56 protein-coding genes (2 of these 56 cut by a window edge) are annotated in these 57,671 nt (G+C 40.9%); 29 read left to right on the top strand and 27 right to left on the bottom strand.

From position 1 onward, the window contains the following. The 5 genes from QM738_RS07770 to QM738_RS07750 all read left to right on the top strand — a co-directional run. On the top strand, nt 1-1,272 hold the final stretch of the coding sequence (locus QM738_RS07770; RefSeq protein WP_462276117.1) for a SusC/RagA family TonB-linked outer membrane protein. 1,716 nt of this gene lie to the left of the window's left edge; 1,272 of the gene's 2,988 nt are visible here — the last part of the coding sequence; the start codon falls outside the window, past its left edge; its stop codon occupies nt 1,270-1,272. 24 nt (nt 1,273-1,296) lie between these two features. Then, nucleotides 1,297-2,898, top strand: a complete 1,602-nt coding sequence (locus QM738_RS07765; RefSeq protein WP_462276116.1) for a RagB/SusD family nutrient uptake outer membrane protein — start codon at nt 1,297-1,299, stop codon at nt 2,896-2,898. A gap of 24 nt (nt 2,899-2,922) precedes the next feature. Continuing rightward, nucleotides 2,923-3,780 (top strand): SusE domain-containing protein, encoded by an 858-nt coding sequence (locus QM738_RS07760; RefSeq protein ID WP_462276115.1) that lies wholly within the window; start codon nt 2,923-2,925, stop codon nt 3,778-3,780. 39 nt (nt 3,781-3,819) lie between these two features. Next, complete coding sequence (locus tag QM738_RS07755; RefSeq protein ID WP_462276114.1) at nt 3,820-5,607, top strand: SusE domain-containing protein; 1,788 nt, start codon at nt 3,820-3,822, stop codon at nt 5,605-5,607. A 110-nt stretch (nt 5,608-5,717) separates the two neighbouring features. Next, nucleotides 5,718-6,884 carry a glycoside hydrolase family 53 protein gene (locus tag QM738_RS07750; RefSeq protein WP_462276113.1) on the top strand — a complete coding sequence of 389 codons (1,167 nt, stop codon included), beginning with the start codon at nt 5,718-5,720 and terminating at the stop codon, nt 6,882-6,884. Nucleotides 6,885-6,897: 13 nt separating this feature from the next. On the opposite strand, the gene QM738_RS07745 is transcribed toward QM738_RS07750, so the two are convergent. Beyond that, nucleotides 6,898-7,545, bottom strand: coding sequence for a response regulator (locus QM738_RS07745; protein ID WP_462276112.1), 648 nt, complete (start codon nt 7,543-7,545; stop codon nt 6,898-6,900). A gap of 185 nt (nt 7,546-7,730) precedes the next feature. Between QM738_RS07745 and QM738_RS07740 the strand changes: the two genes are divergently transcribed. Continuing rightward, nucleotides 7,731-8,126, top strand: coding sequence for a hypothetical protein (locus tag QM738_RS07740; RefSeq protein ID WP_462276111.1), 396 nt, complete (start codon nt 7,731-7,733; stop codon nt 8,124-8,126). Between the two features lie 2 nt (nt 8,127-8,128). On the opposite strand, the gene QM738_RS07735 is transcribed toward QM738_RS07740, so the two are convergent. Continuing rightward, a complete protein-coding gene (locus QM738_RS07735) occupies nt 8,129-9,739 on the bottom strand; it encodes a hypothetical protein (RefSeq protein ID WP_462276110.1) in 1,611 nt (536 codons plus the stop codon). 12 nt (nt 9,740-9,751) lie between these two features. Here QM738_RS07735 and QM738_RS07730 point away from each other — a divergent pair, with 12 nt between their 5' ends. From QM738_RS07730 to QM738_RS07710, 5 genes are all read left to right on the top strand, one after another. Beyond that, nucleotides 9,752-10,765: a ligand-binding sensor domain-containing protein gene (locus QM738_RS07730; RefSeq protein WP_462276109.1), complete on the top strand. Its 1,014-nt coding sequence runs from the start codon at nt 9,752-9,754 to the stop codon at nt 10,763-10,765. Between the two features lie 235 nt (nt 10,766-11,000). Next, nucleotides 11,001-12,731 (top strand): sensor histidine kinase, encoded by a 1,731-nt coding sequence (locus QM738_RS07725; RefSeq protein ID WP_462276705.1) that lies wholly within the window; start codon nt 11,001-11,003, stop codon nt 12,729-12,731. 259 nt (nt 12,732-12,990) lie between these two features. Next, nucleotides 12,991-13,467 (top strand): hypothetical protein, encoded by a 477-nt coding sequence (locus QM738_RS07720; protein WP_462276108.1) that lies wholly within the window; start codon nt 12,991-12,993, stop codon nt 13,465-13,467. 14 nt (nt 13,468-13,481) lie between these two features. Further along, complete coding sequence (locus QM738_RS07715) at nt 13,482-14,702, top strand: hypothetical protein (RefSeq protein ID WP_462276107.1); 1,221 nt, start codon at nt 13,482-13,484, stop codon at nt 14,700-14,702. A 41-nt stretch (nt 14,703-14,743) separates the two neighbouring features. After that, the gene (locus tag QM738_RS07710) at nt 14,744-15,685 is read left to right on the top strand and encodes a peptidoglycan-binding protein (protein WP_462276106.1); all 942 of its coding nucleotides are present in this window, start codon (nt 14,744-14,746) and stop codon (nt 15,683-15,685) included. Between the two features lie 4 nt (nt 15,686-15,689). Here QM738_RS07710 and QM738_RS07705 read toward each other — a convergent pair whose 3' ends face one another. Next, the gene (locus QM738_RS07705; RefSeq protein ID WP_462276105.1) at nt 15,690-17,405 is read right to left on the bottom strand and encodes a lamin tail domain-containing protein; all 1,716 of its coding nucleotides are present in this window, start codon (nt 17,403-17,405) and stop codon (nt 15,690-15,692) included. A gap of 317 nt (nt 17,406-17,722) precedes the next feature. On the opposite strand from QM738_RS07705, the gene QM738_RS07700 reads away from it, so the two are divergent. Further along, entirely contained in the window at nt 17,723-18,715 is a 993-nt protein-coding gene (locus QM738_RS07700) for an aspartate-semialdehyde dehydrogenase (protein WP_462276104.1), read from the top strand. Between the two features lie 3 nt (nt 18,716-18,718). Further along, nucleotides 18,719-19,315 (top strand): hypothetical protein, encoded by a 597-nt coding sequence (locus QM738_RS07695; RefSeq protein ID WP_462276103.1) that lies wholly within the window; start codon nt 18,719-18,721, stop codon nt 19,313-19,315. 9 nt (nt 19,316-19,324) lie between these two features. Here the strand turns inward: QM738_RS07695 and QM738_RS07690 are convergent, their stop codons facing one another. Continuing rightward, a complete protein-coding gene (locus QM738_RS07690; protein WP_462276102.1) occupies nt 19,325-19,927 on the bottom strand; it encodes a hypothetical protein in 603 nt (200 codons plus the stop codon). Nucleotides 19,928-20,204: 277 nt separating this feature from the next. Here QM738_RS07690 and QM738_RS07685 point away from each other — a divergent pair, with 277 nt between their 5' ends. Further along, complete coding sequence (locus QM738_RS07685) at nt 20,205-21,047, top strand: hypothetical protein (protein ID WP_462276101.1); 843 nt, start codon at nt 20,205-20,207, stop codon at nt 21,045-21,047. Between the two features lie 146 nt (nt 21,048-21,193). Here QM738_RS07685 and QM738_RS07680 read toward each other — a convergent pair whose 3' ends face one another. The 3 genes from QM738_RS07680 to QM738_RS07670 all read right to left on the bottom strand — a co-directional run bounded on the left by QM738_RS07680 (nt 21,194) and on the right by QM738_RS07670 (nt 24,117). Continuing rightward, nucleotides 21,194-21,826, bottom strand: coding sequence for a hypothetical protein (locus QM738_RS07680; protein WP_462276100.1), 633 nt, complete (start codon nt 21,824-21,826; stop codon nt 21,194-21,196). 154 nt (nt 21,827-21,980) lie between these two features. After that, on the bottom strand, nt 21,981-22,820 hold the full coding sequence (locus QM738_RS07675) for a DUF6438 domain-containing protein (protein ID WP_462276099.1): 840 nt from the start codon (nt 22,818-22,820) through the stop codon (nt 21,981-21,983). Between the two features lie 262 nt (nt 22,821-23,082). After that, nucleotides 23,083-24,117 (bottom strand): 2-oxoacid:ferredoxin oxidoreductase subunit beta, encoded by a 1,035-nt coding sequence (locus QM738_RS07670; RefSeq protein ID WP_462276098.1) that lies wholly within the window; start codon nt 24,115-24,117, stop codon nt 23,083-23,085. Between the two features lie 124 nt (nt 24,118-24,241). Here QM738_RS07670 and QM738_RS07665 point away from each other — a divergent pair, with 124 nt between their 5' ends. After that, complete coding sequence (locus QM738_RS07665; protein ID WP_462276097.1) at nt 24,242-25,081, top strand: mechanosensitive ion channel family protein; 840 nt, start codon at nt 24,242-24,244, stop codon at nt 25,079-25,081. A gap of 43 nt (nt 25,082-25,124) precedes the next feature. On the opposite strand, the gene QM738_RS07660 is transcribed toward QM738_RS07665, so the two are convergent. Then, nucleotides 25,125-25,466 (bottom strand): carboxymuconolactone decarboxylase family protein, encoded by a 342-nt coding sequence (locus QM738_RS07660; protein ID WP_462276096.1) that lies wholly within the window; start codon nt 25,464-25,466, stop codon nt 25,125-25,127. A gap of 145 nt (nt 25,467-25,611) precedes the next feature. Between QM738_RS07660 and QM738_RS07655 the strand changes: the two genes are divergently transcribed. From QM738_RS07655 to QM738_RS07645, 3 genes are read left to right on the top strand one after another with little or no spacing between them, the layout of a single operon-like run. Then, on the top strand, nt 25,612-25,926 hold the full coding sequence (locus QM738_RS07655; RefSeq protein WP_462276095.1) for a hypothetical protein: 315 nt from the start codon (nt 25,612-25,614) through the stop codon (nt 25,924-25,926). Nucleotides 25,927-25,935: 9 nt separating this feature from the next. Then, on the top strand, nt 25,936-28,470 hold the full coding sequence (locus QM738_RS07650; RefSeq protein WP_462276094.1) for an Hsp70 family protein: 2,535 nt from the start codon (nt 25,936-25,938) through the stop codon (nt 28,468-28,470). After that, nucleotides 28,463-29,332: a hypothetical protein gene (locus tag QM738_RS07645; RefSeq protein ID WP_462276093.1), complete on the top strand. Its 870-nt coding sequence runs from the start codon at nt 28,463-28,465 to the stop codon at nt 29,330-29,332. Before QM738_RS07650 ends, QM738_RS07645 begins: the two co-directional genes overlap by 8 nt. Nucleotides 29,333-29,337: 5 nt before the next feature. Here QM738_RS07645 and QM738_RS07640 read toward each other — a convergent pair whose 3' ends face one another. After that, nucleotides 29,338-31,035, bottom strand: coding sequence for an N-acetylmuramoyl-L-alanine amidase (locus QM738_RS07640; protein WP_462276092.1), 1,698 nt, complete (start codon nt 31,033-31,035; stop codon nt 29,338-29,340). Nucleotides 31,036-31,216: 181 nt separating this feature from the next. Here QM738_RS07640 and QM738_RS07635 point away from each other — a divergent pair, with 181 nt between their 5' ends. Together QM738_RS07635 and QM738_RS07630 are read left to right on the top strand one after the other, a co-directional pair. Beyond that, nucleotides 31,217-32,593 carry a M48 family metalloprotease gene (locus tag QM738_RS07635; RefSeq protein ID WP_462276091.1) on the top strand — a complete coding sequence of 459 codons (1,377 nt, stop codon included), beginning with the start codon at nt 31,217-31,219 and terminating at the stop codon, nt 32,591-32,593. Between the two features lie 29 nt (nt 32,594-32,622). After that, a complete protein-coding gene (locus QM738_RS07630; RefSeq protein ID WP_462276090.1) occupies nt 32,623-34,197 on the top strand; it encodes a DUF6770 family protein in 1,575 nt (524 codons plus the stop codon). 70 nt (nt 34,198-34,267) lie between these two features. Here the strand turns inward: QM738_RS07630 and QM738_RS07625 are convergent, their stop codons facing one another. Together QM738_RS07625 and QM738_RS07620 are read right to left on the bottom strand one after the other, a co-directional pair. Further along, the gene (locus QM738_RS07625) at nt 34,268-36,061 is read right to left on the bottom strand and encodes an acyl-CoA dehydrogenase family protein (RefSeq protein ID WP_462276089.1); all 1,794 of its coding nucleotides are present in this window, start codon (nt 36,059-36,061) and stop codon (nt 34,268-34,270) included. Between the two features lie 137 nt (nt 36,062-36,198). Further along, nucleotides 36,199-36,639 (bottom strand): MarR family winged helix-turn-helix transcriptional regulator, encoded by a 441-nt coding sequence (locus QM738_RS07620; protein WP_462276088.1) that lies wholly within the window; start codon nt 36,637-36,639, stop codon nt 36,199-36,201. Nucleotides 36,640-36,800: 161 nt separating this feature from the next. On the opposite strand from QM738_RS07620, the gene QM738_RS07615 reads away from it, so the two are divergent. The 4 genes from QM738_RS07615 (at nt 36,801) to QM738_RS07600 (ending at nt 41,185) form a co-directional block, all read left to right on the top strand. Next, nucleotides 36,801-37,973, top strand: a complete 1,173-nt coding sequence (locus QM738_RS07615) for a glycosyltransferase (RefSeq protein ID WP_462276087.1) — start codon at nt 36,801-36,803, stop codon at nt 37,971-37,973. Between the two features lie 5 nt (nt 37,974-37,978). Next, complete coding sequence (locus tag QM738_RS07610; protein WP_462276086.1) at nt 37,979-39,466, top strand: malate:quinone oxidoreductase; 1,488 nt, start codon at nt 37,979-37,981, stop codon at nt 39,464-39,466. A gap of 70 nt (nt 39,467-39,536) precedes the next feature. After that, nucleotides 39,537-40,655: an ABC transporter permease gene (locus tag QM738_RS07605; RefSeq protein WP_462276085.1), complete on the top strand. Its 1,119-nt coding sequence runs from the start codon at nt 39,537-39,539 to the stop codon at nt 40,653-40,655. A 47-nt stretch (nt 40,656-40,702) separates the two neighbouring features. Further along, the gene (locus tag QM738_RS07600; RefSeq protein WP_462276084.1) at nt 40,703-41,185 is read left to right on the top strand and encodes a DinB family protein; all 483 of its coding nucleotides are present in this window, start codon (nt 40,703-40,705) and stop codon (nt 41,183-41,185) included. A 6-nt stretch (nt 41,186-41,191) separates the two neighbouring features. Here QM738_RS07600 and QM738_RS07595 read toward each other — a convergent pair whose 3' ends face one another. After that, nucleotides 41,192-41,665 (bottom strand): Lrp/AsnC ligand binding domain-containing protein, encoded by a 474-nt coding sequence (locus QM738_RS07595; protein ID WP_462276083.1) that lies wholly within the window; start codon nt 41,663-41,665, stop codon nt 41,192-41,194. A 569-nt stretch (nt 41,666-42,234) separates the two neighbouring features. Further along, a complete protein-coding gene (locus QM738_RS07590; RefSeq protein ID WP_462276082.1) occupies nt 42,235-42,828 on the bottom strand; it encodes an ORF6N domain-containing protein in 594 nt (197 codons plus the stop codon). Nucleotides 42,829-43,002: 174 nt separating this feature from the next. Here QM738_RS07590 and QM738_RS07585 point away from each other — a divergent pair, with 174 nt between their 5' ends. Beyond that, nucleotides 43,003-43,935 (top strand): DUF3078 domain-containing protein, encoded by a 933-nt coding sequence (locus QM738_RS07585; protein WP_462276081.1) that lies wholly within the window; start codon nt 43,003-43,005, stop codon nt 43,933-43,935. 7 nt (nt 43,936-43,942) lie between these two features. Here the strand turns inward: QM738_RS07585 and QM738_RS07580 are convergent, their stop codons facing one another. Next, nucleotides 43,943-44,506 carry an ORF6N domain-containing protein gene (locus QM738_RS07580; protein WP_462276080.1) on the bottom strand — a complete coding sequence of 188 codons (564 nt, stop codon included), beginning with the start codon at nt 44,504-44,506 and terminating at the stop codon, nt 43,943-43,945. Nucleotides 44,507-44,620: 114 nt separating this feature from the next. On the opposite strand from QM738_RS07580, the gene trmB reads away from it, so the two are divergent. The 4 genes from trmB (at nt 44,621) to QM738_RS07560 (ending at nt 46,608) form a co-directional block, all read left to right on the top strand. Beyond that, nucleotides 44,621-45,322, top strand: coding sequence for a tRNA (guanosine(46)-N7)-methyltransferase TrmB (trmB, locus tag QM738_RS07575; protein WP_462276079.1), 702 nt, complete (start codon nt 44,621-44,623; stop codon nt 45,320-45,322). Beyond that, complete coding sequence (locus tag QM738_RS07570; protein WP_462276078.1) at nt 45,306-45,503, top strand: DUF5522 domain-containing protein; 198 nt, start codon at nt 45,306-45,308, stop codon at nt 45,501-45,503. Before trmB ends, QM738_RS07570 begins: the two co-directional genes overlap by 17 nt. Further along, nucleotides 45,484-45,894 (top strand): MGMT family protein, encoded by a 411-nt coding sequence (locus tag QM738_RS07565; protein ID WP_462276077.1) that lies wholly within the window; start codon nt 45,484-45,486, stop codon nt 45,892-45,894. Before QM738_RS07570 ends, QM738_RS07565 begins: the two co-directional genes overlap by 20 nt. Before the next feature lie 66 nt (nt 45,895-45,960). After that, nucleotides 45,961-46,608, top strand: a complete 648-nt coding sequence (locus tag QM738_RS07560) for a hypothetical protein (RefSeq protein WP_462276076.1) — start codon at nt 45,961-45,963, stop codon at nt 46,606-46,608. Here the strand turns inward: QM738_RS07560 and QM738_RS07555 are convergent. From QM738_RS07555 to nrfD, 13 genes are all read right to left on the bottom strand, one after another. Then, nucleotides 46,603-47,067: a hypothetical protein gene (locus QM738_RS07555; RefSeq protein ID WP_462276075.1), complete on the bottom strand. Its 465-nt coding sequence runs from the start codon at nt 47,065-47,067 to the stop codon at nt 46,603-46,605. The two genes, QM738_RS07560 and QM738_RS07555, sit on opposite strands and share 6 nt — an antisense overlap. Nucleotides 47,068-47,074: 7 nt before the next feature. Beyond that, the gene (locus tag QM738_RS07550; protein ID WP_462276074.1) at nt 47,075-47,665 is read right to left on the bottom strand and encodes a DUF420 domain-containing protein; all 591 of its coding nucleotides are present in this window, start codon (nt 47,663-47,665) and stop codon (nt 47,075-47,077) included. Nucleotides 47,666-47,667: 2 nt separating this feature from the next. Next, a complete protein-coding gene (locus QM738_RS07545; RefSeq protein ID WP_462276073.1) occupies nt 47,668-48,456 on the bottom strand; it encodes an SCO family protein in 789 nt (262 codons plus the stop codon). A 127-nt stretch (nt 48,457-48,583) separates the two neighbouring features. Further along, nucleotides 48,584-49,018, bottom strand: a complete 435-nt coding sequence (locus QM738_RS07540) for a cytochrome C oxidase subunit IV family protein (protein WP_462276072.1) — start codon at nt 49,016-49,018, stop codon at nt 48,584-48,586. Nucleotides 49,019-49,107: 89 nt separating this feature from the next. After that, nucleotides 49,108-49,848, bottom strand: coding sequence for a cytochrome c oxidase subunit 3 (locus QM738_RS07535; protein WP_462276071.1), 741 nt, complete (start codon nt 49,846-49,848; stop codon nt 49,108-49,110). A 76-nt stretch (nt 49,849-49,924) separates the two neighbouring features. Beyond that, complete coding sequence (locus QM738_RS07530) at nt 49,925-50,491, bottom strand: cytochrome c oxidase subunit 3 (RefSeq protein ID WP_462276070.1); 567 nt, start codon at nt 50,489-50,491, stop codon at nt 49,925-49,927. 39 nt (nt 50,492-50,530) lie between these two features. After that, complete coding sequence (cyoE, locus tag QM738_RS07525) at nt 50,531-51,460, bottom strand: heme o synthase (protein WP_462276069.1); 930 nt, start codon at nt 51,458-51,460, stop codon at nt 50,531-50,533. 134 nt (nt 51,461-51,594) lie between these two features. Further along, nucleotides 51,595-53,397 (bottom strand): cytochrome c oxidase subunit I, encoded by a 1,803-nt coding sequence (locus tag QM738_RS07520; RefSeq protein WP_462276068.1) that lies wholly within the window; start codon nt 53,395-53,397, stop codon nt 51,595-51,597. A gap of 32 nt (nt 53,398-53,429) precedes the next feature. Continuing rightward, nucleotides 53,430-54,527 carry a cytochrome c oxidase subunit II gene (locus QM738_RS07515; protein WP_462276067.1) on the bottom strand — a complete coding sequence of 366 codons (1,098 nt, stop codon included), beginning with the start codon at nt 54,525-54,527 and terminating at the stop codon, nt 53,430-53,432. A 110-nt stretch (nt 54,528-54,637) separates the two neighbouring features. Beyond that, entirely contained in the window at nt 54,638-55,906 is a 1,269-nt protein-coding gene (locus tag QM738_RS07510; protein ID WP_462276066.1) for a quinol:cytochrome C oxidoreductase, read from the bottom strand. A 7-nt stretch (nt 55,907-55,913) separates the two neighbouring features. Further along, nucleotides 55,914-56,600 (bottom strand): c-type cytochrome, encoded by a 687-nt coding sequence (locus QM738_RS07505; protein ID WP_462276065.1) that lies wholly within the window; start codon nt 56,598-56,600, stop codon nt 55,914-55,916. An 80-nt stretch (nt 56,601-56,680) separates the two neighbouring features. Continuing rightward, a complete protein-coding gene (locus QM738_RS07500; RefSeq protein WP_462276064.1) occupies nt 56,681-57,271 on the bottom strand; it encodes a DUF3341 domain-containing protein in 591 nt (196 codons plus the stop codon). Between the two features lie 114 nt (nt 57,272-57,385). Then, nucleotides 57,386-57,671 carry the 3' end of an NrfD/PsrC family molybdoenzyme membrane anchor subunit gene (nrfD, locus tag QM738_RS07495; RefSeq protein WP_462276063.1) on the bottom strand. It continues 1,190 nt past the right edge of the window, so the window shows 286 of its 1,476 coding nt (coding positions 1,191-1,476); the start codon falls outside the window, past its right edge; the stop codon is at nt 57,386-57,388.

The following is a 57,671-nucleotide window of genomic DNA, read 5'->3' as shown; positions in this document are numbered from 1 at the left end:
TCTTTAAGCGACAAATACTATTTAACGGCCACTTTCAGGCGTGATGGTTCTTCCCGCTTTGGCCCGTCTTATAAATATGCCAACTTCCCTTCTGTTGCCTTATCATGGAAATTGAAGAACGAAGCTTTTTTAACCAACAGCAAAACGATCTCTGAAATGAGACTGCGTTTAGGCTATGGCGTTACCGGCCAGCAGGATGGTATTGACAATTACAGCTACCTGGCTTATTACAGCTTAAGTGGCTCTAATTCACTCACGCAGTTTGGTAACAGCTATTATTACACTTATGCACCGGCAGGGTTTTATCCTAACCGTAAATGGGAAGAAACCACCGGTTACAACGTTGGACTGGATTATGGTTTCCTGAATAACAAGATCACCGGTAGTGTTGATTTTTACCTGAAGAGGACCAAGGATCTGCTGAATAAAGTTTCGCAACCTGCTGGTACCAACTTCTCTGCGTATATACTCGCTAACGTTGGTAATATGGATAACAAAGGGGTGGAATTCAACATCAATGTTGCGGCTGTAAGAAACAAAACATTTACCTGGGATGCCAACTTTAACGCCACTTATAATAAAAACACCATTACTAATTTAACCATTGTGCCAAAAGATGCGAATTATGTAGGTGCTCCGGGCGGTGGTGCTGATGGTGTTAACGGTCCTATACAATATAGCCAGGTAGGTTATGCAAAAAACACTTTTGAATTATACCACCAGGTGTATGATATCAATGGCAAACCAATTGAAGGTTTGTTTGAAGATGTGAACCGTGATGGTATCATCAATGAAAAAGATAAATACCTGGGCAAGGCACCGGATGCTAACCTGTACTTTGGTTTCAGTTCTAATTTCTCTTATAAAAAATGGACTGCTTCATTTGTGTTAAGGTCCAGCTTCAACAATTATGTATACAACAATATTTACAGCAACCTGGGTAAATCCACCCAGATACTGGATGCTTATACCATCCACAACGGTTCTGTAAATTACCTGGAAACACAGTTTACCGGTAAAACCGACATACAGGGTTTCAGTGATTATTACCTGGAAAATGCTTCCTTTTTAAGGATGGACAACCTTGCATTTGGTTACAACTTTGGTATGCTGGCAAAAAGCAGGTATTCATTAAGGCTGAGCGCTACTGCGCAGAATGTTTTTGTGATCACTAAGTACAAAGGACTGGATCCGGAAGTGAACGGCGGTATTGATAAGAATCTTTACCCACGTCCAAGGATCATTTCTATTGGCGCCAACCTTGATTTTTAATTAATAAAACTGAAAAATAATTGTATGAAATATAATTCTTTTAAATCACTATTGATCGTTCCGGTACTGGCTTTTACAGTACTGGCCGGCTGTAAGGATAAACTAAATCTTTCGCCTACCAACGATCTTACGAACGATAAAGTTTTTGCAACCCCATTAGGTTACAAACAGGCTTTGGCCAAAGTATATGGCGTAATGCTTACTACGGGCAGCCAGGGCGCCGGCAGCGGCGATCTTCCTGCGGAGATCATCAGCGATGCCGGTAACTCCGATTTTTTCCGTAACCTCTGGTACCTGGAATGCCTGAGTACGGATGAAGCCGGCTGGACCTATCATGGTAATACCGACCCGATCGGTATTCACCAGATGAACTGGACCTCGGTGAACTTTTCTGTAAAATGTAGTTATTACAGGTCTTACTATGCTATCACGCTGGCAAATAATTTTATCACGGAGTCTGCTGATTCAAAAGTTGCAGAACGTGGTATCAGTGGTAAAGATGCGGCTGATATTAAAGTGTATAAAGATGAAGCCCGTTTTTTAAGAGCGTATCATTACTGGTTATTAATGGATCTGTTTGGTAATCCTCCATTGGTTACAGATTCTGTTCCTATTGGTTCTAAAACTTTTCCAAAACAGGTGGGCCGTCCGGCGCTGTTCAATTATATCGAAAGCGAACTGAAAGATCTTGCCAACACTTTGCCTGCACCTAAAGCCAATGAATATGGCAGGGTTGACCAGGCTGCTGCATGGTCGTTACTGGCCCGCCTTTACCTGAATGCCGAAGTATATACCGGCGCTGCAAGGTATACGGATGCGCTTACTTATTGTAACAAAGTTATCGGTGCCGGCTACACGCTGCACCCTGTGTATAAAGAACTGATGCTGGCAGATAATCATTTAAATACAGATGAATTTATCTGGACAGCTCCTTATGATGGTATTGCTACGCAAACTTATGGTGGCACTACGTTTTTGATCCATGGCCCTGCAGGCGTTACCGGCGACACTACCGGGTGCAGCGGTACCTGGGGTTGTATCAGGATCACACAGCAGTTTGTGGATATGTTCGATCCTGCAGATATCCGTGGCCAGTTCTGGACCAGCGGACAAAGCAAGATCATGACGCAGTTGCTGGATGTTGCTACTGATGGTTATTCTTCTACCAAGTTCAGGAATAAAACAAGGGCGGGTGTTATCGCTCCTAATATTGATAATGGTAAAACATTCTCCAGCATCGATATGCCTTTGTTCCGTTTGGCTGAAATTTATTTGATCTATGCTGAAGCCGTATTAAGAGGTGGAACCGGTGGTTCAAACGCAACTGCTTTAGGTTACTTAAAACAACTCGCAGTAAGGGCAAGGCCATCTGATGCCAATGCAGCGAATTATCCAACACTTACGCTGCCTTATATCATTGCTGAAAGAGGCCGTGAGTTGATGTGGGAAGGCCATCGCCGTACCGACCTGATCCGTTTTGGTCAGTTCACTACCGGCGCTTACCTGTGGGCATGGAAAGGTGGTGTGGCATCCGGTACTGCTGTGGACAGCAAGTATAACCTGTACCCGCTGCCTTCAGATGATCTTTCTGCAAACCCATCCCTGGTACAAACTACAGGCTATTAATCATACTATTTAAAATTGTTTGAAATGAAAAAAATGATAAAAAATATAAGCGTTGTTTTAGTAGCGGTGATCTTATTCTCTGCCTGCAAAAAGCAAATTGCCGAAGTGCAGTACTTAGGTGGTACAGCGCCGGTACTGACCGCTTCTTCTACCAGCGCCACGGTGCTTAATATTGCCGATAAATTAAAAACGGCCATTACATTTACCTGGACCAATCCTAATTACCAGTTCACTACCGGTATCAGCTCGCAGGATGTAGTGTACACGTTACAGGTAGACACCACCGGCGCCAATTTTAAAAGCGCCAATTTAAAAGAGATGGTGATCTCTAAAGACCTGTCTGTTACACTTACAGTAGGTGATTACAATAACCTGTTTGCCAGCTGGGCAGAAAATATGCCGCATAATTTTGAATTCAGGATCAGGTCTACACTGGGCAATGGTGCAGTTCCGCTTTATTCCAATGTAGTGAAGATCGTAGTTACGCCTTATCTTGATGTTGCCGTACCATTGCCTGTTACTGGTGTTGGTAACCTGTACCTGATCGGCAGCGCCACACCAGGTGGTGATGCACATGGATGGGACAATCCTGTACCGGCTCCGCCAAATTTGCCGGTTGGTACAGTATCACAGCAGTTCACTAAAACAAGTTCCACCACTTTTGAAATAACCATTCCTTTGATCGGTGGTAAAGAATATTTAGTGATCCCTGATAATGGTTCTTGGGCCAACAAATATGCGGTTAAAAAGGCTGATGTTACATCAGACGGCGGGCCTTTTGGTTACAACTATGGAGATAATTTCCCTGGCCCAAGCGCTTCGGGCAATTATAAGATTGTTCTGAATTTTAAAACAGGCAAATTCACTGTAACCAAAATATAAATACAGCACCAATACTTTTATCAAAACAAATAAGTCTATATGAAATATATTTTAAAACTTTTGCCGGTACTGATGGGAATGATCTTAGTGATCAGCGGCTGCGATAAATTAGACAAGATGGATCCTTTGCCTGTTTATCAACTGGGCGTTTCTCCTGTACTGAGCAGTTCTACCACCACGGTGGCTCCCCTGCTTGCAGACAGCAATAAAGCAGTGGTGAATTTTTCCTGGACCAATCCTCACTACTCCAACGATTCAGCTACCACCAAATACATACTGGAGATAGATACTACCGGGAGGAATTTTGCAAAAGAAGGTACCAGGATCGTGATAGGTAATTTAAGCACTTCTTTAACCGGTCGTGAGCTGAATGCCTATCTACTGACACTGGGCTTTAAACTGAATGTGGCGCAAACCATCGATGTACGTTTAATGTCTTCTTACAACAATAACAATGAAAGATACATTTCCAATGTACTGAAATTAACGGTAACGCCTTTTGCTGATCCTTCTGTACTGGTAACTGCCAATAGTGCTGTTACGGTTACGCTGGCCAATGCATCACAGCCATCCAATACTTTCAGCTGGACCGCTTCTTTTAAAGGTTTTGCAGATTCAGTTACTTACTCTTTGCAATACGATTCGGCCGGTAAGAATTTTGTGGCGCCATTGGAAATTGCGGTAGGCAAATCTATTTTAACCAAGGGCCTTACACAGGGCGAAATGAACACCACTGCATTAACTTCGGGTATCCCCGGGGGTAATACCGGTAAAGTGGAATACCGCGTTAAAGCAGTAACACCATTGGGTGCAATTGCTTACTCCAACGTGGTTACAGTTACCATTCAAAGCTATGTGCCTATTTTAAGAATGTACCTGCCGGGCAGCTACCAGGCCGCTACAGGCAATGGCAGCGACTGGGATCCGGGCAGCGCTCCGGAACTGATCCGTGACCTGCGTTCCAGCGTTTTCAACGATATGTATTATATCTACATTTATTTACCTGCCAATACCGAATTTAAAGTTACCACCGGCCGCACCTGGGATGTTAACTATGGTGGTACCGGGGGTAACCTGGTACAGAACAGCCCGAATAATTTAAAAGTTACCACTGCGGGTGTGTACAGGATATCTGTTAACCGCACTACTTTAAAATATGATATCCGTGCAGGAAGAATGGGCTTTGTAGGTGGCGCTACCGGTGCAGGCTGGAATCCGCCGGGCGTATTCCCTACTTATGCAATGGGCGCTCCTGCCACCAATCTTTTTGTAGGCATCAACAGTTTTGTTGCAAACGATGCCTGGAAACTGATCGATAACGATAGCTGGAATAACGGCAGCAATGCAGTGGATGAAACAAGAAGCTATGGATCAACCGGCGGCGATGGCAGCACGATGGAAGTGAACGGTGCCAACTTCCCGAATATCACGGATGCCACTTCCCGCAAAAGGGTGATCTGGGATGGCCGTGATGTGAACAATATCAAATACTTCATCAGCCCTGCTACTGAAATGAGGGTGGTAGGTGATGGTATCAACCAGGCTGGTGTGAACGATTGGGATCCTCCTACATCTCCTCAAATGACCTATACCGGTAATGGCATCTGGACCATCACCATTACTTTAAAAGCCGGTAAGGATATTAAATTCTTAGCAGGCAATGCATGGGGTGCTTTTGATTATGAAGATAACAGCGGTCAAAGCCAGGCTACCGGTGTAGATAAAAAGATCAAATGGGAAGGCGGCGACAATTTTAAAACGCCTGCCACAGCTGGTACTTATACCATTACATTGAATGAAAATAACCAAACCATGAAGATCAATTAATGGATGGTTATATAAATTATCATAAGGGCCGGCGCAATACCGGCCCTTTTTATTAAAAGAATTATTGCAAACAGTTGTAAATTCAACATCCGTAATTTAAATAACATTTTATGTTTAAAGGATTGCTTCTTTCCTGCCTGCTGATAGGTGGTTTTTGTTGTTCGTGCAGTAAAAAAAATAACCCTGCTGCTAACCCTGCGCCGCCTGCCAAAGTATTTTATAATTACAATACTTTCGTAATGGGCTCCGACCTTTCGTATGTGAATGAAGTGCAGGATTATGGTGGTGTTTACAAAGATTCCGGTGTGGTTAAAGATCCGTTCGTGATCTTTAAAAATCATGGCAATAACACGGTAAGGGTTCGCTTATGGCATAATCCTGATTGGATGAAAGCATTGAACGGCGGTAAAATGTACAGCGACCTGTATGATGTAGAAAAAACAATTCAACGGGCAAAAGCTGCAGGCATGGCAGTGAACCTGGATATACATTATTCTGATACCTGGGCCGACCCGGATCATCAATCTATACCGGCGGCATGGGCGGGTTTGAGTTTAAGTGTTTTAAAAGATTCTGTTTACAACTACACAATGGCCGTGTTGAATTATTTAAAAACAAAGAACCTGGTGCCTGAAATGATACAGGTGGGCAATGAAACCAATAGCGGTATGTTGTGGCCGGTTGGCAAAACTTCGGGCAGCGACTTCACTGCTTTTTGCACCTTATTAAAAAGTGGTATCAAGGCAGTACGTGATTTTTCAACTACCTCCACTATAAAGCCACAAATAATTTTACACGTGGCGCAATTACAAAATGCTGCTTTCTGGTGCAGCAAGGTTATTACCAATGGCGGTGTTACAGATTTTGATATCATTGGTCTTTCGCATTACAGCAAATGGGGCACCATTAATGCAATGGCGGATATTACCGCCAATATCAAAAGCCTTAAAACCACTTATGGAAAAAAAGTAATGCTGGTGGAAACGGGTTATGCTTTTACCACAGCAGGTGCAGACAGTTATAATAATTTGATCGATGCCAGTTCTATGGTGGCAGGTTATCCTATTACGCAGGAAGGTCAATTGGCTTATATGAAAGAGCTTACACAGGCAGTGATCAATGGTGGTGGCAGTGGTGTGATGTATTGGGAGCCTGCATGGATCACCTCTTCATTAAAAATATCTTTGGGGTACCGGCAGCAGTTGGGAAAATATGTGCTTATTCGATTTTGGTGGCAATACTTTACCGGCAATAGATTATATGACCTGGGCGTATAAATTTTAAACCCTTTTACAAAGTAACGATACCATTTTTAATAGCATACATTACTAAACCCACCCTTGTTTTTAATTGTAGTTTTTCAAACAGCGCATCCCTGTAGCCATCAATGGTGCGGGGGCTTACAAACATTTTATCGGCAATTTCTTTATAGGTCAGTTCGGTGCAGGCGTATTTTAAAAAGTCGGTTTCCCGTTCATTCAGGTTGCTGATGATATTGACGTCGCTTCCTTCATCATCAATTTTGTTAATGGCGTGGATGAGCTTACCGCTTACCAGGTCGCTGTAATAATAACCCTTTGCCATTAATGCATCAATAGCTGCTTTCAGCTCCGCCGGTTCACTGTCTTTTAAAATATAGCCTTTGGCGCCGCATTTCAGCATGCGTATAATAGAATTCTCATTGTCGTACATACTCAGTGCAAGCACTTTGATATCCGGGTGATTTGTTTTAAGCCATTGTGTAGCCTGGAACCCGTCCATTACCGGCATATTTATATCCATCAATACCACATCGGGTAAAGTCGCCCCATTTAATTTTTCAATGAATTCCTGGCCATCATCTGCTTCAAAAACTACCGTATAGCCAATGCTTTCCAGCAACTGGGCAAGCCCCATGCGGAGGAGGGAGTGATCATCTACGAGTACAATGGAAGGCATGGTTAAGGTTTAAGAATTCTGGATGAAAATAGTGAATTTACCGGAAAAAATAAGGTGAAAAGACGGGAGCGGTATTTTGCAGTGTCCATTAGTTTTGGTTTTGTGAGGAAAGGCTTGGATTTATGGAATACATGTTTTATAATTACTGAAGCAAATATTTTTTAACCTGATAAAATTTTAAATTTATGGGAAATCAAATTCCTGCAAATAACCTAGCGCTTATTACCAGCAATCCGAAAAGTTGTTCCGGAAAGTGTTCTGCAACTATTACACATAAAAGCGGTAATACTTATACCGTTGCATTTACTATTACTGATGTTGATTTTGACCTAGAATTGGATGCGTCTTTTTCCAAAGATGATAATAACACTTCAGGAAGTCCAATTAATCCACACAATGCTGACACAACAAAAATTTACGGCGCCTTTCCCAATACAGGAACAGCAAATTTAATCGACCCAAATACTCCTATAGATTTAAATTTCCAGGTAGTTACGCATGGAGCAATTGACGTAGTTTATCTCAATTTTCAAACAAGAGATATAAAAAGTTCAGGGATTAAAGTAAGAAGTGGTGTTTGATTTCATCTAACCACTTCATCCATTAGCAAAAGCCAGTTTTTGCAAGCATTGAAAAATCCTGCACTAGAAGATTGGTCAATTTCCTGTAGAATAATATCAGAAAAAATATCAGACTTGCGAAAAGCAGAAACAGGCCAATAAATACTAAGTGCTGTAGGTGTAACGTTGCAGTTATTATAAATTTGATTATTATTCCATCTATCACCCTTATGACTTCTAAGGGTGATAGCTTGAATATAATTTGATAAGTCTCTTTCAAATTCAGACATCTTTAATCTATCGAATAAAAGTCCGTCATGAAATTTTCCAATATTAGAAAGTACATGCAATAGATCATATTGCTGATATCCTGCTTCAACATCAAAGTTATAAGCCAAGCGTGTACAAAACTCAATCAGGTTCTTTCTTTTAAGAGCATCTTTTTCAGTAGTTGTAATTACTGTCAAAAGATAACCTGCAAACTCATTTATTTTTTCAACAAGCAGATCAATCAAAGTCGACCGTGATAATTTATCTTCACTACTTAATTTTACCGCAAAAATCGCCCATCTTCCAATAGCTTCTCTCGTAGCAGCTCTTTTGCCCGTCTCATCTTTTATGGTATCAATAATACTGTCCGTGAGTGATTCAGGTAATAAAACTTCCCCTTTTTTAGCACTATCATAGAAGCATTCCATTATTGATTTATAATTATATGCAGGGAATTCTATGCCGGTTTGAGGTGCGATTAAAATATCTACGGAATCCTTCAACCAACACATTGTATCAATATTCATCATCCAGCAATTCATCATTACGACTACATCAATTTTTTTTGTCTCGAATCCCATTTTAATCGATTCGGCTAATTCCTTGTTTGAGAGTAGTTCTACTTTATACTCAACGCCATTTTCTAATGACATTTGCATTAGAAGCTTTGTTATATTTATCCCACTTTTTTTGTCCTCAACAGGAAATTCATATAATTTATTTCCCTGCAACCTGAATTCCTTTTTACTATTCACCAGTTCTCTTATATCTGAAAATTCCATCGTCCCTTCTTTGGCATTATTCTTAATCACCGCTTGAACCGCCTTTGCAAATTCCTTAAGATAGAAACAGTAGCTTTCATTTACAACCGTACTCCATTCAATCATTTTTTCAATTTTTGTTTGGTTGTTCTTAAATATACCAAACACAGATCCATGATCAAAAGTATTTAGCAATATCTTATACTCTGTATTTTTTTCCCTTTCGTTAATTTCTTTAAATATTTTACCAAGATCTTCAACTTTACTAATTGTAATCTCTTTTTCAGTTTTTTTTACTGACTCAAATTCCTGGCACAGGATCACATTTTTATTATTTACTCCCTCCTTAATTTGAAAAAGGAAGGTGCTGCTAACTCCCTTACTGTTTTTTTTATAATTTAGTGTACTGAAAATTGCGTAAACGGAAATACGGTTTTCGAATAACTTGCTTTTAAGGATATCTTCGCACAGACTATCCAATGTTTGAAGAAGTTCGACATTAATTACAGATTTTGATTGTTGGGTTTCTTCATTAACAAAATCAGCGTATATTAGATAAACAATCACCCATTTTCCATTAATTTGTACAGGTACATTTTCCATATTTTTGTTGGTTTGGTTTTAACTACAAATGCTTATGGTCAAAAATCAGAGTTTAAATCATTTACCAAATACGCACAGCAGCAGGGCTTGAGTAGTTACAATATAAAAAAAATTTTCAAAGATCATAGAGGTTTTTTATGGGTGGCAACCCAAGATGGCATTAATAAATTTGATGGCAACAGTTTCATAAAATATACTCACAATTCAGAAGCAAAGCACCAAATAAACGGAGCTGATATAAGAGAGATCATCGAAGATTCAGTTCATGAAAAACTCTGGATAATCCCTACCCAAGGCAATATTAATAGCATAAGTTTACTCACCGGAAATGTTATTGACAACATTGTTATTCCGTACAATGACCCGGAAGGCTGGAGCCTTACAATGCTCTTGCAAAAGCAAAAAATATGGATAGGCACTTTTACCGGTGTTAAAATCTATGATATTTCTACTGGAAAGTTTGAAGAAGATATTAAGCCTCCCGTAAATAATACCAAAAATTCAACTTCCTTTGAAGTAGGTAAAATGTTTGAAGACAGTCACAATAATATTTGGGTTTTTTATTGTGGTTACGGAATCGTTGTATATAAAGCTGATTCTAAAAAAATAATTAAGGAAATTACCCTTACAGATTTAAATGACATTTTAAAAACCGGAAATTTCAGGTTCAACGACTTTCTATTTAACTCCCCTAATGAGATATTATTGGCAACAAGCCAAGGTTTGCGTAAAATAAAATTCGACGAAAATTATAATTGCACAGTCATTAACAACCCTTGCGATGGTTTTGACAAAATAAATACAGAGTCAGTAGAGGCAATAGGCAGAACAAAAAATAAAGTAGTCCTTGTGTCTGCGCAAAGTAACCTGTATGCTTTTGATAACAATTCTTTCAAAATACACTACTATAAAGGAAACTACAAGCGGTTCAGAGGGAAATTGGTTGAGTTCCGTTCATTATATATATACAGACTATACCGACAATATTGTATGGCTAGGTTCCGAGCAGGGAGTCAGTTTTTTTAAAGACGGGCCTTCGTTATTTACTTCTTATTATTTTGATGAATCAAGTTACAATAAGCTTGAGCATGTCAGAAGCATTTTGCCTGTCGAAAACGACAAGATTTTAATTGGCTTACTAAACGGTTTGGGAGAAGTCGAAGGGTCAAATAAAAAAACTACTATTAAAGATCAGGTTAATACTTATCATCATGTTTATAAAGATCCATTCAGCAGGATAAATGTATCAAGGTCTGATGGCATGTTTGTATATGATGGCGGGAAAATAAATTCCATTTCGAAGTTTTACCCTGAATTTATCTCTTTAGGTAGAAATCCGACCAATAGTCATATTTTCCTTGGAGATTCACTCGTAATTCTCGGTTCTGAGAATGAGGTTGGGATATTATTATGGAATTATAAAACGCATAAAGTCTCTTCAATCAATAAAGATACAAGCAGTATTAAACTTGCATCAAATATTGTAAATAATATTTACTTGGATGAGAGAAGGAACTTATGGATTCTGTCTGACAAAGTAATAACAATTATAAATAGCAATTTCACTAAAACGAAATTTATTACACTAAAAAATGATCTTGATAAAACAGCTTATACATTTTTCTTTGATATATGCGAAGCCAATGGGTATTATTGGATCGCTTCCTATAGCAATGGTATAATACAATTGGATTCATCACTAAATATTAAACAAGTTTTCAGTACAAAGAGTGGACTTAGTGATGATGGCGTTTATCAGGTATTTCATTTTAGTAACAATTTAATAATAACGACTAATAATGGCCTCTCTGTTTTTGATCTTACAACTCATAGTTTTAAAAATTATTACGAAACCGATGGGCTACATTCTAACGCTTTTGAAGAGGTAGCTGCAGTAATAAAAGACAGCCTGATATATGCAGGGGGGTTAAAGGGATTTACTATTATTAACCCTGGTTTATTTTCTATCAATAAACAGATGCCTATTTTATATCTCGATAAAATATCCTTAGAGACTTCCAGCGGCAAAATGGATACAGCCAATCTGAATTTTAAATCATTTGCTATTGCAAATTACATTCTACAAACTACCGTATCATTTTCAGCCCTTAATTATAACAACCCTAATCGTACAACATATTCATACCGGATACTTGAACGATCCTATGACTGGATTAACCTCTCCACTCAAAACTTCATTACTCTTATCGGCCTCTCCCCCGGCACTTACCACCTCCAGGTAAAAGCCGCCAACGAAGATGGCGTATGGAGCGAACCAAAAGAACTCATTTTGATCTTCCTTCCCAAATGGTACCAAACCTGGTGGTTTTACCTGTTAGTAGCATTGTCCATTGCTGCCATCCTGTACGCATTGTATCGTTACCGCATTGCGCAGATAAAAAAACAACACCAGATAAGAAAGAACATTGCTACGGATCTGCATGATGACCTCGGCAGCACGCTCAACAGTGTAAAGGTATTTACCAATCTTGCCATCAGTGGTGTAAAGCAGGAAGAAAGCCTGCAGCAGGTAAAAGATAATTTAACGGAAGCAACGATGAGCCTGCGGGATATGATATGGGTGCTGGACGATTCTTTGGATACAGTAGACGAGCTGGTTACAAGGTTGAAACAATTTGCAATACCTGTTGCAGCGGCCAGCAATATAGAAGCGATCATAAAAGCAGATAGTGAAGTTAGTAACCGGCAACTTACCAAGGAAGAAAAGCGTAACCTGTTTTTAATATGCAAAGAAGCCGTCAATAACAGTATCAAATATTCCGGCGCAACTGTAATAAGTGTAAATATAACTCCTGCTGCCAAAAAAATACAGGTAACTATAAAAGACGACGGAAAAGGTTTTGATATCGGATCTGTAAAAAAAGGTTACGGGTTGAAGAATATGCAATACAGGGCCAGCCAGATCAAATATACAGTGTCACTGGATTCTGCAACGGGTAAAGGAACCACAGTCAACATAATGCCTGCATAGGCTTACTACCGTATTTACCCCTGTTGTTTTTTCCGTTATTTTACTATTGTATTTCAGCATATTTTTTCTCAATTTTACCAAAGCACCAAATGATGCTTATGGCTGCTGTCAACAACTTGTTTTACATTCCACTCCGTTGAAAGATCTACACCCAATTATCTGCAACTGGCAAAACTCCCGCAATAATTATTGCAATTCATTATTTCAACAAACCCGGTCAGCCGAAAACGGAATCAAGAGTAGGCAATAAAAATATTTTATGGCAGTAAAAGACAACCAGCTGGTTATTAACCTGGGCAATTTTAATCTCACCGATGACCAACGCAAAACTTTACAGGATGCAATACATGCTACGATGGCCAAACAAATCAAAGCCATTGGAAAAAAGAAGAAGCAGGCTCCTGCGCCTGTAGCTGCGCCTCCACCCAAGGCCTTAACAGGGAATGCTGCAGTGGCTGCAGTAGCCCCCGTGGCTGCTACAAAGACCGCCAACTTAACCGTTTCATTTACTTCTGTTGCTATTGGTAAAAGCAAGCTTACTGCCAGTTTTGGCAATCAATCAAAAACGATCACGCAAAGTGATACGATCACTTTCACCGGTCTTAGTCGTGGAGATAGTATCAGCATTGACGGCACCAGCCTTGGCAGCACCACTATCACAATTGATATCAACGCCAATCCCGCTCAAATGAATTTTACACCGGGAAATTTTGATGATAATTTTTTGATCAGGTAATTAAAAACAGTACCATGAAATACAAACTACAAAAGATATGCTTTACCCTGTTATTAAGCATGGCTATGCTCAGTAGCATTGCGCAGACCAAAGCTCCGGCAGCTACGATATTTACTGCAGACTCTTTAGTAAGCGGTAACACCAAAGATGTGTTGACCAGTTTTTTCCAGCTGGCTTTTGATAACCTGATCGGTCAAAAGAAAGAACTGAATTTTAATTCCAACCCGTTTGCAGTAATGTTGAAGAGCAATCCCAATTTAAATCTTGATAAATACTATACTAAATACAGACCCTGGAGAAAACTCAATTTTGGTTTTGGTTTAAAGCTGGATACTTCTTATCGTTTCAATGGTTTTTCTTCCAGTATTAAATATTCCATCATTGACGAAAGGGATCCGACAACTTCCAACCTGCTTTTTACAAGATTACAGATTGCCGGCTTTGCCGATGAAAGGGAAATACTGAACAAGGCATTGATGGATTCTGCACAAAAGATATTCAAAGCCAGTGCGCAAACAGATGCAGACTTTGATCAACTATCTAATTTCAGGGATACCGTATCTATTTTCTTTAACCAGAAAATTGCCTTTAAAGACCTGGGCAAGAATTTTCAGCAAATGGTGTTAAGCCTTGCTGCAAAAAATAAACTGGTACAAATACAAAAACTACTCACAGAAAATCCGGCCACCAGCCTCAAGAGTAATGATCTTAAAATTTACGACAGTCTTAAAAATGCGATCAAAAAATGTTTGTTGTGGACGGTCAGTATCAACGATACCACTTATCAAAAGCAATTCTTCTTTTCCAATGTTGTCATCAACAGCGAGCTATCCAAAGGGATATTTGAGCCCAGACCCGGTGCCAATAATGTAGAACTGAATTTAAAAGCCGCCTGCAATTTTTTAACAGATACCCTCCGTTCTGCAAAAAATTTAAAAAGGGTACTCTTTAGTTTTGAACCGGGTGTTAACTGGGTCATCAGGGATAAAAACAGCGATCGCTCTTACTTTGAATTAAAGCTCAGTGGCAGTTACTATCATAATTTCAGCAGCCTTTACGCAAAAGAAAGAAGGGACAGCCTTACACTCAATACCGTCATGCGTATCCGGGTCATCAACGATATCTGGATACCACTCGAAGTAAAATACGATCCCAAAACGGGCAATGTATTTGGCTTTCTCAACATAAAAGCAAATTTTACAGCATTGGGTAATTTATTCAAGAAAGATTCATAGGCAAGCAGTCTTTAACTTTTAAACCTATACAATAAAAAGTTATGTCACGCCAGTCAATCATCGATACAGCCGCTTCGCAAAACGGCGTGGTGGAATCTCCGCCTAATTCCAATAAAACAAAATACGGCAAGTGGTATGGGCTGGATGGTGTAAAGTGGTGCGCCATTTTTGTAAGCTGGGTGTACGACCAGGCCGGTCATCACCTGGAACGTGTGGACACTGCCAATGGTTATCAATCCTGCCAGTCGGGGTATAATTTCTGGAAGCGCAATGGCTGCTTTGTAAAAGATCCGCAACCCGGCGATATTGTTTTGTACGACTGGGGCGGCGATGGTGTTTGTGACCATACCGGCATTTTTGTAAAATGGATGGATGCCGAAAAAACCATACTGCAGGCATGGGAAGGCAATACCGAGAAAGGCAACGACAGCGATGGTGGTAAGGTAATGATGCGGGAAAGAAAACGCTCGCTGGTAAAAGCTTTTGTAACACCAAAAGTGTTGGGTGGCGTTGCGGTACCTTTTACGGATGATCTATTACAAAAGGGCGATTCCGGCAGTGATGTGGCCAGCTTGCAGAAAATGTTATTTGATCTCAATTACAACATCCGGGTGAATGGTATTTTTGGTACTGATACTGAAGCTGCAGTAAAAGAATTTCAGCAAAAAAATAAATTACAGGTAACCGGCATCGTTAGTCCGGAAGTTGCAGGTGCCATAGCAGAGGAACACAGCCTGCCCAAAGTACCAGGTAAAAAATTCAGTACCGGCTCATACCTGCGTAAGGGCGACAGTGGCACAGCAGTTTTATTAGTGCAGCAGGCATTGAATGCAAAAGGCATTGTACCTAAAATAGATGAAGATGGTGTATTTGGCAGCAATACACTCAAATCGGTAAAAACATTTCAGCAGCAGCTGGCGCTGGAAGTGGATGGTATTGTTGGCCCGATCACCTTACAGGCGCTGGGTATAACGGATATCTGACCTGTTACCTTCTCGCCAGTACAATAGTATGCTTAAACTGCTTTTTCTTTCCCTGCAGGTTAAATATCTCTGTATAGATGATGTAAATACCAACCGGTAGTTTTTGATCCTTCTCTCCCAACCCATCCCAGCGGTACTGGCCACTGGTGCCACACAATGCATTGCGCTGCAGGTAGCGCACCACTCTTCCGGTTGCGTCAAAAATGGTGATGGATGCCACATATCCCGGCGAAGGGAAATTATAACTTATGGTGGCAAAATCATCCAGCCCATCATTATCGGGCGAAACAATTTCCGGTGTTACCGTGATCGTGCCCTGTACGCCATCATTTACCTTGTACTGCGAATTTTTATAAGTGGGTGTGCCATAACCCACGCTGCTGGCGGCACTGTGCCAGTTATCCTGTTGCTGTGTGGGGGCATTGTAATCTATCCTTTCCAGCGCAACACCTTCGTCATTATCGATCAGTTTAAAATGCCATTTCTCATCATACTGCAGCTCATCTGTAATACTGCCTTGCGCATTTAAAATGATCACATCGCCTTTATCATCATTATAAGATGGCATTGCGGGCACTGTAACAAAAGCATCCCGGTTGAGTGTAATAAAATCCCTCTTGATCATATCAGGGTCTTCTGTTATCACCATAAAATCTCCCGGAAAGAATAAATAATTATCCGCACTTAATTGTTTGATGTTACTGATAACATTTGTACTGTTGCGGTTGGCAATAAACAATTGCTTCAGGTCAATGATCTTTTTACTGCGGTTATAAATTTCCACATAGTCGGTACCGTTAGTTTTTGGATTGAACAGTATCTCATTTACAACAATGTCCACGCTGTCTGCCACTTCACTGATACCCAGCCTTGCCGTATTATTTGCCGCAATTATATTGCCGGCACAATCTGTAATGGCCGATGCTGTAACTGTATAAACCTTGTTCCTGCTGAGTGCAGTATTCAGTTTCAAACTCACTTTATCAAATACAGGCGCCGTAGTAATGGCTGATTGCGGCGTTCCGATACCATCGCTGATGCTGTAATTATTTACAAGCGCCGCTTTAGCACTATCCAGTGATTCGTCAAATACCAATACAATATTTACACTGTCAGTTGCATAGGCTCTTAATAATTGCGGTGCATTTACATCTGCATTTGCAGCATCTGCCGAATTCTTTTTACCCGGTGTGCCGCCGTTAAGGTCAATACTTGCTTTCCAGTTATTAAAACCTGTACAGGGATTTTTTGTATCGATCATTTCCAGGGTCCAGCCACCATCTTTCTTTAATTCATTGCCATACCAGGCATCGGTATAATTCACCGCATGAATGATCTTGTTTTGCGGACTGCGTAAATACAGCTGGTCGCCGGTATTATCCAGCGAAGGAAAACTGGTAACGGTGATCACGGGCCCATAAACACTCATGGCCGTTGCTGCACTGGCAGTGCAAATGATCACCACGCTGTCGGGTTTTAAATTATAGGCAGGCATGGTACCACTCTGGCCTGTGGCATCGCCAATGCGCCAGCCCAGTAAATTAAAAGTGATGGTGGAAGTGTTTCGCAACTCGATCCATTCATTATTAGGCAGGCCCACCTGCGGCGAAGGATCGGCCATTATCTCATCTATTACAATATCAAAACGGTTGGCAGTTTGTGCAGCAGCACAAAGAGAATTGATGATAAAAGCAACCAGCAAATAGTACTTACCAGGCATACATTCCTTTTTAAAATGAATAAAATGTTTTACAAAAGGAAGTAAGGTGGTACTGCAAGTGCCTGGCAGGCAGGGATTACGGCTCCGGCATCGTTTGCATAATGTAAATATAAATAATTTGGAGAAACTAATTGTTTGCATTTACTTTGTGTCACAAATGCAAACAATAAAACACATAAAACATTCTAAGAAATCTTTTCCCGCAGAGAAGGTGTGATTTGTTTTATGTTTAAAATAAGTACAGGCCTTCCTAAACGGGAAGGCTTTTTTTTAACCATTAAAAACCTCTTTAAAAAGAGAACGGGGGGAAACAAATTATGAAAGTTGCAGTAGTAGGCGCCACTGGTTTAGTAGGCAGCAAAATGTTACAGGTATTGGCAGAAAGAAATTTTCCGGTAGATGAACTGATACCGGTGGCTTCTGAAAGATCCATTGGTAAAGAAGTGGAATTCAAGGGAAAAAAGTATAAGGTGGTAAGTTATGCCGATGCCATTGCAGCCAAACCTGCTGTAGCTATATTTTCTGCAGGCGGCAGCACTTCGCTGGAACTGGCTCCTCAATTTGCCGAAGCCGGCATTACAGTTATTGATAACTCCAGTGCATGGCGTATGGACCCTACCAAAAAATTAGTGGTGCCCGAAGTAAATGCCAACGTATTGACTGCAGCTGATAAGATCATTGCCAACCCTAACTGTTCTACCATACAGATGGTGGTGGTATTAAAACCATTGCACGAAAAATATAAAATTAAAAGAGTAGTAGTAAGTACTTACCAGAGCGTGACAGGTACCGGCGTAAAAGCGGTGGACCAGCTGATGAACGAAAGAAACGGCATTACTGATGGTGCAATGGCGTATAAATATCCTATCGACCTGAATGCAATACCTCAAATAGATGTGTTTTTGGACAATGGTTATACCAAAGAAGAAATGAAAATGACTAATGAGACCAAGAAGATCATTGGTGATGACAGTATTAAAGTAACCGCTACCACCGTGCGTATACCGGTAATGGGCGGGCACAGTGAAAGTGTGAATATTGAGTTTGAGAACGATTTTGACCTGGCCGAAGTTAGAAATTTGTTAAGTAATGCACCGGGTGTTGTAGTGCAGGATGATATTGCGAACTTTGTATATCCTATGCCTTTGACCGCTCACGAAAAAGATGAAACCTTTGTGGGCAGGATAAGAAGGGACGAAACACAACCTAACACTTTAAACTGCTGGATAGTGAGTGATAACCTGCGTAAGGGCGCTGCTACCAATGCCGTACAGATCGCAGAATATTTACTGGCTAACAGCCTTTTGTAAACAATGACAAAACTGGTTTTAATACTGGGCAGTTTTTTTCTGTTCAATACAATTAGTGCACAGCAAACTATTGCTGTGCACTTTTTATATGGTTCCAAACCTGCAAAGGGTTACAAGGGCACCGAAAAAAAATGGTTCGGCGGCATCAAGGGTGGCCATGTAACTATTGAAACCGGCGACAGCATCATCGGCTTTCAACCCGGAGGCAATTGCCATGTGTTTGGTAAAAAAGAAAAAGCCAATGGTTATTTCCGTGCCGATCAAAAGTCAAAATGGATCAAAGACACCGTTTCATTAAAATACGCCACAGTATTGATACCTGTGGATGATGTCCACTACAACAAACTGAAAGCCACCGTAAACAGTTACCTGCAAAAAAGCCCTTACGATTATGCTGTATTCGGCATGCGCTGCGCTGCCGCCACTTATGATGTACTGGAAGATGCCGGCATTGTAAAACAAAGGACCCGTATGGGTAAATGGGTCTCCTTTTTTTACCCGCAATTACTGCGCAGGCGTATTTTAAAACTGGCCAGCGAAAATAGTTATGCCGTAGTGCGAACTAATGGAAGGGTAAGCAGGATTTGGGAGAAAGAATAAGCATAACAATTATTGCCACAGCACCAGTTTTCCACTCTCCGCTGCATAGCTGCGTCCATTGCTGTAAATGATATATTTAAAACGATGCGCTTTTGCAGGCATATTGCCGGGCTGTGTAAATAAGTTGATGTTATCGTAATGTGGATTGGCATTTAAACTGTCTATCAATTGAGGCACCGTTGGATAACTTATAGTAGTGCTGCCATTGTAATAAGCCGCATAGCCCGTCTTAAAAAAACTGCTGATATTCTGCCCTGCTGATATCCCTTTAAAATCATTGTTGCTGGTTATTACCAGCGAATCTATTTTGTACCGGTAACCCGAATCGGTATAATTGCCACAATTGCACCGGGTGGCATAAGCGGCGTTTACAAACTGCGCCATGGGATTAACCGTGCGTTTTGCAATAAGCGTATAATTGAACTGTATGCTGGCAAAAAAAGTATCCATCACTTTCACCGTATCTTTTACATCCTGGCCTGAGTGGCTGTATTCCAACGCCCTTGTAGAAGAAAGCTCCCGGTGAAAATTTCCTTCCACGCATTTGCAGCACCCGATGTATAATACATGGATGAGTATAAAACCTATGGGTAGTATCAATATCTTTTTCAAACTCATTTTAATAAGGATGCCTTTATGCAATAAAATGCTGCTTAAAGATAAAAGAGGCTTATTGAAAGCATGGTATACCACTACGTTTAAAATTAGTTAAGGCCCATTACTGAATATCCATTATAATTGATATCTTTAATTAAGCTTCGAAAGTTTCGCTTCTTAATAAGAAAACTGAAGTCATATTTTCCGTAACCTTCCTGTTAAAAACAACACAGCTGTTGAAATGCTGTTGCTTAAATCCTTTAGTTTATAGAACATTAAAAGAGAGAAAACAATGAAAACAAAATTCATCATTTTATTTTTAGTAGTATCATCATGCATGTATGGGCAGACAGGTATTTTAGAAAAATACAAAGTCGCAGCAAGTTCATTAAGAGAAGACAACTTTTCAAATGCCTATAAAATACTAAAAGAAATAGAGCCCCAATGCGATTTAAGCGACACCATTTATAATTACATTCTGTGGGACTATGTAAATGCAACAACTCAGGTAGAGAAAATATTTAGGGATAAGGAAATATTTGACAGCTCTTTAGCTTATGGACTGGAAGCATTGAAGCTAATAGAAAAGGGGAAACCGGTTTTTGATGAAAAATTCGGTGAGAGAGAATACTGGATGGTAAAAAATATCATTGTGTCATACTATGGTTTAGGGCAAATTGACAAGGCGCAAAAGTATAAGGATATTTTATACACTGCCTATAAAGAAAAGAAATTACCTCAAAGCACTATAGGTAAATATTTTAATTTCTCCTTTTTCAAGTGGGATGGCAAAAATGTTTGGGGGTACGAATGGTATGCAGATCTACCTCAGAATCGAAATGAAAGCAGTTTTTCAAAAGTGGTTTACTATGTTTATAGTACAAACGCTGACGGCACTGATAAAGAACAGCTTTTCAGGCTGCATGTTTTAATGTTCCATAAAATTGATCCTTCAATTAAATTTGATTACGTATTAACAAAGCGCCTCGAAACAGCAAAAAATGAAGTAAGTGGTACCTTATATGCATACACTTATAATGAAAACATAGACTTCAAAAAATTGCAAAATGATATTAAAGAAGTTTTAAAAGGGAATTACCAGCCGGAAGCCCAGACAATAATAAAAAAAGAGTAAAACAAAAACAGCAACCCAAAATTATTGTTCCTTTAATTGTTGCTTTTTTGCCCAGGATGCTTCCGTTACTTCTTTAAACCAAAATAAAAAATCTATAAAGTCATTGGGTATCAACATCGCATTTCGTTTCTTTTAACTTCAGCTTCTTATTTTTTATACAACTGGTAGGTCGACCACAGATCATGATACTCTTCGGCAACAGCGCCATCAAAAGGTCCGAATTTCTTTTCAAAACTATCCAGGTATCTTCCTGCTCTCTGGCTACCCGATACATAGGCCCAGAACAACCTGTGTGCGGTCAGTAAAATACTATCGCCGGCAGTTTGCTTTGTCAGTTTATTATAACTGTTCAGTATTCTGCGTATCACAGTTGTGGTGTATTTTGGCAGGTCTCTTTTAAAAAAAGAGGTATGCTTTATTGCAGCACTGTCAAAATAATACCTGGTAATATAAAATGGCACCCACTTGATCTGCTGCTGCTTATTAATTGCAAGGCCGTATAGTTCCTGCACCGTTAAGGTATCATTCTTCATTAATATATTACAGGTTTCAGTTGCATCCCATTCTTGAAGTATCTTATTCTTACCGCACTGGAACAAAATAAATTCCGAATAAGCAACATCTTTTTTGCCTGCCTCAACGGTACCACAAAGCCCGATCGTTTTTCCATTCTTAAAAGAATATACTTTATTCGCCTTGCCTGTTGCACCCAGGTTATTTTCGGGGCAATTGCAGTTTTTATTTTGTGCAAAAGAAAACTGTGTGAAGGAAATTGACATAATAAAAAATAAAAATTGTCGCATAGTTATATTTATTTCCAGTTCTGATTATCACGCAAGTCAAAGAATAATTGGTAAAGCCGTATTAATCCAAAACTTCCTGCTTCACCGTAATCAAATATCGCCTTACTACTGCCGTCGGCGAAAACCACTTTTAGTTTACAGGCAGGAAGATTGTTGCCTGGGTGGCATATAAGTTATCGAGGCTTAAAATATTAAGATAATTGATTAATCCCATCAGGCTGTCCATTTTGTCTTTACTAATCGTCGCTTTAAAATCCCCTGTCTTGCTGTTATATCCAATTGCTGCATATTTTGCCGAGCCATCATCATAAACGCTCATATTGAATACAGGGCATTGCCCAAAACAAATCCCGGTTTCAAAAAATATTGACTTGATCTTTTGGTTCTTTAAATCCCGATTTAACTCAATAAAACTTTCATATTTGTATACCAGTGTGTCAATATATTTTACTGCATTGTGCGGAGGGTCGTTCGCATAAGGTGTATCTATGTCGAAAAGGCTGTCTGTAGTATATCGTGTTCTGTAATGCCCAAAAACAATTGCCGGTTGCTCATCAATATAAATCAGCTTTACTATATTACATGAGGTTGGAGGGAAATTATCTATTTCGTGAACAATAAACTGCCCCCGGCCATTATCAACAATGGCAAAGCATTTATAAAAGGGTTCGGCATTGTTTTTATATTCCAGGCTTACTATTGCAAACAGGTCAGTTAAGTTGTCCCGGTTAAAATCTGCCTTTTCCCAGTTTTTATTATCACTTTTAAAAAAAGTTTTCTCGCATTGAACTTCATCAGGGGATGACCCTTTTTTTCTAAATGAAATAGTATAAATTTCAGAGTTGTAATCTTTCAATGCAAGCTCTGACACAAATGCTATAACTTCTCTGTCAGACTTTAACGAATCTATCCTGTTAGCATGCAAGGTATTTACCAGGCACAATAAAACTATAGTAACAAAGAGTTTCATAATTATATCCATCTATATAGCTTGATTTAAGTTTTGGCTTCATCGGCCTCACTCGCATTAACATACCTTCACCCATAGCAAAGGCCATTGTCATCGTCAATAAAAGCTTTGAAAAACCGGTTACAAAGAATATACGGATCTTTTCGGGCTATCTCAAAATAATACTTTTTTATTAAAAGAAAATACAAAAGCGCACAGCAATCGTCAACACAAACAAAAACAGCAACCCAAAAGTTGCTGTTCATTTATCATTTCAAATTACTTAACTGATCACCCAGGTCTCATTGCCCTTTAATAATTTATCCAGGTCGCCCTTACCTCTTTTGGCAATGATATCATCTATCTGCAGCTGCATCACATCTTCGTAGCAGGCCCTTTCCGTTTCATAGAACACACCAAATGGTCTTGGTAAATGCCCTTCCAGCCTCGGATCATCAAACATGCGGATCAGTATCTGTGCTTTATAAAAATCTTTTTCATCATGCACCCATAGATCATCGGTGCTGGCGCCTGCGGCAAGATCAACGATCACCGGTTTAAAACCATCCAGTTTGATACCTTTATTTTGTGTGGCGCCAAATACTAACGGTTTCCCCTGCTCTAAAAACAACACTTCATCTGCCTTGGTGCTTTTTTCGGTAAATATTTCAAAAGCGCCATCATTAAAGATGTTGCAGTTTTGATAGATCTCTAAAAACGAAGCGCCCTTATGTGCCTGCGAACGGAGCAACATGGCCTGCAGGTGTTTGGGATCCCTGTCCATAGTACGTGCAATAAAGCTGGCATCTGCACCCATGGCAAGCGCCAGTGGATTGAACGGATGATCGATACTGCCGTAAGGGGTGCTCTTGGTAATTTTATTTTCTTCTGATGTGGGCGAATACTGGCCCTTGGTCAGTCCATATATCTGGTTGTTGAACAACAGAATGTTGATATCAAAATTCCTGCGCAGCAAATGGATGGTATGGTTACCACCAATGCTTAAACTGTCGCCATCACCGGTCACCACCCACACACTCAGTTCGGGCCGGGCAGCTTTTAAACCACTGGCAACTGCTGTGGCACGGCCATGGATACTGTGCATACCATAGGTATTCATGTAATACGGAAAACGGCTGCTGCAGCCGATACCGCTTACAATTACAATATTCTCTTTAGGAATACCCAGCGTGGGCATTACTTTTTGTACCTGTGCTAAAATGGAATAATCACCGCAACCGGGGCACCAGCGCACTTCCTGGTCGGTTACAAAATCTTTTGAGGTTAAGGGTGTAGCAACCGTTGCTGTTTCTGCCATAATATTCTTTTCAATTGAGTATGGGCTAAGTTCCGAATTAATTTTTAAATAACCTTTTATAATTAAAAAATTAACGGTATTTGCAACCCCGTAGCCCGCTTTATAGTCTTCTGGGTAAAACTTTATGGATCTTTTACAAATACCCCCTTCAGTTACCAGTGCTTCTTTAGATTACCTGGGCCGATTGAAAGAAATGGCCTTTACCTGGGGCCCTAAACTGGCTGCTGCCGTATTGATCTACCTGGTGGGCAGCTGGATCATCCGCCGCATCACCCGTATGATATCCAGGGTGCTGATGGCCAAACATTATGAACCCTCCCTGCAAACCTTTTTGGCCAGCCTGGTAAAAGTAGTGCTTACCATACTGCTGCTGGTAACCGTGCTGGGCGTGGTAGGTGTGGAAACCAGCGCTTTTGCTGCATTGATAGCTGGTGCCGGCCTGGCCATTGGCGCCGCACTCAACGGCTCGCTGGGCAACCTGGCGGGTGGCGTAATGATGCTGGTATTCAAACCTTTTAAAGTGGGTGATCTTATTGAAGCACAGGGGCAGATCGGCACCGTAAAAGAACAGGCCATTTTTAATACCATATTACTGAGCCCGGATAATAAAACCGTGATACTGCCCAATGGCCCTTTAAGCACGGGTGCCATTATCAACTACAGCACACATGGCAATTTAAGGGTAGACCTTGTGATGGCTATCGACCCAACCATGAATATTGAAAAAGCAAGGCAGGTGGCGATCGGCGCCATGCTTACGCATCCAAAAGTTTTACAAACACCGCCGCCCGAAGTAAGTGTATTAAAAGTAGGCGATGGTATGATAACCCTTGCCATAAGGCCTTACACAGCACAATCCGATTACTGGGACGTATATTTTGGTGTGCAGGAAATTGTAAAGAATGCTTTTGATGCCAATGGTATCAACGGGCCCGTGCCGCATCGTGTTATCATCAATAAATAAATATCTTATCATAACAGGCAGCATTCAAACTGCCTGTTATTTTTTACATACTTACCAGTTCTTCCCAATACTCTGCTGCCCTGCGGGTATGCGGTATCACAATAGTGCCGCCTACAATATTGGCCACTGCAAATACTTCATACATTTCGTCGGTGGTCACGTTCAACTCATGTGCTTTGCCCAGGTGATATTTGATGCAATCGTCGCAGCGCAGCACCATGCTTGCCACTAAGCCCATCAGCTCTTTTGTTTTTACATCCAGTGCACCGGCGGCATAGGTGTTGGTATCTAAATTCCACAGGCGTTTTATCACCAGGTTATCTTTACTTAAAATAACCTCGTTCATTTTAGTGCGGTAGTCGTTGAATTCTTGTACTAAGCTCATTTTTTATAATTGTTTTTAGAAATAGGCTTTTATAATTTCCATTTTAAAGTTAGGTTTAAAATTCAAGATCCTCCTTTCCCCATTTCCGGCATTACATTTCCCCGCCCTCCAAAAAAGCGTTATTTTTACCCGGTAAATAATGGCCATGAGCAATAATACCCTGCAGATCATCAATCAACTGTTTGAAATTCAGTACAAAATAAAAGAACTGGGACAAGCCCAGGGTTTTGAAAGGAATTTTAACCGGCTTTCTGCTATATTTGAGGAAGATGGCTTTATTATACAAGACCCTACCAATGAAACTTACAACGACTCCCGCACGGATTGCGAAGCAAGCATTGTGGGCAGTGTGGCCGCTAAAATGAAAATTACCAAAACCCTCAAGCCCATTATTTATAAAAAGGCCGACAGCGCTGTTCAGTTAGTGCAAAAAGCTGTGGTACTTGTAGAAAAAAATTAAACCGGCAAAATGAAATCCGTAAACTTCGGTATTGACTTAGGTACCACCAATTCTTTAATAGCCAGGTATGAAAACAGTAAGGTGCATGTCTATAAAAATCCTATCGGGCAAAAAGAAACACTGGCTTCGGTTGTGGCGTATCGCCCCGACAGGATATTAGTGGGCGATAAAGCAAGAGAATATTTGGCTAAAGATGCAGTGAATGTATTCGGCGGTTTTAAACGCAAGATGGGTACCGATGAAAAATATTACGTAGTAAATATTGATGATAATGTAACCCCCGTAGAACTTTCCGCACTGGTATTGAAAGAACTGAAAAAGTTTGTACCTCCTTCCGAACCGGTAGATGCAGCCGTGATCACCATCCCTGCTTCGTTCGACAGTATGCAAAGCAACGCCACCTTAAAAGCCGGACAGGAAGCGGGTTTTAAAGAAGTATTCCTTTTACAGGAACCCATTGCTGCCTGCCTCGCCTTTTTTAACGAGAACACGAAAGAAAAATCGGATGGCCACTGGCTGGTATACGACCTGGGCGGCGGCACTTTTGATGTGGCCTTGATACGCTCCAACCAGGATGAGCTGAAGATAGTGGATCATGAAGGCAATAATTTTTTAGGTGGTCTTGATTTTGATTTTGCCATCATCGATCATATCATCATTCCCGAAATAATCAAACAAACCGGTATTGCAAATTTTGAAGAAGAGTTCCGGGTAAAATATGGTAAATACGAAATGCTGTATTACCAGGTGATGTATTATGCGGAAGAAGCGAAAAAAGAATTATCCTCCGCTCCTTCCACCAGCATTGAATTTTCTGCGGTATTGAATGATAAGCCTTACGATTTTAATATCACCATTACCCGTGAAGCAGTAGACAGGATATTTGCACCGCTGGTAAATGAAACTATTTTATTGCTTAACAAAGTTTTGCAGAACAACCAGCTTGCTGCAAAAGATATCAACGAAATTATTTTAGTAGGCGGCAGTACTTTTTTACCACAGGTAAGGGAGCAGCTGGCAACACAAACCGGCATTACATTAAATTATTCGGTCGATCCCACTACTTCAGTTGCAGTGGGCGCTGCCTATTATGCAGGCAATAAATATTACGAGCCGGCAGTTGCTGCAACTCCGGGAGTGGAAGAAAAAATTGCAGACGATATACTGGCCAGTGTTGATTTCAGCACACCGGTAGATATGCAGATAGACATCAATTACAGCCGTTCTTCCCGCGATAAGGAAGAAGTGCTGCTGATCAGCTGCACCGGCGACCTGGAGAATAAGACCTACCGTGTAACAAGAGCGGATGGTGGATTTGATACAGGCTTTGTAACATTAAAGCCAAAGAAGACAGAATTTCTGCCCTTGATACCCGGCATGAATAATTTATTTACGCTGCAGGTTTACGACAACAATAACAACGAGATAGCCGCTTTAAAACAGGAGATCAGCATTACGCAGGGCATGTATAACATCGACGGACAACCGCTGCCGCATGATATCTGCATTGAAGTGGATGATGTGGAAAATAAGACTACCAAGCTGGAAGCCATCTTTGAACGTAATTCATTGTTGCCGCAAAAAAGAACTTTGTACAGGGAAATATCGAAGACCATCAAAAAGGGCAGCAAGGATTCGATCATCATCAATATACTGGAAGGAGATAAAAACTCCCGTGCTTCCTCCAACCTTACCATTGGCTGCATCGAAATATCGGGTAAGGACCTGCAGTCGGATCTCATCAAAGGTTCTGATATCGAGATACAGATACACCTTACCGATTCAAGGGTATTGAACACCGTTGTTTTCCTGGTGATGACACAACAGGAATTCAAAAATGTTTTTTCTATTTCTGAAAAACAGATCAACATACCTCGCTTAAAGGAACAATATGCACAACTGGAATCGGAACTGGCTGATACGGTAAGAGGATTTCAATACAATTCTGATACAGTGTGGGAGATAAAAGCCACTGCATTGCTGGATGAGTTGCAATCGGTAAAAACAAAGCTGTTCAAATTAAAAGAAAAGGATAAGTCGGATGAGAAATACATTATTGCCGAAAAGATAACCCGTATCTCCAAAGAGTACGATAAGCTGGGTGGTAATGAAAGGATTGCCGGGATGATAGAAGAATATTTCCAGGCAAAAGAAGTAGTGCAGCAGGCCATCAATACAGCCGATTTTGAAAAAGAAGAATTGAAAAAACAGTTCACCAAAATTGAACAGTCAGAGAATTCATTCATCCATTCCAAGAACGTTTCTGTTGTAGAAAATAAGATCCGCCAGCTGAACGATCTGTACCGGCAGGCATTGAGCAACACCACCAGTTTTTTAATTGCACGCTTTATCGAATACAAGGGCTACGAACCGGAAGTGTTCAAAGATTATAACGGCGCCCGTTCCATCATGAAGATGGCCGATGCAGCTTTGGAAAAAGAAAAATATGCAGAGTTCAGGAGACATGTATTCAGCATTTCTGCATTGATAAAAGTAGTACGCACCAACCATCATATTGATTTTAAAGGAACCGGCATTGGCTAGTAAACAGTATATATCACCCATAAGGTTATTTCAACACTGTTCCGTAGAGATCAGCGACGGAGTAATAAATGTATCCAGGATAAAAAAACAACTGGTGGCAGAATTTGATTTTGCCAAAACAGGTTTTATCGAGATCGACGGTTATACCTATAATAAGACCGATGTTTTAGAAGAGATCGAAAGGCCGGATTTCGGGGATCGTTTAAAATACCACCAGCGCATCTGGGAATGCCCCACTATTCTTTCTGTTATTGAAAAAAATACCGGCAATCTCAATTACCTTAAAACAGAATTTGATAAATTCCAGAACGATAAAGCATTCGACGAATTCTTCTCGCCTTATTTTGCAGCACCTTTCAATCACTTGTCAAGAGGCATGCTCAACGAAGGAAAATTATACGAAGCATCCACACTGTTGTTGTTTGAAGATTTTTTACAGCCTATGGAAAGAGAAGAAGGCTTTCGTTCCTTGCGTGTATTCCTGGAAGAAAATGTGCGGCTGTTCCGAAATATCAGCAAAGAAAATTACGGCACTTTCCGTACAAGGGTGCAACCCTGGAGAACTTCTGGCTGGGATGACTTTTTAAACAATCTTCCGGCAGAGCTGGATCATTTCCGTACGGATATTGCGATCGATCTGATTAACCTTACAGTAAAAATCCAAAAAACACATAAGGCCGATTGCTGGACGATCAGCCAGGGACTGGTGCGTTTGCGGGAGTTGCCATCGCACCTGCGGGATACAATTTTGAACAATGATAAAGTATTCAACCCCAAAGTAAGCTCGGGCAGCAATTACGGCTGGATCATTTGGGTGGCCATTATATTGCTAAGAGTTATTGCATCGGGTGGTTGTAATTAGTCCCCTCATTTTTTTTCTTTACAACTTTCTAAAAAATCTTTTATACCCAGCACGATCTTATCGGCTATCTGCTGCTGAAAGCCTTCATCCAGTATCTTCATCTCATCTTCCGGGTTACTGATGAACAATGTTTCCACCAACGCATTGGGGTATTCTATCGGGCTGTTGAGCATAAAATTAAAGCTGCCGGTATTGCCATATTCTTTCAAACCCAGTTCCAGCATGCGTTTATAAATATCCTGGCTCAGGTTGCGGAAGCCAACATAACGGTAATACGTACTCGTACCGCTTATCCTTATCGGGTCGGCAGAAGAATTTAAGTGAATACTGATCAAAAGATCGGGCACGCTGTCACGGTAAAATAAAATGCGTTCTTTATTGTCCACAAATTTTTCGGTGGTCCTGGTCATGATCACTTTTGCACCCAGCTGTTGCAATGTTTTCTGCAGTTTTAAAGATACAGCCAGCGCCAGTGCCTTTTCTGATGAACCGGTGGGCCCGCCTGCACCGGTGTTGCTGCCGCCATGCCCGGCATCCACCGCAATGGTCAAATGATCCAGCGACAGGTTTTGCGGCTGTGGTTTTATTTTTATCACCAGCATATTGCCTTTATAAAAAACCTGGTGGCCCCAGTGCTGCGGGTTCCTTAACTCAACGGTTACACGAAATATTTCATCTTCCACCTGTTCGTAATACACATTTTTAATCTCCCGTACATTTTCCAGTTGGGTTATCCAATTGGTATTATTGGTGGCGCCAAATACATCCACTACTATCTTTGAAGGGTCGATAAGCTGAAAGGATTGATAAGGCAATCTTGCAGTAAGCCCCACAGTTACATAATCACCTGAAGAATCACCATACGCTCTTAAATTTCCGGTAAGTGATTCCGGTGTAAAATTACCTTTGGGTAAAAACTCCACCGCATCATCATCAATAAAAGCAGTGCGGTATTTTGATAACTGCAGTTTGTATTTAGTACCTACTTTTCCAATTACATGCAGCAACACCATCGAATCCAGGTAGCCGATCTTGGCGCCTCCCAGTCGGTCTTCACCCAGGCCAAATAACAAATGCGCCAATCTTCCTTTGGTAACAGCAATGGTAGGATTATAAGGCGAGAACATCGTTACAGTTGCAGCAGTTTCTTTAGTGATACTGTTGCCGCTTTTATCGGTAATGGTGATGGGTAATTTGCTGACTAAAAAACTGTCGGTTTCCTTAACGGTATACTCCCCCTGGTAAATACCCGGCATACCAACCGGCATTTCGAACAGTTGGATCTTTTTTGCTGCGGTTACCGTACAACCTGTTAAAGCTTTTACTTTAAATTTTATTTTATCTCCCGGTTGTACCATCAGGTTACCTTCCGGAAAAGTTTCTATGCTGGCAATGCCGAGCGTTTTAACGGTATCCGGCGGCTCGGGCAGCGCATAATGATAACTGATACTTTTGGAAGTACGGCTGTTTTCGTTAACGCCTGCGGCAAGATTGAAAACAGTATCGCCGGGCACCAAATTAACTTCAATCGCAAAAGCGCCTGTTGGATATACCGTAACAGGTTTACCATTCATTACCAGCGCACAGGTTTTACAGGTACTGCCAATTAAAAAATTACGGGAAGCCCTTACATTGTTCTTTTCCTTTAAAGGCTCTACCAGTTTAATAAAAGGCCTTTCGCCGTTTTGGCCAACTGCTACCATGCCAATAAAAAAACAGGTTATAAAGATGATATATCTCATGTTATTCTTAAATAGCTATAAAATTATCGCATTTATTTCTTTACGAAGGGTTAAAATATATTTTAGATTTTTAACTATTAATACTACCTGCGAAATGGGAAACACATTATATTTGTTTTAACCCAATTTGCACTAATAAACCATGCGCAAACTGCTTTCCACCCTTTGTATCATCTTTAGTACTGTGTCTTTTATTCATGCCCAGCAACCGGCATCTTATACTCCTTTTAAAGACGATTCGCTGCAACTGGATGTAATAAAAAAAGCCATCCGCGATAACTATCTTAAAGACAGTGTTTCTATACAGGGCGAAAATAAAAAATACACCGTGGGCATGTACCGGGAGCGGATTGCTTTCATCAACCAGATGTTTACCGATAAAGAATTCATCTTTACCGAAGAAACCAATAAATACCTTACCTCACTGGTAAACGAAATTTTCAAAGCCAACCCGCAATTAAGAACACTGGGCACACATTTTCTTTTTTCCCGGGCTTACTGGCCCAATGCATTCAGCACCGGCGAAGGCACCATTGTTTTTAATATTGGCCTGTTCATAAAACTGCAGAACGAAAGCCAGGTAGTATTTACTTTATGTCACGAGCTGGCACATCTTTATTTGAATCACAGCAACAAAGCCATCGATCATTATATCAGTACATTATATTCCGAAGAGTTCCAGGCCCGTTTAAAAGAACTGAAAAAGCAACAATACGAAAGAAACAAGGAGCTTGCCAAACTGGAAAAAGGTGTGGTATTTTCGGGGAGAAGACATGGCCGCCAGCATGAATCAGAAGCAGATTCCATGGGGCTGGTGTTTATGAAGAGCACGGGATTTGATGTTACAGAATCGCTGGCTTGCCTGGCCATTTTAGATAATATCGACAAGGATACTTACAATGCAGAAGAAGGCATGCGCACACTTTTTAATTTTCCCGAGTATCCATTTCAAAACAAATGGATAAAAAAAGAAGAAGCGTTTTTTGGTATCTCTGCTGATAATAAGCCGGTGGATAAGGACGAAGATTCATTAAAGACACATCCCGATTGTAAAGTAAGGATTGCAAGGCTGGAGCCATCCGTAAAAATGATCAGCAATGCGGCTGCCAAAAAATTCATGGTGGATGAAGCAGAGTTTAAAAAACTGCAGCGCCTTTTTGCACTGGAAACACTTCCTTATTGCATCAACAGCAAGCGTATAAGCCGATGCCTTTACCTTGCCATGGAATTGTACAAGCAGGATCCTTCCAATGCTTACGTGGTGACCACAATTGGCAAATGCTTCAATCTTTTATACGAACATCAGAAAGATCATACACTGAATAATATTGTAAGCCTTCCATCTCCGATGGGAGAAAAGAATTATAACAGCTTACTGGAATTTATTCAGAAGCTCAACCTGCAGGATATGGCTTCTATAGGCTATTATTTTTTAAAACAGCATGAAGCAACTTTTGCAGCTGATAAGGATTTTGCAGCTGCCTATAATCAAAGTAAAATCAATTTTAAAAACCCATAATTAATCATTTCATTAAAACCACCACCAAAATGAAAAGAGCTATTTTAAAACCCATTTTACTACTGGGGCTTTTGTTTGCAAGCAAAAGCAATTTTGCCCAGGGAAAACTCAGCATTGAAAATGTAAAGCAGATCTATATCCGCAACTCCGGCGAAATCATGGACGGCGAGGAGCTGAAAGGATATTTTACTTTTTACATTTCTGATAAGGTTGATAGAAAAACAAATGAATACACCGTTCAGATACTGGATAATAATCTGAATAAGGTAAAGGATATTGTTTTTGAAGATGATAAGAACGTGGAGATATTGGAGTCGAGCTACAATGGCAATTCCATCATGTTCTTGTTTTTTAATGACAAAGAAAAAACCCTGGAATACAGGGCCTATGGCTTTGACGGCAAAATAAAATCAACTTACACAAAAGAGCTTACCAAGCGCAGCCGTAATTTAATTGAACAAACCTATGGCGAAAAAAGCGAAGAAGGTTCCAATGAAGCATTGTTCAGTGTGGGTGACAAAGGTTTTACCACCGTATTTCCTGTTAAAGAAGGAAAATATTACAGTTACGAAGTGAATTTCTTTTTTACTGATCAAAAAAAGCAATGGTCATACGAAGCTGCGGAAGAACAGGATGACAAATTCTGTAATGCCATTTACCTCGGCGCTAACGAAACTACCATTTTATTTGAAGTGGTAAAACAAAAAAAGCTGCTTTCCAACCAGGCACATTCCTGGTTGTTGGGATTAGATATTGCCACCGGTAAAAAGAAATTTGAAATATCCACCGAAGCAGAGGATTATAAATTTTACCCGATGAATATCTCTACAATCGCCGGCTCATCGGATGTATTGTTACTGGGCACTTATTACGAACCCGATGGAAAAGTAATGAAAGATGCCAGCCTGGGCCTTGCTGCATGGACGATTGATGGCGACGGAAAGATCACCAACAAAAAATACAATTCATGGGAAAATGAAATTGGTAAATATCTTTCTTTAGATAAAAAAGGAAGGGTGGCAGATGTAGGCTATATCTATTTCCACAAAGTATTACAAACCAGCGACGGCAATTTTTTTGCCATTGGTGAAGGTTATAAAAAAGTAGTGAGTGGTTTAGGTATGGCGTCTAATATCTTAAGCGGACTCGGCGGAGGACGATCCAATATAAGTGCTTTTAAAATAAAGATCACGGACCTCATCACCATCCAGTTCAACAACAAATTTGAAGTAAAGGGTGCACAGATATACGACAAGAACAATAACAGTGTTGAATTACCGGGTGGTGCAGGCTATCTTTCACCACATACCATGGCATTAATGATAAAAGCATGGAGAGATTTTGATTATGATTTTACACAAACCAATAAAGAACATTCCCGCTTTTCAGTAGGCTACCACGATTACGAAAAAAGCAAGGACTTTAAAGGGCAAACCTTTAATTCCATTACCTACGATGGCGGCAAAACCACCACCGACCGTATTGAATTAAGTTCCAAAGCAAAATGGTTAAGGGTGTTTCCTGCAAAAACAGGCTCTATCATGATCATGGAGTATTTCAAAAAAGACAAACGTCTTGAGATGAGATTGGAAAAAATGAACTAGGCTATAAAATATTTCACCAATAAAAAAATCTCGCTTAAAGCGAGATTTTTTTATTTTACTCAAACCATTATTACCAAGGGTATTTATTGGCCTCAATCATTTTATCTGCAATTCTTCTGCGGGCATCCTTACTGTTAAAAGGTTCTGCTTTTGTAAAGCGTTTTAAGCCCAGCAGCATCATACGTTGTTCGTCACCGCCGGCAAATGCATTGATAGCTTCTTTACCTGCTTTATTTACTTTATCCACTGCATCATTCAGGTAGCAGCGCATCATATCTATCTGCGTTTGTACGGCAGCTTCGCCTTGTTTATCCACCATTTTCATTACACGCAGCAGTGTGCTTTCTGCTTCAAACGTTTCAATGGCCATATCTGCAATATTCATCAGTATTTCCTGTTCATCACTGATTTTCATCATCAGTTTTTGTACTGCTGCTCCGGCAACCATTAATATTGCCTTCTTCATGTTCACAATGGCCTTGCGTTCTTTTGCAAATGCTGTATCATCGTCATTACCAAATTCAGGAATGCTCATCAGTTCTTTACTAACTGCCATTGCCGGCCCCATCAGGTCTAGTTTACCTTTCATCGCTCTTTTCAATATCATATCCACTGTAAGCAGGCGGTTGATCTCATTGGTGCCTTCATATATGCGGTTAATACGGCTGTCCCTGTAGCCACGGCTGGCAGCATATTCATCACTAAAGCCGTTACCACCGTGTATCTGCACACTTTCGTCCACCACGTAATCCAGCACTTCACTGCCATGCACTTTTAAAATAGCGCATTCCACGGCGTATTCTTCTGCACCACCCAGCAGCGCTTCGTTAAAAGGTTTACCCGCTGCAGCCAGTTCCACTTCTTTGTCATCCACCCATTTGCTGGTGCGGTACAATGCGCTTTCACTTGCAAAAATGCGTATAGCCATTTCCGCTAGTTTGTACTTGATAGCGCCAAAATTTGCGATCGGTGTTTTAAACTGCTCCCGGGTTTTGGCATAATCCACCGCAATACCCGCCGACATTTTGCTGGCGCCTACTGCAGCTGCACATAATTTAAGTCTGCCGATATTTAAAATATTAAATGCGATCACATGGCCCTTACCAATTTCACCTAAAAGATTTTCTGCAGGCACTTTGCAATCCTGGAAATACAATTGTACGGTTGAAGAACCTTTGATACCCATTTTATGTTCCTCTGGTCCCTGTGTAAAACCTTCAAAACCCCTTTCAACAATAAAGGCAGAAAATTTATCACCGTCTATCTTTGCAAAAACTGTGTACACATCTGCAAAACCTCCATTAGTGATCCAGCATTTTTGCCCGTTCAGTATATAATGTTTGCCATCATCGCTCAGTTTTGCGGTGGTCTTTGCACCCAATGCATCACTGCCGCTATTCGGCTCCGTTAGTCCGTAAGCGCCTTTCCATTCGCCGGTGGCTAACTTGGGAATGTATTTTTCTTTTTGTGCCTCAGTACCAAAATATAAAATAGGCAAAGTGCCAATACCCGTATGCGCTGCCACTGCCACGCTAAAAGAATAGCCACCACCCAATCCTTCATTCACCAGGGTGGAAGTAATAAAATCTTTTCCCAAACCACCCAATGCTTCCGGCACCGAAGCGCCCAACAGGCCCTGTTCTCCGGCCTTTACCATTAAAGAAGGCATCAAACCTTCCTCCATCTTATCTAGGCGATCAACTATCGGCAACACTTCCGACCCCAGGAACTGCAGGCACATATCTTTTACCATCAGTTGCTCCTCGTTAAAATCTTCGGGAGTGTAGGTTTCAAAAGCATTGCTTTCCTTAATTAACCATTCACCACCTTTTAGTGATGCTGTGGTTGCTGTTGTTGTATTCATAATAGAAAGTTTTTTCTTTTTAAGAAGTTACGAGTTAAAGGAGTTGCGGGTTGTTGGATCGTTTGCGAATATTTTGAATGTCAATTATCAAACCAACGATCCAATAACCCGCAACCCGTAACTTTTTTAACCCGTAACTATTTTAAATTATCATACACCATCTGCAATACTTCCTTTGCAATTTCTATCTGCCCGTTGGTCACACCTTCCAGCGCTTCATTTAAAGTGGTATTGGCGATCGCCATGCATTTTTCTTCCAGCTCTCTGCCTTCATCCGTCAGCACGATCATGTTTATCCTCCGGTCTTCTTTGGAAGCATTGCGTTTTACCAGCTTTACTTTTTCAAGATTATCCACCAGTCTTGTAATGCTGGGCTTATCCCTGAAGGTAGCATCGCATAATTGCTGCTGGCTTAATCCATCCTCTTTCCACAAATGATATAGTACACTCCATTGTTCGATCGTTATTTCAATATTGGCCTGTTTAAAATTCTTCTGCAATCGTCTGCCTATGGCCGTGCTGGCTTTGCCTGTTATAAAGCTGTAGAGTTCGCCTTTCTTAAATTGGTTGTTGGGCATATAGTTGTTTATGCAACTAAACAAAGATAATAATTCATTTGAGAATTTAAAATTTATTTTTGCGTAAACGTTCAGGGAGTAGGAGACCGGTAAGTTATTAATTTATAGCCTGCTGAATCCCCGTTGATATTTCACGGTATCACTCTGATGCACAGCTAACTATGCACCAGGGGATACTTATTATTCTATTGTTTTTATTATTACTTTACTGCCTGTTCATACTTTTTTACTGGAAAAGCTGGATTGCTATACCTGAATTTAAGGCAGCGTCCATATACAACGAACCTCAACCCTTTATTTCAATTATTATCCCTGCGCGGAATGAAGAAAGAAATATAAAATCTGTACTCAATTCCGTTCTCAACCAATCATATCCTGCAACATTATTTCAAATAATAGTTGTGGACGATCACTCAACTGATAATACTGCTGCCATTGTATCATCCATGAACAATCCTTGTATTCGCCTGCTTTCATTAAAAGATTTTATTACTACAGGTACGATCGCTTATAAAAAAAAGGCCATTGAAGTGGCGGTAAAACAATCTACAGGCGAATTGATCGTAGCTACCGATGCAGATTGCATTGTGCCACCCAACTGGTTGCAAACCATTGCTGCATTTTACAAAAAAACAAACGCAGCATTCATTGTGATGCCTGTTGCGATCAATAACAGCAGCCGTTTTATCGAAGTATTCCAGTCACTCGATTTTATGACGTTACAGGGAATTACAGGTGCTTCGGTGTACAAAAAATTTCACAGCATGTGCAACGGCGCCAACCTGGCTTATACCAAAAAAGCCTTTACAGCAGTAAATGGTTTTGAAGGCATCGATAATATTGCAAGTGGCGACGATATGCTGCTGATGCACAAAATATTTAAAGCATATCCATCGGGTGTTTTATTTTTAAGATCTAAAGAAGTAATAGTACAAACAGCACCAGTGCATACTATTAAAGAATTTTTTAACCAGCGTATCCGCTGGGCCAGCAAGGCAGATAAGTATGACGACAAGAGGATCTTTTGGGTATTATTGCTGGTATATCTATTGAATGTTGCTTTATTATTATGGCCTTTTTCTGCTTTGGCTGTCAGTAGTACGTACACATTGGCCGGGTTACAATTTTCCATGATCGAAATATGGTTGTGGATGCTGGCAATAAAAACAATTGCAGAACTTTTATTTTTGTGGCCCGTGGCAAGGTTTTTCAACAAAGCAAAATTGTTGCTGTGGTTTCCGTTGATGCAGCCTTTTCATATTGTATACACGGTTATTGCAGGATGGCTCGGTAAATTTGGATCGTATAACTGGAAGAACAGGAACGTTAAATAACAAACATGACGATAAATAAAAACACCAATATCGTTTTGATCGGCGCCGGTATCATGAGCGCCACGCTGGCCGTGCTGCTGAAAGAACTGATGCCGGATGTTGCCATTACCATTTTTGAAAGGCTGGATAAAACTGCCGGCGAAAGTTCCGATGCATGGAACAATGCAGGTACAGGCCATTCCGCATTCTGCGAATTGAATTACAGTCCTGAAAAAGAAGATGGTAATGTCGATATTTCCAAAGCCATTAAAATTGCAGCGCAATTCGAGATATCCAAGCAATTCTGGGCTTACCTGGTGCAGCAAAAATATATTGCATCACCCAAAAGTTTTATCAATCATGTGCCCCATTTAAGTTTTGTGTGGGGAGCAGAAAATGTGGCGTATTTAAAAAAACGTTTTGACGCCATGAGCGCCAATAAATTATTCAGTGGTATGCAATTCTCTGATAAACCGGAAGAATTAAAAAAATGGATGCCGTTGGTAATGGAAGGAAGAGATCCCGGCGAAAAATGTGCGGCTACAAAAATGGATATCGGCACCGATGTAAATTTTGGTGCACTCACTCATGTAATGTTTGAGCATGTACAAAATTTACCGGACGTAACATTGTACCTGCATCACGAAGTGAGAGACCTGGAAAAGGATGACAATGGCAAATGGCAGCTTACTATTGAAAATTTAAAAGAAGATGATACCATTGAAACAACCGCTGATTTTGTTTTTATAGGAGCCGGTGGTGGAGCATTAGCGCTTTTAGAGAAATCGGATATTGAAGAAGCAAAAGGTTATGGTGGTTTCCCGGTGAGCGGTCAATGGCTAAAATGTATCAACCCTTATATCATTCAGCAGCATGCTGTAAAAGTATATGGTAAGGCAAGCGTTGGTTCGCCACCCATGAGCGTGCCACACCTGGATACAAGGATCATTGATGGTAAAAAAGAATTACTGTTTGGGCCCTTTGCAGGTTTCAGCACTAAATTTTTAAAGAACGGTTCTTATTTCGATCTGCCCAAAAGTATTGAATGGCACAATATGGTGCCCATGCTGGCAGCAGGCTGGCACAATCTGCCGCTTACAAAATATTTGATACAGCAGGTAACGCAATCGGATGATGACAGGATCGATGCACTGAAAGAATATTACCCCAATGCTAAAAAAGGAGATTGGGAACTGGAGATAGCAGGTCAGCGGGTGCAGGTAATTAAAAAAGATGAAAAAGAAGGTGGTGTGCTGGAATTTGGTACCGAGTTGGTTTGTGCTGCGGATGGTTCTGTGGCTGCTTTGCTGGGCGCTTCCCCGGGAGCTTCAACCGCAGTACCCATTATGATGAATATTCTAAAAACCTGTTTCAAAGAAAATTACGAATCAGCCGAATGGCAATCGAAATTAAAAACCATGATCCCCACCTTTGGAAAAAAATGGGAGGAGTATGAATTACTTTGCCAGGAAATAAGGGAATGGACGGGAGATGTTTTGCAGCTGAATTCGTGAATAATGAGTGTTGGTAATCATTTATGCTTTTTTTCCCTTGCAGCTTGTTACTTGTAGCTTATTTTTAAACATGCAGCCATCTTTTTCATTTAAACAACAAACCTGGAAGCGCCTTAAAAAAAATAAAGGCGCTCTTATCGGCTTGTTCATCATCTGCATAGCTTTCCTGCTCGCAATATTTGGTTATTTAATAGCGCCGGACAATTCTTCCAATGCCGACCTGCAAACAGTAGAGATACAGGCCAAAAAACCGGGCTATACCCAAAAGTTCCTGAAGCTGTATGATGGTGAAAAGGAGGAAGGCAACTGGTTTACTGTATTATTGAATGGAAAAAAACTGAATTACCGTCTTATCCCCGTTTCCGGCAACCCTAAGGATAATGCTTCCACCGATTCGATAGTGATCAATAAATACATCGATGAAGATACTTCGGTAAGAATGGCCTATGCAGTAAAGTCATTAATGCAGAATCACGCTGCTGAAGCATTACCTGAATTATTCGTAACAAAAAAATACTGGCTGGGCACCGATAAATTCGGAAGGGATATTTTAAGCCGCTTAATAATTGGTACTCGTGTAAGCCTTGCCGTTGGGTTGATCGCGGTGCTTATTTCTTTAACGCTGGGTATTATACTCGGTGCATTGGCAGGTTATTTTAAAGGCTGGGTGGATGAAGTGGTGATGTGGCTGGTAAATGTTACCTGGAGCATACCTACCCTACTGTTGGTATTTGCCATTACACTGGCCATGGGCAAAGGTTTCTGGCAGATATTTATTGCGGTAGGGTTGACCATGTGGGTGAGCGTAGCCCGCCTGGTGCGTGGACAGGTAATGGCTGTAAAAGAACTGGAGTTTGTACAGGCTGCCAAAGCATTGGGCTTTACCAATACCAGGATCATTGCCAAGCATATTTTACCCAATATACTTGGGCCGATACTGGTGATTGCTGCCAGCAATTTTGCAACAGCCATCATTGTGGAAGCCGGGCTTAGTTTTTTGGGCATCGGTGTACAGCCACCACAACCCAGCTGGGGGTTAATGATAAAAGAGAATTACAATTTTATTATTACACACAATCCTATGCTGGCGCTGGTGCCGGGTTTTGCCATTATGCTGCTGGTATTGGCCTTTAATTTACTGGGCAATGGTTTAAGAGATGCAGTGGATGTAAAAACAACTTCAATTTAACCGAACAATATTCTTTCAGTGATGTTTATGTTTTAAAACTAAATAAAATGAACGATCAGCAGGCCTTAATAGTAAAAATGATCCTCGATTCCTGGAATGCCCATATCGGCAGAACCCATAAATTATTTGAAGCGCTTTCGGATGAGCAGTTGCAGAAAGAAGTTTCGCCGGGAAGGAACACGGGTGTTTATCTTTTGGGGCATCTTGCTGCAGTACATGATGCTATGTTGCCGTTACTAGGTTTAGGTGAGAGATTATATCCGCAACTGGAAGAAGTTTTTATAAAGAACCCCGACAAATCGGGCCTGCAAAAACCAACTGTAAAAGAATTAAGGAGCTATTGGTCAACAGTAAATGAAGCATTGGCCAAACAATTTGCCCAACTTGCACCGGCCGAATGGCTACAAAAACATACTGCAGTAAGCGAAGAGGCTTTTAAGAACGAGCCACACCGCAACCGCTTAAATGTGATGCTCAGCCGCACCAGTCATTTGGCAGGCCATCACAATCAACTTATTTTTCTGCAATAAAATTTGTTATTCCCCGGGTGCTACCTGCACGTTGCGGTTAAAACCTTCTTCCAGCGAAATAAAGGTTTCGGTACGTTCAATACCTTTTATCTTTTGCAGCTCGTCGTGCAGTACAAAACGAAGCTGGTTGATATCCTTGGTAACAATCTCGATGAACATGCTGTAATTACCGGTAATATAATTCAGGCGTACGATCTCGGGTATCTTCATCAGGTCCTTTGCAACACTATCGTACAAGGAGCTTTTTTCCAGGTAAATGCCCACAAAAGCAGTAATATCATAGCCCAATTGTTTTAAATCAACGTTTAACCTTGTACCTTTGACGATACCGAATTCCTGTAGTTTTTTGATACGCACATGTATGGTACCGCCGCTCACAAACAGTTTTTTTCCCAGGTCGGCGTAAGAGATTTCAGCGGTCTCCATCATCTCGTGAATGATCTGCAGATCCAGCTTGTCAAGATTTAATTTTGTTGCCATTTTAGATATTTTATTAGCATTATTGCAATCGATACTGCAAATATTTGAACAATTTCTATATTTTCAAAATTTTTATTGAATTATTTTTAAATTAGATTTTCCTGCTCTATTTTTGTGTTCTATTAGTTCTTAATTACACTGTGGGGTGATGAAATTTTTGGCAGACATGCCCTCTTGTCTCGAGGGTGGGGATAACAGGATAAACGAAGCATAGAGCCGTTTTTGCAGCAATGTAAGAGCGACCGGGGTCGACCACCGAACTTTGTGCTTTAGCTAACTGCCTCGTGGAGGTTCGATCCCTCCCCCTACAGCATCAAAAGCCTTCGTTTAACGACGAAGGCTTTTTTATTTTGGTGATGAAATTTTTGGCAGCGGCCCTCTTGTCTCGAGGGTGGGGATAACAGGATAAACGAAGCATAGAGCCGTTTTTACAGTCTCGCCTTAGGCGAGACGACCGGGGCCGACCAACGAACTTTATGTCCCGATGCATCGGGACTAACTGTCCGCCGCGGCGGATCCGATTCCTCCCCCTACAACTTTTAAAAGCCGCCTTTTTTAACCAAGGCTTTTTATTTCTTAAACCCGATCCTTTCTCTTGTTTTCCAGTTTTCCTTTGCTTCATTTTCTTCCTGCTTTTTATCCAATAGGCTTTCAAGTGCATCATAAATTGCTGCCAGTTGCGTATCATGTTCCCCTAAACGCACCTGCATTTCTTTTCGCAGATCATTGATCTGTTCAAACAGGTCTTTGTGGTTATTGGCAAAATGCCGCATGGCAATAAATGCACGGACAATTGCGATGTTCATGTCAATTGCTTTTTTGCTTTTTAATACACTTGCCAGCATGGTTACCCCATGTTCTGTAAAGACGTAAGGAAGGTATTTTCCTGTACGGTTTTTAGGAAATTCCATCATCACAATTTGTGATGATGGAATTTTATGCTTTACTAAAGAATCAATCTGCTCCCGGATAGCCTCCCATTCACCTGTCGTTAGCCTAAACATAAAATCCTCTGGGAACTTACCTGCATTACGTTTAATAGATTGGTTAAGGGCTCTTGTTTCTACTTCGTATAGTTCGGCTAGGTCAAAATCCAGCATCACCTTTTGCCCTCTTATTTCAAATATTTTGGGATGTATTATCTCCAGGTTCATTTTTATCATTTATTAGTTTTAAGTTGAAAATCCTGTGACAAAAGGTTGCATGTACCATACGAATTGATTCGTTTAACATTCCTCTACCATTTATCCATTTTATCAACGGGCTGTGCTGATTTTTTGCATAATGTTTACATTTTCCTTAGTTTCTTTGCATCTCTGTTAAACCCTGTTCAATACATGAGATTAGCAATCGTTGGTTTCCTTTTTCTTTTGCCATGTTTTATTGCCGCACAGGATAAGGCCATTCAAACCATGCAGTTTGAATCAGGTACCATTGTTCCAAAGGTGCCGGCGCCGGATACTTCGCATAAAGCATGGAAAAGGGGCGGCATGTACCGCTTCAATCTCGGCCAGGGTACTTTAAGCAACTGGGCAGCTGGTGGTGATGATTTTTCGATCAATATTAATACCACCTTAAATCTTTATGCCAGTCATAAAAAAAATAAGTTCAACTGGGATAATTCACTCGATCTTGCATTGGGTTTTTTAAAGACCACTACGCTGGGTACACGAAAAAATGACGATCGTATTGACCTGGTTTCAAAATATACTTATTCTATCAATAAAAAAACCACGGTTGGTGTACTGGGTAATGTCCGCACTCAATTTTTCAACGGTTACTCCTATTCCACTACTGCTCCAAAGGTTTTTTCTTCGGGTTTTATGTCTCCGGGTTATGTACTCACCAGCTTAGGTATGGATTATAAACCCAAAAAAGAAATATCCATGTTCGTTTCACCGCTTACTTCCCGCTGGATCATTGTAAAGAACGATAGCCTTGCGGGTAAAGCTTCTTATGGTGTGGATACAGGAAAAAACGTGATCAACCAATTAGGTGCTTTTGCAACCGTCAATTATCAAAAAGAACTGGTTAAGAATATTACCTATAAGTCACGCCTGGATATGTTCTCGAATTATAAGCGTAATCCCTGGAATGTGGATGTGTACATGACCAATATATTGGCGGTAAAAATATTCAAGATGCTTTCCTTTAACTGGAGTTTCGATCTTATTTATGATGATGATACCAGGATATTCGGGCCGGATAAAGATGCGCCTGCACTGCAGTTAAAGTCGATCATTGGGGCAGGTTTCCAGTTAAGGATATAGGAGCATCTCATTTTACAAAACCAATCCTGTCCCTTTCATCCCATTTTCTCTGTGCGGCTTTTTCGTCCAGTAAATTTTCCATTGCGTCATAGATCTGGTTTAGTTGGGCGTCATGCTCTCCCAGCCTCTCTTTTATTTCCTTCAGTTGCAGTTTCATATCATTTTGTTGTAATAATGCTTTTTTGATCGCAATAAAAGCCCTCATAATGGCAATATTCATTTCAATAGCCCTGTCGGAATTTATGATACCGCTTAGCATGGCAACACCTTGTTCTGTAAATACATATGGGAGATATTTAATATTATAACCTCTCCCGGTGTTCAAGGTCACAATTTGTGACCTTGAACGTTCATTCATTTCAGAGCTTTCAATTTGAAACCTCAAAAGTTCGTATTCCTCCGTTGTCAGTTGGAACATAAAATCGGGTGGAAATCTTTTGATATTCCTTTTTACCGCCTGGTTCAATTGTTTAGTTTCCACATCATAAAGAGCGGCCAGGTCTTTATCCAGCATTACCCTTTCACCTCTTATCTCGTAGATCCTGTTTTGGATATGTGCTATTATCTGCATTAGTTGATGGATTATCTATTGCAGTCTTAAAAACCGTTGAATTGGTTGCGTTATTAATGTAATTAATTTACTGTTTTTACCCGGATTCCTTAATACAGGTTTACCTTTGCGCCAATGGCACAAAAAAAATTACAGCGTTTTGCAGATATAAAAACCTTTGCCAACGTTTTGGAGTATCCCCAGGGCATGCAGGGTAAATGGCACGCCTTTTTTAACAACAATAATCCCTTAATACTGGAACTTGCCTGTGGCAGGGGCGAATACACTGTTGGTCTTTCAAGATTATTTCCGCAGCAGAATTTTATTGGTGTGGATATCAAAGGCAACCGCATGTACATCGGTGCTAAAAGATGCCTGGAAGAAAAACTCAGCAACGCTGCTTTTTTACGTACACAGATAGAAAAACTGACGGATTATTTTGCAGCAGGTGAGGTGGATGAAATATGGATCACATTTCCCGATCCGCAGCTGCGGGTATCTAAAGCAAAAAAAAGATTAACCCATCCCAGGTTTTTAAGGTTGTATAAAAACATATTAAAGTCAGGTGGTGTTATTCATCTTAAAACAGATTCGCCGGATCTATATTTTTTTACAAAAAAAGTAATTGAGTTGTGCGAACTGCAACTGCTGGAAGATTGCGATGATGTATACAAACAGGAAATGGTAAGTGATACTTTACAGATAAAGACCCATTACGAAAGCCTGGATATTGCACAAAGCAAAAAGATACATTACCTGCAGTTCAGCCTGCCTGGCGATATAAAAGATATTGATGAACAATTACAGGAAGCTTTAAGAAATGAACAGGTTGATTGAAGGAGAAGATTTTTATTATAACGAGCAGGGGTTAATGGTGTTAACCGCCAAATACCACCTGCAACGGGGTCATTGCTGTGGTAATGGCTGCAAACACTGTCCTTACGAATACAAAAATGTACCCGAGCCGAAACGCAGCGAATTATTATCTTTAATACAAGATGGCAAAAAAAATAATTAAACCGGTTGCAAAAAAAGCCGCTAAAAAAAAGGCGGAAGAAAAACCCCGCAGTACCATTAAGGAATACAGTTTTTTCCAGGATGTATACGAAGTGGTAAGGCAGATACCTAAGGGCAGGGTTACTTCGTATGGGGCTATTGCTAACTACCTGGGCACAAAACTTTCGGCACGTATGGTGGGTTGGGCTATGAACGCGGCTGGTACTGCAAAACCAAAAGTGCCTGCACAAAGAGTAGTTAACCGCCTGGGCATACTCAGCGGCAAACATCATTTTGGTACACCTACATTAATGGAAGAGCTATTAAAAAAAGATGGAGTGGCGGTAAAAAATGACACTGTGGTGGATTTTAAAAAAATATTCTGGGATCCTTCAACTGAACTGGGATTATGAGCAACACTATTTTACAAGGCACAGTTTCTTTTGTAAATCACGAAAAAAAATACGTGATGATAGAGTATGAGGCTAATGGAAAAAAGAAAAAATATCAATGGTATTGTGGATGATAAAACCCAGGAGGAATTAATTAAAAAAAAGCTGGTTAAAAAGAAGCACAATTTTCATATTGGCGATGTAGTGAATTTTAATGCAGGTTTATCAGGTAAGGGAGATAAAATGGTAGCTACTAACATTCAATATTTATACAACCCCGCATTGGATGTATTGATCAATAAAGCAAAAACAGAAAACAATTTTATTGGTTATTTAAAAATGATCGATGATAATATCTATGTAAAAGAAATAGATAGTTATCTTTTTTTTCCGGTAGCGCCTTCGCCCTGGCAAATGATACCAACCGAGAAAGAACTGAATGAAGCGGTGACTTTTTCGCTGGAAAACACCGGCAATAAAGAAAAGGTAACTGCAAAGCTCTTCAACAATAATTATATCCCCGAGTTTTATACTGCTGTAAAATTATTCAAATCCAAAACACCAGTTGACGCCAAAGTTTATAAAGTTTCGCCGCATGGTATTTACCTGAATATTGTGAGTGATAAAGTGCAGGCAAAAATTCCTGTGACAGATCCCAATGTAAAAATTGGTGATGCAATAAAAGTGCAGATCACTTATTTAAGCCCGGCCAAGATCGTAGTGGAAGCATTATAACTGGTCAATATCTTCTACGGATATCCCCAACTGTAAGGCAGTCTTTAATTTAACAGGTGCCAGCATTGCCAGTGCGATCATCAACATGCCGCCCAATGCAATAAAAGCATAATTACCCGTAAGAAAGAAGCAGATACCACAAAATAAAGCAGGGCCTTCTATCAATGCCCAATGTATAATGCAGGCAATGCGGTATTGCTCAAATTTTTGTTTGGGGTCTGTAGCAGTATCGTCTCTTAGTTGCAGCAGTTTCTTTTTAAATAAATTGGTTCCGGCAAAAAAAGCAGCAGCACCAATAAGTACTGCCACAACCTGCAGCGTTCTGTCAAGTTGCGGTAATGCCGGCGTAATGGATTTGCTGTAAGCAAGAAAAAGCATAACGCTAAAAAACAGCAACAACCCCGCTACCAGGGCACGATGCATTATTTTCAATGCTGCAAAAGCGCCGGAATTTTTCATAAACAGGCTATTTATAATAAGGGCTTATCATGATGTACACAATTACACCGGTAACTGCCACATACAACCATACCGGATAAATGATCCGCACCAGTTTTTTATGCTTTTCATAATCGCCTGTCAACGCACGGTAAGCTGCAAACAATATAAAAGGCAATGCAAGGCCCGCCAATGGAATATGTGTGATCAATATAGCCAGGTAAACCGTACGCATACTGCCTGCTGTTGCTTTTTCTGCATCACTCAATCCTTTTACACCATCGGTATCGCCATAAATAGCTTCGCCGGCAAACAGGTGATGGCAGATATACGAAAGCAGGAATAACACCGACAATGCCATTGCGAATAACATGATGTTCTTATGCAGCAAATAGCTTTTCTTTTTTACTGCCAGCAAGCCTGCTATCAGCAACACCGATACTGCCGAATTAATGAGCGCATTGGTAAATGCAAAAATATGTACGTCAAAAGGCAATGTTGCTTTGCCTGCAAGATTGTACTTGCCGAGTATGGTCACAGCTGCAAATACGATCACTGAAAAGATACCGATCAGCCATTTAGCTTTTTTATCGTTTTGCTGTAAGGATGGTTGTAGCATAGTTATAAGGTCTTATTCTTTTTGCGGCTTAATAAAATTGTAACAATAAATACTACGCCAATTCCAATAAAGATCAATGGCAGTATGGGTATAAAATCTCTCAGTACCGAAGGCGAGGTCTTATCTCTTTCCAGCATCAGCAGGGGAATATCTTCCACCAGTCTTGCCTGTTTAACAGTATCAAACCCATTATAAAATCCTCGCACTATTTTATTACTGTCCAGTAAAAAGAAGTTCTCTGTATGGATAAATGCTGTGTCAACTCCCGGATCGGCAACATTGGCCCTTATTTCATGCAGGGCAAAATCGTAAATATCTTTTTTATCGCCGGTTACCATCCACCAGGTATCATGATTGATATTGTACCTGTCGGCAAATTTACGCAGCTGCGGTACCGAGTCGTGTTCAGGATCGATGCTGATAGATATGAACTGCACAATGCTGTCGTTCTTTACAAATGAATCCTGCAGGCGCTTCATACTACGGGCAAGGCCGGGGCAGATAGATGGGCAGCGGGTGAAAAAAAAGTCGATCACAATTATTTTTCCATGCAGGTCGTACAGGTTTACTTTTTTGCCCAATTGATTGGTAAACTGTATATCCCTTACTTTATGCCAGATAGTGTCATTATAGCTTTTGCCATTCTTTTCTTTCACTACCACCTTCGCATCGATTGGATAATATTTTCCCGGCATGTGCACGGCGTCTTTGCTGTAATACTTCACCAGCAGGTAGCCGGTCAAAGGCAACAGGATGGCCAGCATTAAAGAAAGTACCGATTGCTTTTTCATCAATTATTTATCAGTGTGCAAATTTACGTCAACCAAAAGCAAATTGCGGGTTTTATTGCATTTAGTATAGATAAAATAAAAGCCACCGCAAATGCGATGGCTTATTATCAACTATATTAAAATATTATTAGTCTTTTGCTCCTTTTTCAGGTATGTGTTTTTCATGCTGTTCCACTTTATACTCCCTGCTGCCGGCGTTGGTATTCCTTAAATTCTTCCAGCTGGTACCATCCCATAAAAACGCGATAATGAACCAGATGAACAGGCAAAGCGGCACTACAATGGTCATCATAAAATTCCTGATCTCATCGCCCAGGTGCATGAATATAGAAACGATGTAATATGCCTTGGCAAGGGTTAAGATACAAACCATGCCTTTAAAGAATAATACCAGGGTTGCATTAGGATTAGCGCCTTTATGAATATTATAAATGGCCAAACCGATACCCAGTTCTATAATTGTAATTACAGATAATAACCAGAATGTTTTCCAGATCTTTTTAGTACCCCCGGTATGCTCGGGGTGAAAGGTGATTTCTGATGATGCTGAATGTGCTGACATAATTATTTTTAAAGTTCGTTTATAAAAGTTTAGAGGTTTAGATGGTGTAGAGGTTTAGACTAAACTGTCTAAACTCCTCAACTTCTAAACTAGATAAGATAAAAGCAAAGGAATACAAACACCCATACAAGATCCACAAAGTGCCAGTATAAACCTGCTTTTTCGATCATTTCATAATGTCCTCTCTGATCAAAATGCCCCATTTTAGTTTTGATATACATTACAATGTTGATAACAACACCGCTGAATACGTGGAAACCGTGGAAACCGGTGATCTCGAAGAAATAACTTCCGAAAGAGATCGGGCCTGGTGTCGCATATTCGTGCCCGTTAACTGTTATCTCCGGTCCGAAAGGATTGTGCGATACAGTAGTGTTCCATAATTCTACGTGCCCCGGTGCACCATTGATACCATTGATCCAAACTTCATGTTCGTGCGTTAACAAGTGCGTCCATTCCCATGCCTGGCAGCTTAAGAAGGCAAGACCGCCAATGATGGTAAGGATCATATATTTTTCTACACCTGCCCTGTTCATTTTATGCCCTTCGTGCACCGCCAGCACCATGGTAACAGAGCTGAAGATGAGGATAAAGGTCATTAAGCTCACAAATGCCAATGGGAGGTTTGCGCTGCCCGCTAACGGAAAGGAATTAAATACATGGTTAGGGTCAACCCAATCGTTCAGACTGAAACGTAAAGTGGCATAGCTGATAAGGAAGGCACCAAATGTAAAGGCATCACTCATTAAAAAGTACCACATCATCACTTTACCATAGCTTGCATTGAACGGGCTTCTTCCCCCGTTCCACCATTTGGTATTTGTTGGCATTGCTGTTGTTGACATCTATATAACTTTTATTTTCTACTTATTTTAATTCTAACTATGTACGCTAAACTTTGTACCCTTATCTTATCATAATTAAAAAGATCAAAAGGTATATCCAGAGCCCGTCTACAAAATGCCAGTAAGTACTGGCCACTTCCACCGGCACTGCATTGTAAATTCTTGTTTTGGAGCTGAATGCTTTTGCAAAAAGCACCAGCAAAGCAATGATCCCGCCGATCACATGCACCGCATGCACACCCACAATAACATACAGGAAAGAGAAAGAAACGTTTCCATATAATGTTATCCCGTTATCCCACAACTGCTTAAACCCGATCACCTGCAACACAACAAAAAGAACTCCCAGTATAATCGTCGACGTCATCAGGCTCCTGTAACGCAACATCTCCCTTTGTTTAAAAGCCTTTGCAGCCAGGAACAGGGTTATACTGCTTAACACAATAGTTGCTGTACTGTACCAAAACACATGCGGCAGGTTAAAACTGATCCAGTTTGGCTGGTTACGTTTTACTATATACGCACTCGTTAATCCTGCAAACATCATTAAAATACTCCCGATACCAACCCAAAGGGTAAACTTATGCGGATGTATTTTTTTTCTTTGTTCCATTACCACTGTACTCATTCAAAAATATTTTGCAACAATCTATTGTTTACTACTGTTTTAATTCAATGTATAGGTTCTGTTGGCAAACAATGCCAGCAATACTATCATCAAATAAAAATAAGAACTGAACATTACCCTTCTTGCACTTTTTGCATCCATCCTTATAAATAAAAGAACACTTGCAAATACCATCCAAAGGTTACAACCCAGCAATATCCACATACTTACTTTGCCACTCATGCCGCTATAATAAGGCATAAAACCTACCGGTATCATCAGGGCGCTGTACACAATGCTTTGCATGGCTGTAAATTTTGTAGGGCCTTTATCAGCCGGTAATAATTTAAAACCTGCATTGGTATAATCCTTATGCGCCAGCCAGGCAATAGCCCAAAAATGCGGGAACTGCCACAGGAACTGTATCGCAAACAGGATCCATCCGCCGGCACTGAAACTGTCTGTTGCCGCTACCCAACCAATCAGGCAGGGCAATGCACCGGGCACCGCACCCACCAGTACTGAAATAGAATTGATCTTTTTCAGTGGTGTGTATACATAACCATACAGCAACAGGCTTACCAGGCTCACCATGGCACTCTGAAAATTAAAGTAGTACCACATGATGAAAACACCCAGAGCACCGGCAATGAATGCAAAGCCATTGGCTTCTGCTTTACTCATTCTGCCGCTGGCCACGGGCCTTTTGGCGGTCCGCTTCATCAGTGCATCAGAATCTTTTTCCAATACCTGGTTGATAGCGTTGGCCGAGCCGGTTATCAGCATTCCTGCCACAAAAAGTAAAAGAACTGATACTAACTTATTGGTATAAACTACCTGTCCGTTATAATTATAGCCGATCAAAAAACTCACCACCGTACTAAACACCACCATAAAACTTAAAGTGAACTTGATCAACTGAAAGTAATCCTTCACTTTACTGGCCAAACCAAATGATGTTGATTTGTTTATGTCTGTATTTTGGTTCATGGTTGATGGTTCATGGTTCATAGTTAAAACAGTAACCGATCTCCATTCCCCTTTTAATTAATTAAACACTTCAATTATCACGTGCCTCGTTATCAATTATCCATTATTAATTATCCATTATTAATTATTCATTATTAATGGTGTGTTTCATCATCCCCTACAGGTTTATCCTGCGGAATGAATTCGTGTCCGTCTTTTGCATAATCATAAGCACCACGGTATACTTCCGGTATTTCGCCAGGCCAGTTGCCGTGACCAGGGTTGATAGGAGTTGTCCATTCCAGGGTATTGGATCCCCATGGATTGGGCGTAGTAACTTTTCTTCCTTTGTATATGCTGTAAAAGAAGTTGAATACAAATAACAGCTGTACCGCAAATACGATCATTGCTATAAAGCTGATGAATTCGTTCAGTCCGCCAAAATGTTTGAATGATTCCCAGCTGGAGAAATCATAGTAACGGCGTGGCATACCCGCCAAACCTTCGTAGTGCATTGGCCAGAAGATGAGGTAAGCACCTATAATGGTTACCCAGAAGTGGATATAGGCCATTGTGTTGTTAAGGTAACGACCAAACATTTTTGGATACCAGTGGTATATACCGGCAAACATACCAAAGAAGGATGCCACACCCATTACAATATGGAAGTGAGCGATCACAAAATAAGTATCGTGCAGGTGAAGATCGAGCGCAGAGTTACCCAGGAAGATACCTGTTAAACCACCGCTGATGAATAAGCTTACAAAACCAATGGCGAACAACATACCCGGCGTAAAGCGTATGCTTCCACGCCATAAAGTGGTTAACCAGTTAAATACTTTAATGGCCGAAGGCACAGCGATCAATAAGGTCAGTAACACGAATACCGATCCGAGGAAAGGATTCAAACCTGTTACAAACATATGGTGCGCCCAAACCAGGAAGGCAAGGATAGCGATCGCAAACAGCGAACCCACCATGGCCATATAACCGAAGATCGGTTTGCGGCTGTTCACACTGATGATCTCCGAGCTCATACCCATGGCCGGTAATAAGATGATATATACTTCGGGGTGGCCCAGGAACCAGAACAAGTGCTGGAACAGGATGGCACTACCACCTTCGTTCGGTAATATTTTTCCCTGTACAACGATATCGCTCAAAAAGAAGCTGGTACCCATGTTCCTGTCGAATAACAGCAGGATGGCGCCAGATAATAATACAGGGAAGCTCAATACACCCAGTACAGCGGTAAAGAACAGCGCCCATACGGTTAATGGTAACCTGGTCATGCTCATACCTTTGGTACGCAGGTTCAGGATAGTACTGATATAGTTCAAACCGCCCAATAAAGAACTTACAATGAACATGGCCATACTCACCAGCCACAGGTCCATACCTATTTTACTTCCTTCAGATGCATCGCCCAGGGCGCTCAATGGCGGATAGATCGTCCAGCCACCGCTTGCAGGACCTGTTTGTACAAACAGGGAAGAGAACATGATGATAGATGCAGTAAAGAAGAACCAGTAGCTGAGCATATTCAGCATTGGAGAAGCCATATCCCTTGCACCGATCTGTAATGGAATTAAAAAGTTGGCGAAAGTACCGCTCAAACCTGCGGTCAATACAAAGAATACAAGGATGGTTCCGTGCATGGTAACCAAAGCATAGTAAAACTCAGGTTCCAGTTTACCACCTTTTGCCCAATGGCCCAGGAAATCTTCCAGCCATGGAAAAGTAGTTTCGGGATAGCCCAGCTGCAAACGGAAGATCACAGAAAACAAACCACCAATGATAGCCCAGATGATACCTGTTACCAAAAACTGTTTGGCAATCATTTTATGATCCTGGCTAAAAACGTATTTGGTTATAAACGTTTCGTGGTGGTGATGTTCATGATGTGTATCATGTCCTCCGTGAACATCTGCTCCGTGTAATGTTGCTACGCTGCTCATATTCTTATAGTTTATTCAAGAGTCTTTTAAAATTATTTTTTACCCGCCATTACTGCTGCTACCGGTGGGGTTGCCACTGGCGCTGCTGCTGTTGGTGTTGCTGGTTTTGCTACCGTATCAGCTGCGGCTTTTGTTTCAACCTTTGGCGCTGTTTCCGGGCGAACGGTCCACATTTCAGGTTTCTGCTGTGCCAACCATGCCTGGTATTCTGCCATTGTTTCTACAATTATTATACCTCTCATAGAAAAGTGGCCTTTTCCGCACATCTGGTCGCAGCTTATTTCATAAGTAAAATCAGGATTGTGCGTTTTTTCTTTCATTTGAGCGGTGGTGTACAGCGGGGTGAACCATTCAGTGGTTGGTATACCCGGTACAGCATCCATTTTTAACCTGAAGTGAGGCAGACCCACATCATGTATCACATCCTGTGCATTGATAACCAGTTTTACCGGTACCCCTACAGGGATATGCATGGTTTGAGATACGTGGATATCATCATGGCTGGCCTCGTCGTTAAAATCAACGCCCAGGCTGTTGCTGCCCTTTGTTAATTTAAAATCTTTTTTACCTAATACTTTATCGGCGCCCGGGTACCTGAACTCCCATCCAAACTGGTGACCGGTAACTTCCACCACGATAGCATCTTTTGGTGCATCACCGGTGATCTTGAACCAGAATTTTAAACCAAATGCCACCAGTACGCATAAAGTGATAGCAGGGATAGTGGTCCATATCAATTCCAGCCTGGTGCTGTGTGCAAAGTAGTATGCTTTTGTATTGTCTTTTTCCTGGTATTTAAAGCAGAACCAGAATAATGCTACCTGGGTCAACACAAATACCAACCCCGTAACGCCGGTGGTGATCATGAACATCAGGTCGATATTCTTTCCTTCTTCGGATGAAGAGCCTTGCGGGAATAAGGTTTTGCCGTAGTACAGTTCGTTGCAATACCAGGCGCCTATCAAACCAAATATCAGCATACCCAGCAGCAAGAACGCATTGATCTTATTGTTTTGCCTGCGGGTTTTTTCCTCGCCTTTTAATACACTTACGTACTCACTTGCTTTCGCAATCTGGAAAATGACAACGAAAACCAAAGCACCTAAAGCAACTAATAAAAACTCTTTCATATAATTTTTTATTTTTCGCCCAAACCCCTGGCGGGACTTTTACACCCTTTCCAGGCAAGGAATTTTTAAACTACTTCTTTTATTTTAAACAATATCTCTGTCCGCAATGCTTATGTATGATGTATCATACTTTCTTTTAAGAAAGGATGATTTTTTACCAGCAATGAATGGCTGCTGATATACCTTCCGGTGCCCCACATGATCAAACCAACAAACAAACAGCCGATACCGATTTCAAATGGCGCAATGTGCCAGTTTTCGTGTACAGTGCCCGGCATTACCATCTGGAAGAAATCCACCCAGTGGCCCACAATGATCAGTACGGCCATAAAGGTTACCATCGTCCAGCTTCTCTTTACACCTTTCTTCATCAATATTAATAATGGACAGATGAAATTCACTGCCAGGTTAAAGAAGAATATAACGTGGTACGGTCCTGATTTTTGAGCAGTTCCGATCCTTTCTACAAAATACTTGGTTTCTTCCGGCTGGTTACTGTACCAGATCAGCATGTATTGAGAGAACCATAAGTAGGTCCAGAAAATAGAGAATGCAAACATGAATTTACCCAGGTCATGCAAATGTTCTTCCGTTACATAAGCCAGCTGGCCCTGGTTCTTAAGATAGATCACAAATAATGCGATGAAGGAGATACCGGAAACAAATGAACTGGCAAAAGTGTACCAGCTGAACATGGTGCTGTACCAGTGAGCATCAATACTCATGAACCATAACCATGGAATGGTGGAAGCTACTGTTAATGCAAACCATACACAGAACAGGGACGCATACACGGTATTTTTAAAGATCCATTTTTTACCGGTCTCATAATCCATTGGGCCGTTCTTATCGCTTTCCAGGCTGATGCTGCGCATTTTTTTACCTAAGAACCACCACAGGAATATTGTAAGAGCAGACCATATCAGGTAGAATTTAGGATTTAAGAAACCGCTCTTACCATTCAGTATCGGGTCTTTTGCCACTGCTTCGCTATCCAGCCAGTGGTAAATATCAGTACGGTGTAAGCCTACCAGTGCCAGCAATATCAAAAAGTTGATGATACCCAGGATAGGCACCACGCTTGAAATAGCTTCAGAAACACGGCGGAAAGCAATTACCCAACCGGCCATTGCCATAGTGGTAACACAAATAAAGAACATAACCGCATTCACCACTAATAAAAAGAATACGCTGTTCTGCAGCAGCACCGCCCAAAAACGGGTGCTTTCGCTACCGCCATGTGCTCCTCCTTCGCCATGCGTTACAGGCGCAAAGGGATGGTAGGCGATCATGCCGTACAGTAATGCAATCACACCAGCGGCGATGAGACCATACGTCCACTTTTTATAATTTCCCGGCAATTCGAATTGATGATTCATCTAAACTTTATTTTGTGTTATTACTTTTAGGTTTTGTTGCTGCGGCAGTATCAGCTTTAGGCGCTGTAGCTGTAGCAGGTGCAGCGGCTGCTTCCGTTTTTGGTTGCAGCGACCTGATATACTGTACGATCATCCAGCGTTGTTTCCTGTCTAACTGCGAAGCATAGCTTCCCATGTTACCCTGTCCGTAGGTCATGATATAAAATATCCTGCCATCGCTGTAAGGCGCTGCAGTTGCCGAACCGGTTGCTGCTGCAATAATACTTTTTACACCACCGATCTTTGGAGCTACCGGGCCATTCGCTTCTGCCTTGGCACCATGGCATACTGCACAGTTAATGTTGAATAACCTTCCGGCTTCCAGGCTGTCGGCAGTAGTTAATGGTGGTAAAGGATTTTTTACCAAAGCGCTCAGGTTGATCAAACCATTGCTGTCGTTAGGCACTGTAAAAGGAAACAATTCGCCTCTTTTTATAGTTCCGTTCACGGGTTGTGCATTGTAAAATATCTTATGGCCGGCATCACCTGCATTCATCGAAAATTTTGCAGAGTCACGCAATGCATAACTTTCATACGCACGGCTGTAAGCCATATCAGGCATATACACTTTACCCGGCTGACGCTTGCTGTCGCAGCTTATAAAAACAACTGTTGTTGTTAAGATAAGTGCTGATATAATTGCAATTTTTTTCATTTCGTTCTTATAATATCTTTAATCAGTTTTCTTTTCGCTTTGGTCTTCTCCTTTTATCCGCGGTTGTCGGAGATAGGGGCTTAATAGCCTTTCTCTTCTTTATACAGTTTTTGTTCTTTATGATACCTGCCTATCCACCAGCCTGTTTCTGCCATTTGCACGTTCACTTCTTTAGCGCCGGCTTTATTTAAAAAATCCTGTACTTCTGCATCATTGGTCTTATCAGTACATTCAATGGCCATTACAAAAAGATCGTCGGTGGCCCTTGGATGAAAATGGTGTTTTTTTACAAATGGCGCCAGGTTGCACAGGTAGCAAAATGTAAGCACCATACCTACCGCTGCAAACAATACCGTCAACTCGAAAGTAATGGGTATCCAGGCCGGTAATGCAAAGTGCGGTTTACCACCAATATTCAGTTTCCAGTCGTGTACCAGTATATAACTGATACCGCTCAATGCCGTGGTGGTACCTGTAATGGCGTATACAAACCCTGCAGTGTGCAGGCTTGTTTCCCGCAGGCCCATTGCGTGGTCCAGGCCATGCACGGGGTATGGGGTGTACACATCATGTATCTTGTATCCTGCTTTGCGAACATTCTTCACCGCAGGGAACAATACCGCCTCATCATCAAAACAACCCACAACAAATTTTTTAATTCCTCCAGCCATAAAATCGATTTATGATTTTAGATTTAAGATTTCGGATTTAAGGAAATCGTAATCTTACTTTTAAATAATTTCTTTCTTATCACCAGACCCGGTTCCCCTTTAGGGGCGGAGGGGTTAGTGTGCTACCGCATGATCATGCCCATGCCCGTGTCCCACTTCTTCAATATAGAATTTCTCTGCATCCTGTTTTTCAATATCCGTCATCTTCGCCTTGTAATTCTCACCGCTCGTTTTCAATACCGATTTGATCTCGGCAATAGCAATTACCGGGAAGTACTTAGCGAACAGGAAGAAGCAGGTAAAGAACAACCCGAATGTACCGAGATAGAAACCGATCTCGTAGATACTGGGGCTGTAATAAGTACTCCAGCTGGATGGCAGGAAGTCCCTGTAGATAGAA

It is taken from the genome of Ferruginibacter sp. (assembly GCF_049840995.1).
Classification (GTDB): Bacteria; Bacteroidota; Bacteroidia; order Chitinophagales; family Chitinophagaceae; genus Ferruginibacter.
The sequence above is the reverse complement of the archived record's forward strand: the minus strand, read 5'-3'. Positions and strand labels throughout refer to the sequence as shown.

Coding starts and splice junctions, on each gene's coding strand:
- QM738_RS07765 (WP_462276116.1), top strand. CDS start 1,297: ATGAAATATAATTCTTTTAAATCACTATTGATCGTTCCGGTACTGGCT.
- QM738_RS07760 (WP_462276115.1), top strand. CDS start 2,923: ATGAAAAAAATGATAAAAAATATAAGCGTTGTTTTAGTAGCGGTGATC.
- QM738_RS07755 (WP_462276114.1), top strand. CDS start 3,820: ATGAAATATATTTTAAAACTTTTGCCGGTACTGATGGGAATGATCTTA.
- QM738_RS07750 (WP_462276113.1), top strand. CDS start 5,718: ATGTTTAAAGGATTGCTTCTTTCCTGCCTGCTGATAGGTGGTTTTTGT.
- QM738_RS07745 (WP_462276112.1), bottom strand. CDS start 7,545: ATGCCTTCCATTGTACTCGTAGATGATCACTCCCTCCTCCGCATGGGG.
- QM738_RS07740 (WP_462276111.1), top strand. CDS start 7,731: ATGGGAAATCAAATTCCTGCAAATAACCTAGCGCTTATTACCAGCAAT.
- QM738_RS07735 (WP_462276110.1), bottom strand. CDS start 9,739: ATGGAAAATGTACCTGTACAAATTAATGGAAAATGGGTGATTGTTTAT.
- QM738_RS07725 (WP_462276705.1), top strand. CDS start 11,001: ATGTTTGTATATGATGGCGGGAAAATAAATTCCATTTCGAAGTTTTAC.
- QM738_RS07720 (WP_462276108.1), top strand. CDS start 12,991: ATGGCAGTAAAAGACAACCAGCTGGTTATTAACCTGGGCAATTTTAAT.
- QM738_RS07715 (WP_462276107.1), top strand. CDS start 13,482: ATGAAATACAAACTACAAAAGATATGCTTTACCCTGTTATTAAGCATG.
- QM738_RS07710 (WP_462276106.1), top strand. CDS start 14,744: ATGTCACGCCAGTCAATCATCGATACAGCCGCTTCGCAAAACGGCGTG.
- QM738_RS07705 (WP_462276105.1), bottom strand. CDS start 17,405: ATGCCTGGTAAGTACTATTTGCTGGTTGCTTTTATCATCAATTCTCTT.
- QM738_RS07700 (WP_462276104.1), top strand. CDS start 17,723: ATGAAAGTTGCAGTAGTAGGCGCCACTGGTTTAGTAGGCAGCAAAATG.
- QM738_RS07695 (WP_462276103.1), top strand. CDS start 18,719: ATGACAAAACTGGTTTTAATACTGGGCAGTTTTTTTCTGTTCAATACA.
- QM738_RS07685 (WP_462276101.1), top strand. CDS start 20,205: ATGAAAACAAAATTCATCATTTTATTTTTAGTAGTATCATCATGCATG.
- QM738_RS07680 (WP_462276100.1), bottom strand. CDS start 21,826: ATGTCAATTTCCTTCACACAGTTTTCTTTTGCACAAAATAAAAACTGC.
- QM738_RS07675 (WP_462276099.1), bottom strand. CDS start 22,820: ATGAAACTCTTTGTTACTATAGTTTTATTGTGCCTGGTAAATACCTTG.
- QM738_RS07670 (WP_462276098.1), bottom strand. CDS start 24,117: ATGGCAGAAACAGCAACGGTTGCTACACCCTTAACCTCAAAAGATTTT.
- QM738_RS07665 (WP_462276097.1), top strand. CDS start 24,242: ATGGATCTTTTACAAATACCCCCTTCAGTTACCAGTGCTTCTTTAGAT.
- QM738_RS07660 (WP_462276096.1), bottom strand. CDS start 25,466: ATGAGCTTAGTACAAGAATTCAACGACTACCGCACTAAAATGAACGAG.
- QM738_RS07655 (WP_462276095.1), top strand. CDS start 25,612: ATGAGCAATAATACCCTGCAGATCATCAATCAACTGTTTGAAATTCAG.
- QM738_RS07650 (WP_462276094.1), top strand. CDS start 25,936: ATGAAATCCGTAAACTTCGGTATTGACTTAGGTACCACCAATTCTTTA.
- QM738_RS07640 (WP_462276092.1), bottom strand. CDS start 31,035: ATGGTAGCAGTTGGCCAAAACGGCGAAAGGCCTTTTATTAAACTGGTA.
- QM738_RS07635 (WP_462276091.1), top strand. CDS start 31,217: ATGCGCAAACTGCTTTCCACCCTTTGTATCATCTTTAGTACTGTGTCT.
- QM738_RS07630 (WP_462276090.1), top strand. CDS start 32,623: ATGAAAAGAGCTATTTTAAAACCCATTTTACTACTGGGGCTTTTGTTT.
- QM738_RS07625 (WP_462276089.1), bottom strand. CDS start 36,061: ATGAATACAACAACAGCAACCACAGCATCACTAAAAGGTGGTGAATGG.
- QM738_RS07620 (WP_462276088.1), bottom strand. CDS start 36,639: ATGCCCAACAACCAATTTAAGAAAGGCGAACTCTACAGCTTTATAACA.
- QM738_RS07615 (WP_462276087.1), top strand. CDS start 36,801: ATGCACCAGGGGATACTTATTATTCTATTGTTTTTATTATTACTTTAC.
- QM738_RS07610 (WP_462276086.1), top strand. CDS start 37,979: ATGACGATAAATAAAAACACCAATATCGTTTTGATCGGCGCCGGTATC.
- QM738_RS07605 (WP_462276085.1), top strand. CDS start 39,537: ATGCAGCCATCTTTTTCATTTAAACAACAAACCTGGAAGCGCCTTAAA.
- QM738_RS07600 (WP_462276084.1), top strand. CDS start 40,703: ATGAACGATCAGCAGGCCTTAATAGTAAAAATGATCCTCGATTCCTGG.
- QM738_RS07595 (WP_462276083.1), bottom strand. CDS start 41,665: ATGGCAACAAAATTAAATCTTGACAAGCTGGATCTGCAGATCATTCAC.
- QM738_RS07590 (WP_462276082.1), bottom strand. CDS start 42,828: ATGATAAAAATGAACCTGGAGATAATACATCCCAAAATATTTGAAATA.
- QM738_RS07585 (WP_462276081.1), top strand. CDS start 43,003: ATGAGATTAGCAATCGTTGGTTTCCTTTTTCTTTTGCCATGTTTTATT.
- QM738_RS07580 (WP_462276080.1), bottom strand. CDS start 44,506: ATGCAGATAATAGCACATATCCAAAACAGGATCTACGAGATAAGAGGT.
- trmB (WP_462276079.1), top strand. CDS start 44,621: ATGGCACAAAAAAAATTACAGCGTTTTGCAGATATAAAAACCTTTGCC.
- QM738_RS07570 (WP_462276078.1), top strand. CDS start 45,306: ATGAACAGGTTGATTGAAGGAGAAGATTTTTATTATAACGAGCAGGGG.
- QM738_RS07565 (WP_462276077.1), top strand. CDS start 45,484: ATGGCAAAAAAAATAATTAAACCGGTTGCAAAAAAAGCCGCTAAAAAA.
- QM738_RS07560 (WP_462276076.1), top strand. CDS start 45,961: ATGAGGCTAATGGAAAAAAGAAAAAATATCAATGGTATTGTGGATGAT.
- QM738_RS07555 (WP_462276075.1), bottom strand. CDS start 47,067: ATGAAAAATTCCGGCGCTTTTGCAGCATTGAAAATAATGCATCGTGCC.
- QM738_RS07550 (WP_462276074.1), bottom strand. CDS start 47,665: ATGCTACAACCATCCTTACAGCAAAACGATAAAAAAGCTAAATGGCTG.
- QM738_RS07545 (WP_462276073.1), bottom strand. CDS start 48,456: ATGAAAAAGCAATCGGTACTTTCTTTAATGCTGGCCATCCTGTTGCCT.
- QM738_RS07540 (WP_462276072.1), bottom strand. CDS start 49,018: ATGTCAGCACATTCAGCATCATCAGAAATCACCTTTCACCCCGAGCAT.
- QM738_RS07535 (WP_462276071.1), bottom strand. CDS start 49,848: ATGCCAACAAATACCAAATGGTGGAACGGGGGAAGAAGCCCGTTCAAT.
- QM738_RS07530 (WP_462276070.1), bottom strand. CDS start 50,491: ATGAGTACAGTGGTAATGGAACAAAGAAAAAAAATACATCCGCATAAG.
- cyoE (WP_462276069.1), bottom strand. CDS start 51,460: ATGAACCAAAATACAGACATAAACAAATCAACATCATTTGGTTTGGCC.
- QM738_RS07520 (WP_462276068.1), bottom strand. CDS start 53,397: ATGAGCAGCGTAGCAACATTACACGGAGCAGATGTTCACGGAGGACAT.
- QM738_RS07515 (WP_462276067.1), bottom strand. CDS start 54,527: ATGAAAGAGTTTTTATTAGTTGCTTTAGGTGCTTTGGTTTTCGTTGTC.
- QM738_RS07510 (WP_462276066.1), bottom strand. CDS start 55,906: ATGAATCATCAATTCGAATTGCCGGGAAATTATAAAAAGTGGACGTAT.
- QM738_RS07505 (WP_462276065.1), bottom strand. CDS start 56,600: ATGAAAAAAATTGCAATTATATCAGCACTTATCTTAACAACAACAGTT.
- QM738_RS07500 (WP_462276064.1), bottom strand. CDS start 57,271: ATGGCTGGAGGAATTAAAAAATTTGTTGTGGGTTGTTTTGATGATGAG.